Origin of the sequence: Corynebacterium sp. HMSC076G08 (assembly GCF_001811515.1) — a bacterium.
In the GTDB taxonomy this organism is placed as follows: domain Bacteria; phylum Actinomycetota; class Actinomycetes; order Mycobacteriales; family Mycobacteriaceae; genus Corynebacterium; species Corynebacterium hiratae.
This window is the reverse complement of the sequence record NZ_KV805049.1, coordinates 6,808-58,955: the sequence shown is the minus strand read 5'-3', so window position 1 is coordinate 58,955 and position 52,148 is coordinate 6,808. Positions and strand designations below refer to the sequence as shown.

At 58.1% G+C, this 52,148-nt stretch carries 48 protein-coding genes and 3 pseudogenes; 27 read left to right on the top strand and 24 right to left on the bottom strand.

Annotation, left to right across the window (positions count from 1 at the left end):
* The first annotated feature begins 287 nt into the window (after positions 1-287).
* Genes HMPREF2806_RS07365 through HMPREF2806_RS07345 form a run of 5 tightly spaced genes read left to right on the top strand, consistent with a single transcriptional unit; the run spans position 288 to position 6,632 of the window.
* Entirely contained in the window at positions 288-923 is a 636-nt protein-coding gene (locus HMPREF2806_RS07365; RefSeq protein WP_049155193.1) for an MptD family putative ECF transporter S component, read from the top strand.
* Positions 920-1,645, top strand: coding sequence for an energy-coupling factor transporter transmembrane component T family protein (locus HMPREF2806_RS07360; RefSeq protein WP_010187692.1), 726 nt, complete (start codon positions 920-922; stop codon positions 1,643-1,645). Before HMPREF2806_RS07365 ends, HMPREF2806_RS07360 begins: the two co-directional genes overlap by 4 nt.
* The gene (locus HMPREF2806_RS07355) at positions 1,642-3,111 is read left to right on the top strand and encodes an ABC transporter ATP-binding protein (RefSeq protein WP_070517049.1); all 1,470 of its coding nucleotides are present in this window, start codon (positions 1,642-1,644) and stop codon (positions 3,109-3,111) included. The genes HMPREF2806_RS07360 and HMPREF2806_RS07355 overlap by 4 nt, the downstream gene beginning before the upstream one ends.
* A gap of 7 nt (positions 3,112-3,118) precedes the next feature.
* Positions 3,119-4,867, top strand: a complete 1,749-nt coding sequence (locus tag HMPREF2806_RS07350) for an ABC transporter ATP-binding protein (RefSeq protein ID WP_070517047.1) — start codon at positions 3,119-3,121, stop codon at positions 4,865-4,867.
* A complete protein-coding gene (locus HMPREF2806_RS07345; RefSeq protein ID WP_070517045.1) occupies positions 4,860-6,632 on the top strand; it encodes an ABC transporter ATP-binding protein in 1,773 nt (590 codons plus the stop codon). The genes HMPREF2806_RS07350 and HMPREF2806_RS07345 overlap by 8 nt, the downstream gene beginning before the upstream one ends.
* 144 nt (positions 6,633-6,776) lie before the next feature.
* Here HMPREF2806_RS07345 and HMPREF2806_RS07340 read toward each other — a convergent pair whose 3' ends face one another.
* The 6 genes from HMPREF2806_RS07340 to HMPREF2806_RS07320 form a co-directional block, all read right to left on the bottom strand.
* Positions 6,777-7,010 (bottom strand): hypothetical protein, encoded by a 234-nt coding sequence (locus tag HMPREF2806_RS07340; RefSeq protein ID WP_070517043.1) that lies wholly within the window; start codon positions 7,008-7,010, stop codon positions 6,777-6,779.
* Between the two features lie 481 nt (positions 7,011-7,491).
* Positions 7,492-7,773, bottom strand: a complete 282-nt coding sequence (locus HMPREF2806_RS13335) for an MFS transporter (protein ID WP_118779515.1) — start codon at positions 7,771-7,773, stop codon at positions 7,492-7,494.
* A gap of 223 nt (positions 7,774-7,996) precedes the next feature.
* Positions 7,997-8,353: a hypothetical protein gene (locus tag HMPREF2806_RS07335; protein WP_070517041.1), complete on the bottom strand. Its 357-nt coding sequence runs from the start codon at positions 8,351-8,353 to the stop codon at positions 7,997-7,999.
* Between the two features lie 11 nt (positions 8,354-8,364).
* Positions 8,365-8,739, bottom strand: a complete 375-nt coding sequence (locus HMPREF2806_RS07330; RefSeq protein ID WP_230308896.1) for a TetR/AcrR family transcriptional regulator — start codon at positions 8,737-8,739, stop codon at positions 8,365-8,367.
* Between the two features lie 184 nt (positions 8,740-8,923).
* Positions 8,924-11,161 carry a LamG-like jellyroll fold domain-containing protein gene (locus HMPREF2806_RS07325; RefSeq protein ID WP_070517040.1) on the bottom strand — a complete coding sequence of 746 codons (2,238 nt, stop codon included), beginning with the start codon at positions 11,159-11,161 and terminating at the stop codon, positions 8,924-8,926.
* Between the two features lie 203 nt (positions 11,162-11,364).
* The gene (locus HMPREF2806_RS07320) at positions 11,365-13,149 is read right to left on the bottom strand and encodes a flavin-containing monooxygenase (RefSeq protein ID WP_070517038.1); all 1,785 of its coding nucleotides are present in this window, start codon (positions 13,147-13,149) and stop codon (positions 11,365-11,367) included.
* Positions 13,150-13,353: 204 nt separating this feature from the next.
* On the opposite strand from HMPREF2806_RS07320, the gene HMPREF2806_RS07315 reads away from it, so the two are divergent.
* Entirely contained in the window at positions 13,354-13,776 is a 423-nt protein-coding gene (locus HMPREF2806_RS07315; RefSeq protein WP_070517036.1) for an OsmC family protein, read from the top strand.
* A 134-nt stretch (positions 13,777-13,910) separates the two neighbouring features.
* Positions 13,911-14,837, top strand: coding sequence for a DUF1906 domain-containing protein (locus HMPREF2806_RS07310; protein WP_070517034.1), 927 nt, complete (start codon positions 13,911-13,913; stop codon positions 14,835-14,837).
* A gap of 23 nt (positions 14,838-14,860) precedes the next feature.
* Here HMPREF2806_RS07310 and HMPREF2806_RS07305 read toward each other — a convergent pair whose 3' ends face one another.
* From HMPREF2806_RS07305 to HMPREF2806_RS07280, 6 genes are all read right to left on the bottom strand, one after another.
* The gene (locus tag HMPREF2806_RS07305; protein WP_070517032.1) at positions 14,861-15,877 is read right to left on the bottom strand and encodes a hypothetical protein; all 1,017 of its coding nucleotides are present in this window, start codon (positions 15,875-15,877) and stop codon (positions 14,861-14,863) included.
* Between the two features lie 51 nt (positions 15,878-15,928).
* On the bottom strand, positions 15,929-17,575 hold the full coding sequence (locus tag HMPREF2806_RS07300) for a solute symporter family protein (RefSeq protein WP_070517030.1): 1,647 nt from the start codon (positions 17,573-17,575) through the stop codon (positions 15,929-15,931).
* Between the two features lie 3 nt (positions 17,576-17,578).
* On the bottom strand, positions 17,579-17,923 hold the full coding sequence (locus HMPREF2806_RS07295; protein ID WP_046647301.1) for a DUF485 domain-containing protein: 345 nt from the start codon (positions 17,921-17,923) through the stop codon (positions 17,579-17,581).
* A gap of 473 nt (positions 17,924-18,396) precedes the next feature.
* Complete coding sequence (locus tag HMPREF2806_RS07290; RefSeq protein ID WP_070517051.1) at positions 18,397-19,254, bottom strand: aldo/keto reductase; 858 nt, start codon at positions 19,252-19,254, stop codon at positions 18,397-18,399.
* Positions 19,255-19,430: 176 nt separating this feature from the next.
* On the bottom strand, positions 19,431-19,787 hold the full coding sequence (locus tag HMPREF2806_RS07285) for an FKBP-type peptidyl-prolyl cis-trans isomerase (RefSeq protein ID WP_010187736.1): 357 nt from the start codon (positions 19,785-19,787) through the stop codon (positions 19,431-19,433).
* 128 nt (positions 19,788-19,915) lie between these two features.
* On the bottom strand, positions 19,916-21,208 hold the full coding sequence (locus HMPREF2806_RS07280) for a citrate synthase (protein ID WP_082254410.1): 1,293 nt from the start codon (positions 21,206-21,208) through the stop codon (positions 19,916-19,918).
* Between the two features lie 151 nt (positions 21,209-21,359).
* Between HMPREF2806_RS07280 and serC the strand changes: the two genes are divergently transcribed.
* The 3 genes from serC (at position 21,360) to HMPREF2806_RS07265 (ending at position 24,623) form a co-directional block, all read left to right on the top strand.
* Positions 21,360-22,490, top strand: a complete 1,131-nt coding sequence (gene serC / locus HMPREF2806_RS07275) for a phosphoserine transaminase (RefSeq protein ID WP_070517028.1) — start codon at positions 21,360-21,362, stop codon at positions 22,488-22,490.
* Positions 22,491-22,610: 120 nt separating this feature from the next.
* Positions 22,611-23,786, top strand: coding sequence for a septation protein SepH (gene sepH / locus HMPREF2806_RS07270; protein WP_049154153.1), 1,176 nt, complete (start codon positions 22,611-22,613; stop codon positions 23,784-23,786).
* Positions 23,787-23,792: 6 nt separating this feature from the next.
* Entirely contained in the window at positions 23,793-24,623 is an 831-nt protein-coding gene (locus tag HMPREF2806_RS07265; protein WP_070517026.1) for a DUF6928 family protein, read from the top strand.
* Here the strand turns inward: HMPREF2806_RS07265 and HMPREF2806_RS07260 are convergent.
* From HMPREF2806_RS07260 to HMPREF2806_RS07250, 3 genes are all read right to left on the bottom strand, one after another.
* A complete protein-coding gene (locus HMPREF2806_RS07260) occupies positions 24,575-25,396 on the bottom strand; it encodes a TrmH family RNA methyltransferase (RefSeq protein WP_070517024.1) in 822 nt (273 codons plus the stop codon). The two genes, HMPREF2806_RS07265 and HMPREF2806_RS07260, sit on opposite strands and share 49 nt — an antisense overlap.
* A gap of 44 nt (positions 25,397-25,440) precedes the next feature.
* Positions 25,441-26,844, bottom strand: a complete 1,404-nt coding sequence (locus HMPREF2806_RS07255; protein ID WP_070517021.1) for an NCS2 family permease — start codon at positions 26,842-26,844, stop codon at positions 25,441-25,443.
* Positions 26,845-26,970: 126 nt separating this feature from the next.
* The gene (locus tag HMPREF2806_RS07250) at positions 26,971-27,600 is read right to left on the bottom strand and encodes a DUF3027 domain-containing protein (RefSeq protein ID WP_369799711.1); all 630 of its coding nucleotides are present in this window, start codon (positions 27,598-27,600) and stop codon (positions 26,971-26,973) included.
* 56 nt (positions 27,601-27,656) lie between these two features.
* Here HMPREF2806_RS07250 and HMPREF2806_RS07245 point away from each other — a divergent pair, with 56 nt between their 5' ends.
* Entirely contained in the window at positions 27,657-28,529 is an 873-nt protein-coding gene (locus HMPREF2806_RS07245) for a glutaminyl-peptide cyclotransferase (RefSeq protein WP_070517017.1), read from the top strand.
* An 11-nt stretch (positions 28,530-28,540) separates the two neighbouring features.
* Positions 28,541-29,140 carry a DUF2771 domain-containing protein gene (locus HMPREF2806_RS07240; RefSeq protein ID WP_070517015.1) on the top strand — a complete coding sequence of 200 codons (600 nt, stop codon included), beginning with the start codon at positions 28,541-28,543 and terminating at the stop codon, positions 29,138-29,140.
* Between the two features lie 143 nt (positions 29,141-29,283).
* Here HMPREF2806_RS07240 and HMPREF2806_RS07235 read toward each other — a convergent pair whose 3' ends face one another.
* Entirely contained in the window at positions 29,284-29,664 is a 381-nt protein-coding gene (locus HMPREF2806_RS07235) for a cold-shock protein (RefSeq protein ID WP_070517013.1), read from the bottom strand.
* 526 nt (positions 29,665-30,190) lie between these two features.
* On the opposite strand from HMPREF2806_RS07235, the gene HMPREF2806_RS07230 reads away from it, so the two are divergent.
* On the top strand, positions 30,191-30,853 hold the full coding sequence (locus HMPREF2806_RS07230) for a resuscitation-promoting factor Rpf1 domain-containing protein (protein WP_070517010.1): 663 nt from the start codon (positions 30,191-30,193) through the stop codon (positions 30,851-30,853).
* A 101-nt stretch (positions 30,854-30,954) separates the two neighbouring features.
* On the opposite strand, the gene HMPREF2806_RS07225 is transcribed toward HMPREF2806_RS07230, so the two are convergent.
* Positions 30,955-31,911, bottom strand: a complete 957-nt coding sequence (locus tag HMPREF2806_RS07225) for an ABC transporter permease (protein ID WP_232745344.1) — start codon at positions 31,909-31,911, stop codon at positions 30,955-30,957.
* A 111-nt stretch (positions 31,912-32,022) separates the two neighbouring features.
* Here HMPREF2806_RS07225 and HMPREF2806_RS07220 point away from each other — a divergent pair, with 111 nt between their 5' ends.
* Positions 32,023-32,625, top strand: a complete 603-nt coding sequence (locus HMPREF2806_RS07220) for a TetR/AcrR family transcriptional regulator (protein WP_232745347.1) — start codon at positions 32,023-32,025, stop codon at positions 32,623-32,625.
* Between the two features lie 125 nt (positions 32,626-32,750).
* Here the strand turns inward: HMPREF2806_RS07220 and HMPREF2806_RS07215 are convergent, their stop codons facing one another.
* Positions 32,751-32,936 carry a hypothetical protein gene (locus HMPREF2806_RS07215; RefSeq protein WP_010187772.1) on the bottom strand — a complete coding sequence of 62 codons (186 nt, stop codon included), beginning with the start codon at positions 32,934-32,936 and terminating at the stop codon, positions 32,751-32,753.
* Between the two features lie 100 nt (positions 32,937-33,036).
* On the opposite strand from HMPREF2806_RS07215, the gene HMPREF2806_RS07210 reads away from it, so the two are divergent.
* The 5 genes from HMPREF2806_RS07210 to HMPREF2806_RS07190 are packed head-to-tail and all read left to right on the top strand — an operon-like array spanning position 33,037 to position 39,086.
* Complete coding sequence (locus tag HMPREF2806_RS07210; RefSeq protein ID WP_070517004.1) at positions 33,037-35,139, top strand: helicase-associated domain-containing protein; 2,103 nt, start codon at positions 33,037-33,039, stop codon at positions 35,137-35,139.
* Positions 35,140-35,176: 37 nt separating this feature from the next.
* Positions 35,177-36,814 (top strand): DNA repair helicase XPB, encoded by a 1,638-nt coding sequence (locus HMPREF2806_RS07205; protein WP_070517003.1) that lies wholly within the window; start codon positions 35,177-35,179, stop codon positions 36,812-36,814.
* 4 nt (positions 36,815-36,818) lie between these two features.
* The gene (locus HMPREF2806_RS07200; RefSeq protein WP_070517001.1) at positions 36,819-37,457 is read left to right on the top strand and encodes a DUF3239 domain-containing protein; all 639 of its coding nucleotides are present in this window, start codon (positions 36,819-36,821) and stop codon (positions 37,455-37,457) included.
* Positions 37,458-38,585 (top strand): aminotransferase class I/II-fold pyridoxal phosphate-dependent enzyme, encoded by a 1,128-nt coding sequence (locus tag HMPREF2806_RS07195; RefSeq protein ID WP_070516999.1) that lies wholly within the window; start codon positions 37,458-37,460, stop codon positions 38,583-38,585.
* A gap of 18 nt (positions 38,586-38,603) precedes the next feature.
* Positions 38,604-39,086, top strand: a complete 483-nt coding sequence (locus HMPREF2806_RS07190) for a mycothiol transferase (protein WP_070516997.1) — start codon at positions 38,604-38,606, stop codon at positions 39,084-39,086.
* 103 nt (positions 39,087-39,189) lie between these two features.
* Here HMPREF2806_RS07190 and HMPREF2806_RS07185 read toward each other — a convergent pair whose 3' ends face one another.
* The gene (locus HMPREF2806_RS07185; protein WP_070516995.1) at positions 39,190-39,801 is read right to left on the bottom strand and encodes a TetR/AcrR family transcriptional regulator; all 612 of its coding nucleotides are present in this window, start codon (positions 39,799-39,801) and stop codon (positions 39,190-39,192) included.
* A 182-nt stretch (positions 39,802-39,983) separates the two neighbouring features.
* Between HMPREF2806_RS07185 and HMPREF2806_RS07175 the strand changes: the two genes are divergently transcribed.
* On the top strand, positions 39,984-40,694 hold the full coding sequence (locus HMPREF2806_RS07175; protein WP_070516992.1) for a GAP family protein: 711 nt from the start codon (positions 39,984-39,986) through the stop codon (positions 40,692-40,694).
* Positions 40,695-41,055: 361 nt separating this feature from the next.
* On the opposite strand, the pseudogene HMPREF2806_RS14025 reads toward HMPREF2806_RS07175, so the two are convergent.
* From HMPREF2806_RS14025 to HMPREF2806_RS07155, 5 genes and pseudogenes are all read right to left on the bottom strand, one after another.
* A pseudogene (locus HMPREF2806_RS14025) lies at positions 41,056-41,646 on the bottom strand (ABC transporter ATP-binding protein); the annotation flags it as partial.
* A 365-nt stretch (positions 41,647-42,011) separates the two neighbouring features.
* Positions 42,012-42,498: pseudogene (locus HMPREF2806_RS14020) on the bottom strand (ATP-binding cassette domain-containing protein); the annotation flags it as partial.
* Positions 42,499-42,518: 20 nt separating this feature from the next.
* Complete coding sequence (locus HMPREF2806_RS07165) at positions 42,519-43,310, bottom strand: ABC transporter permease subunit (protein ID WP_035010177.1); 792 nt, start codon at positions 43,308-43,310, stop codon at positions 42,519-42,521.
* Positions 43,307-44,254, bottom strand: a complete 948-nt coding sequence (locus tag HMPREF2806_RS07160; RefSeq protein ID WP_035010180.1) for an ABC transporter permease — start codon at positions 44,252-44,254, stop codon at positions 43,307-43,309. The genes HMPREF2806_RS07165 and HMPREF2806_RS07160 overlap by 4 nt, the downstream gene beginning before the upstream one ends.
* Before the next feature lies 1 nt (position 44,255).
* Complete coding sequence (locus tag HMPREF2806_RS07155; protein ID WP_035010183.1) at positions 44,256-45,788, bottom strand: ABC transporter substrate-binding protein; 1,533 nt, start codon at positions 45,786-45,788, stop codon at positions 44,256-44,258.
* A 164-nt stretch (positions 45,789-45,952) separates the two neighbouring features.
* Between HMPREF2806_RS07155 and HMPREF2806_RS13795 the strand changes: the two genes are divergently transcribed.
* The 7 genes and pseudogenes from HMPREF2806_RS13795 to HMPREF2806_RS13590 form a co-directional block, all read left to right on the top strand.
* Positions 45,953-46,507, top strand: coding sequence for a Fe(II)-2OG oxygenase family protein (locus HMPREF2806_RS13795; protein WP_232745341.1), 555 nt, complete (start codon positions 45,953-45,955; stop codon positions 46,505-46,507).
* A complete protein-coding gene (locus HMPREF2806_RS13790; RefSeq protein WP_232745339.1) occupies positions 46,471-46,920 on the top strand; it encodes a TauD/TfdA family dioxygenase in 450 nt (149 codons plus the stop codon). The genes HMPREF2806_RS13795 and HMPREF2806_RS13790 overlap by 37 nt, the downstream gene beginning before the upstream one ends.
* Entirely contained in the window at positions 46,917-47,909 is a 993-nt protein-coding gene (locus HMPREF2806_RS07145) for an ornithine cyclodeaminase (protein WP_046648446.1), read from the top strand. The genes HMPREF2806_RS13790 and HMPREF2806_RS07145 overlap by 4 nt, the downstream gene beginning before the upstream one ends.
* The gene (locus HMPREF2806_RS13075; RefSeq protein ID WP_076772194.1) at positions 47,903-49,291 is read left to right on the top strand and encodes an alanine racemase; all 1,389 of its coding nucleotides are present in this window, start codon (positions 47,903-47,905) and stop codon (positions 49,289-49,291) included. Before HMPREF2806_RS07145 ends, HMPREF2806_RS13075 begins: the two co-directional genes overlap by 7 nt.
* An 18-nt stretch (positions 49,292-49,309) precedes the next feature.
* Positions 49,310-50,371 carry a PLP-dependent cysteine synthase family protein gene (locus tag HMPREF2806_RS13070; RefSeq protein ID WP_035011700.1) on the top strand — a complete coding sequence of 354 codons (1,062 nt, stop codon included), beginning with the start codon at positions 49,310-49,312 and terminating at the stop codon, positions 50,369-50,371.
* Entirely contained in the window at positions 50,371-51,807 is a 1,437-nt protein-coding gene (locus tag HMPREF2806_RS07130; RefSeq protein WP_035010194.1) for an MATE family efflux transporter, read from the top strand. Before HMPREF2806_RS13070 ends, HMPREF2806_RS07130 begins: the two co-directional genes overlap by 1 nt.
* Before the next feature lie 74 nt (positions 51,808-51,881).
* Positions 51,882-52,148 (top strand): annotated as a pseudogene (locus tag HMPREF2806_RS13590) (hypothetical protein); the annotation flags it as partial.

Sequence of the window (52,148 nt, the reverse complement as noted above, 5' to 3'; positions counted from 1 at the left end):
ATCAGGTGTCTACCAAACAGGGGTCAGGTCCGTGATTGGTTCCCCGCCCCATCTGCGTCCGATGTAGAGGCGGCGTAGTTTGCCTCCCCATCGCAGGGTTGTCTTGCCGTTGGTGCCGATTTTGTCGGTACTTAGTCGGTAGTCGTGGTCTGGTTTGATGTCTACTTATCTGCATTCACCCCCATTAAGGGTGAATCTTCAGATCAAAACTTGAAATGCTTTATAAACAGTATTACCTAACTTAGGCAAGCCTTACCTTTCCTGCTGTTCATAAATCGAGGTTTACTATGACCCAACAGTCCTCTACGCCCGCACGGAGTGCAAGCTCATCCAGTGGGTCGACGGCACGTTTAAACACCAGAGATCTCATCAACGCTGGCATCTTTGCTGCACTTTACTTTGTAATCACCTTTGTAAGCGGAATGATTGGATTCGCAGGACCACAATTCATGTTTATTGGATGGTTCATCGCGGCAATCGCAAACGGAATCGTGCTAGCGCTTTATGCCGCCCGCACGCCCAAAATGGGTGCTTTCACCCTCGTCGGTGGTATTAACGGACTAGCATTCATGCTCACCGGACACTACTTCTGGACCCTGCTGGGAAGCATAATTCTAGGGTTTATCGCGGATTTGATTATTACAAAAAGCCACCTCAGTATTGCCAAATCCTTCCCTATTTCCTACAGCGTCTTCTGTGTCTGGATTTCTATGCCTTTTATCCCGCTAATTCTGGATACGGACTCCTACTACGTCGATATCGCAGACCAAATGGGTCAAGAATATGCCGATGCCATGTCGGATATCTTCCAGCCATGGACCATTGGAGTACTGGCCATTTGTGCGCTCATCGTCGGCTTTATCGGAGGAAAGGTCGGAGTTCGCGTCAGCCGCAAACACTTTGAAAGCGCTGGTCTCCTGTGAGCCTGCAAAAACAGGGCGTGCTTCATCGATCTTCGATCGATCCACGGACCGTGCTGCTTTCTGTTCTAGTAATCAATGCGGTAGCTCTCAGCCACGGCCACCTACCGACACTGCTGATTTCTATCGCTTTCAGCTCCATCGCACTAGCTACAGTAAAACCACACTATGGTCTTATTTGCCTGTTCGCTTTTGCATTATCCTATCTAGGGTACTGGGGCCTATTACAGCTTCCTGGCTCCACATTTTTCGCTTTTTCAGCGGCAATTTTTTCGTGGCTAAGCCGTTTTGTCATCAGCATGTCCATCGGCACATTCGGCTTGCTCACTCTCACACCATCCACGTTGACCTCAGCACTGCGGGACCTGCGTTTACCAGGCTGGGCCACCATTCCACCGGCGGTATTCCTGCGCGTTTTGCCGATCATCGTGGCAGAAGCCAAAGCCATCCGCGATGCCATGGTCCTTCGGGGTCTCCAGCCTGGAGTAAAAAGCTGGATCACACAGCCCACACAATCGTCCGCGATGTTGATCATCCCCTTATTAGGTGCCGTCGTCCGCGCTGGTGATGAGCTCGCTGCCTCTGCTCTTGTCCGGGGATTGGGAGGACCCGCACGCCCAACCACCACCGCCGATCTTTCCTTCAAGCTTGTCGATGCAACTGCACTAGCTGGGTTGGGCCTCGTTGTTGCCTCTGTCTGGCTTCCCACGGAGGTCCACTTATGAACGAACGCAGTATCGCAACCAGTGTAGACGCCCACAACGTTTCTTTTACATATCCATTGGGAGCTCGGCCAGGCATTCAAGGTGTATCTGATGTGTCTTTTTCTGTCTCTCCAGGACAGTGTCTACTGATTACCGGTGATTCCGGATCGGGAAAGTCCACGGTACTCAAGTTGATCAACGGACTCATCCCCCATTTCAATCCAGGAGAGCTACTAGGCACCATCACTATTATAAAGGATGACCAGGCTTTTACCCCTGCGGAAGAACCGCTGTCCCGAGCCATCGAGTTCAGCGCCTCAGTATTCCAGAATCCAAGGACACAATTTTTCACTGAAAGCGTCAATGCAGAATTGGCCTTCGGGCTAGAAAACCTTGGTGTAGATCCCAAAGAAATTGAGTCGAGGATTCAATCAGCGGTCGAGCTACTAGGCATTAACGATCTTCGGGGCCGGCGATTCAAAGAATTATCCGGTGGGCAGTTACAAACCATGGCATGCGCATGCGCGCTTGTGTCCCCGGGCAGTCTCGTGCTTCTCGATGAACCCACGTCCAATCTCTCTATGGAAAGCATCGATATTCTTGCACGCGTGCTACACCGCTTGAAGGAATTAGGCACAACGATCATTATCGCTGATCACCGTCTCTTTTTCTTAAAAGATATCGCTGACCAAGTTATTTACTTGACTCAGGGAAAAATAACGCGGAGTTTCCGCGCTCAGGAGTTTTATGCCTTAGACGAACCCGAACGCAAACAATTGGGGCTACGCAGCTTACACCATGTTCCCCTGCCCGCGAGCGTGCCGGTACCACCCACGCTCGAAAACGCCGATCCCCAGCGGAGCGGACTCGAGCTAAGCAACATCTGTTTTTCTTATGGCGCACATGAGGTATTAAACATTGACCACGCATTTTTCCCCAGCGGCGAAGTCACCGCCTTAATCGGGCCCAACGGCGCTGGAAAAACCACCCTCGCCAGGATCATTTGTGGTCTTGCTTCTCCCAAACGCGGCGGTAGTCTCCGTTTGAACAGCAAACGAGTCGGAGCGGCTGCCCGCAGACGTGCCGCGTACATGGTGATGCAAGATGTTGGCCGCCAATTATTCGCAGCCACCACCGAAGAAGAAGTCACGCTCGGACTGGCAAAGAAGAAGCGGGACCACATCGATGTCAATGAGATTCTCCATCGCCTCGATCTGGCAGGAATGGCCCAACGGCATCCGCAGTCTCTGTCCGGTGGGCAACGGCAACGCTTAGCCATAGCTTCAGCCCAAGCCGAGCAAGCAGCGATCTACATCTTCGATGAACCTACCTCTGGCGTGGGCTGGCGCCAACTGCAATCCATCTCTGCGCTACTTCGATCTCTTGCAGCAAGCGGAGCAGTGGTCATCGTCATCACCCATGACCACGAATTCATCCAAGAATCAGTCACCAGAATCATCGATATGACTGACATCAACAAGAATTGAGAAAGAAATGTCTGAACTAAAACAAAGTTCCACAGAATCAAGCGGAACCCACGCACCAGAATCACACGGTGCGTCACCGGAAGAAGAGGCTCGCGCAAAACTAAAAGCCGGCCAGGTCGCTCTAAAAAAACTACTGGCCCCAGTGCAAACAACCATCTACTTCGCACAGTTTCTCGCGCTTATATCCTCGGTACTCGCCGTAGCACCCTACGTCGCGTTGGTGGCACTGGGAAATGCTCTAATCGACGGCAATACTGATGACGTCGCGTCCATTGTGAAATGGCTACTTGCTGCATTTTTGGGCCAGCTATTCTTCTATTTCCTTGCCCTTGCAATCACCCACTTCGCTGATGCAAAGCTGGTGGGGATTAACCGGCGCCGAATTATTACCGCTATTGCGAAAGCACCACTCTCGTGGTTTAGCCAGACTAATTCCGGCAAAGTCCGCAAAGCCGTCGAGGACGATACGTTAACTCTGCACACCCTGACAGCCCATGCTCCTGTAGAGAAGGTCGCCGCGATCTTTACGCCCCTCGCGCTTCTGGTTTATGCCTTTATCTTGGATTGGCGCCTTGGTCTACTTTCTATTGCCACTGTGCCCATTTTCCTAGCAATCCAAGCATATTCAATGAAAGATATGGGCACAAAAACTGCGGAAATGGATAATTATCTGGGTGAGGTCTCTGCGACTGCGGTGGAGTTCTCCGAAGGTATTTCCGTCGTCAAGGCTTTCGGCACCGTTGGCAAAGCCCACGCTCGATATCGCGAAGCTGCCCAAAAATTCGCGGAATTCTATTACGAGTGGGTACGTCCGCTTCTGCGTGTTTCCGCAATCTCAGAGTCTGTGGTGGCGGTTCCTGTCCTCATCCTTATCAATCTAGGAGTGGGTTCCCTGCTGATAGCTGGTGGCTATGTCACGGTCGCTGAAGTCATCGCAACAACGTTAATTGCGCTGGTGCTCCCGGGCACGATTCAAACCGTCGGCCAAATGATGTGGTCTTACCAGCTCGCTGGCAATGCGGCGTTGCGCCTTGATGAAGTCATGACAATTTCCAATGTGAAAGAAGGCCAAAAGAGCCTCGACGCCAATAGTCAAGACATGGAGGTGGAGTTCCATAAGGTCAGCTTTAGCTACGCCCCAGACACACCAGTCCTCCAAGACTTTTCTGCGCAACTAAATGCAGGCACTGTCACGGCATTGATTGGCCCCTCCGGGTCTGGCAAATCCACAGCAGCAACGATGTTGGCGCGTTTCCAGGATCCAGATTCGGGCACAATCACTATCAACAACGTGGATATCCGTGATCTCACTTTCGACAGTTTGTACCGCACTGTGGCTTTCGTCTTACAAGATCCTCACTTACTGCGTATGAGTATTCGGGAAAACATTCGCCTTGCACGCCCAGAAGCCCGCGATGAAGAGATCTGGCAAGCCGCAGAGGCTGCGCACATAGCTGCTGATATTCGCGCTTTACCGGCTGGGCTCGACACCGTTGTTGGTGAGGACACCTCTTTATCCGGTGGACAACAGCAACGCATTTCTATTGCCCGGGCAATCATTACCAATGCCCCAATCTTGATCCTAGATGAAGCTACTGCGGCAACTGATCCTGACTGCGAAGCAGAAATTCAAGCAGCTCTAGCCACACTCGTCAGAGGCAAGACCGTCTTAGTCATCGCCCACAAGCCGGAGTCCATCCAAGGAGCAGACCAAATAATCTGCCTCAAGCCTATGAAGGATAATTCTCATGTCTAATGCCACTACGCCTGTTAGTTCGCGTCTTCGTGATCCGCTACTCACTCGCAGTGTCAAAAAGCTGCAAAGTCCTGTAGGCCATAAGCTCAATAAAAGGTATGCTTGTCTATCGCTTATCGTTGGCGTGCTTGATGGCCTCGCCGTTCTCACGCTCGTGCCACTTACAAAGGCACTCGATGGGGATACGACGATCGCACCATGGATGTGGACGCTTTTGGCAATTGCGCTCGTAGCTTTTGCGCTACGATTTTTCGCAACCATGGCCTCTTACCACACGGCCTTGGATTTCATCCGAGCCGCGCACACGACTGTGGGCGATAAATTAGCAACGCTACCGCTCGGCTGGTTCGTACCGGCTAATACCGGCGGCCTATCTCGCCTCGTTTCAGATCGCTTTATGGTGGCGGCCGAGACCATTGCGCATATTCAAGGAACGATATACCGCGATAGCGCGGCACTTGTCACCTTGTTAGTAGGAGCGTGTTTCTGGAACCCGAAGCTGGGCTTGGTCCTTCTTATCATCGCACCATTGGCGCTCGTGGTGATGCAGTTGGCTGCATGGATTCGTGAGAAAGCATCGAACCGCGCACTGGGGCCGAGTAAAGAGCTCTCCCAGCGCATCGTAGAATTTGCTAACCGTCAACCAGCCCTGCGCGCGGCAGGACAATCACAAGTTTTTGCGCCACTAGAGCAAGCGCTAGAAATCGACCATAAAGCACGAATACGCGAGCTATGGGTATCCACATTAGCTTTGCTACTCAACGGCATAGTAGTGCAGATCTTCATTGTGGCTCTCATTATGGTCTCCGCGGATCTTGCCGTTGAAGGCGCCCTATCGCCACTAGAAACAATTGCGATCATCGGAATCAGCTTGAGGTTTACCCGCACGCTTGAGCAGCTGGGTTCTTCTTTCGTCGGTTTAGATGCCGGCCGTATCGCGCTTGCAGAAACTGAGCTCATCACCGATGCTCCTTCCCTGCCAGAACCCACTACTCCGCGCCTAGGCGATGGTTCGGGAAATGTAGAGCTGCTTAATGTCACGTTTGGATACGGCGATAAACCAGTATTGGTAGATGTCACTTTCCATGCTCGACCAGGCACCGTTACCGCCATTGTCGGTCCTTCTGGCTCCGGAAAGACCACAATTGCGCGCCTTATTTCGCGATTCTGGGATGTAGATTCCGGGGCGGTGATGGTTGACGGCGTAGATATCCGCGAGCTTGGAACCGAACAGTTAATGTCCAGGCTGTCCATGGTCTTTCAGGACGTTTACCTCTTCGACGACTCGTTAATCGCTAATATCCGCGTTGGTCGTCCCGACGCCTCCGATGAGGAAGTCTTCCGCGCAGCTGATCTTTCAGGCGTGACTTCTATTGCCAACCGCCTAGGGTGGCATACTCCTGTTGGTGAAGGCGGGCGGCTTCTATCCGGTGGTGAACGCCAGCGCGTATCTGTAGCTCGCGCGCTTCTCAAGCAAGCGCCGATTGTACTCTTTGATGAGGCTACCTCCGCGCTCGATGCAGAAAATGAGGCAAACATTCTTGCTGCGATGGACGAGCTACGGGAGCAATCTACTTTTATTGTCATCGCCCATAAGCTGGATACAATCAAATCTGCTGATCAAATCGTAGTCTTGGATGAACACGGGCAAGTCAGCCAGCTGGGCACGCATTCTGAGCTTTCCGATGTCCCCGGTATCTACCGTCACTTCTGGCAGCAACGCAAAGCAGCAAGCGGGTGGAAAATCAGTTCGGGACGCGATTAACGCGGGCACCGAGATCGGCATTGTTTGCGGGGGCACCCTTCTCCGCCGCAGCACGGAGCACCCTAAGTGCACCGACAAAGCTCGAAGCGAAGAATGCAGTAGCGGCTACGAGCGACCACTGCGCGGCGTTGGCCATGCCTTCGCTTAAGGCCCACACCACTGCCCCAGGCGCACGGTGGTTTGCGTTGCGGAGGCTTGCCCGGAGTCATCGACGGGAATATCCCGCAGCATCGTGCCGGTCAGCTGCGCGGAGGCGAACCCTAGGCCCAAGCCGTACAGGGTCAGCGGCGCGGCGATGATCCAACCATTCGTATCCGGCCCCATAAGCAGGACGAGGATAAGGACGCCGACGGCTTCCAAGCCGAGCCCAATGAGCACGGTGCCAGGCGCCCCGTACCGTGCCGCGACGTGGGGGCTGCTGCAACGGAGAAGAATGCACCGATTGCCGTGGCTGCCAGCACCAGGCCAGACAACACCGTGCAGAGGTCCAACGTATTAATCAGGTACAGCAGCAACACGAAGATGATGGCAAACTCGCCGATTGCTACCGCACCAGCGGTGATATTGTCCCACGAGAACGTGGAATAAGAAAACAATTCAAGATACAACAGCACCGAGCGGTGACCCCGCTCGCGGTGCTTTTCCGACCTGATTAACAGCGCGAAGCCCACGGCCGAAACCGTGAGCCCTAGCGGAACCGGTGAAATAGCCGCGTTTTCGAACCAGGTCCAGCCAAAGAAGCTGAATGAGGATTGGGGCTCCCACCAGCCTAGGTCGGGCCCTCGATAATCGCGAATACCAGGACACCCATTCCGTCAGTGCACCACCGGCAAGGGTCCGACCGCTGCCGCACCGGAAATTACCGCGCCCCACACACCAAAGGCTGTTGCGCGGTATTTGCCGCGGAATACGGTTTACCCGTGGAAAGCGTGGAAGGCATGATGAACGCAGCACCGATTGCCTGTACTGCGCGCGCGGAGATCCACGTGGCGGTCGAGGTAGGAAATCCCGCCAATACGCTGCCTGCCACGAATATTGTCAGGCCGGTGAGGAAGGCGCGCTTGCGTCCCCAGGTATCCGCAATCTTGCCCCGTCGCAGAGCAGCTCCGCCAGTAGCACCGCATAGAGGCTGTTGACCCACTGCGCCTGCGTCAGGTTGAGCTGCAGGTCAGTGATGATTGAAGTGTCCCTGTTTTGTCCCGACTGAGTAGATAGGACAAAACCTGGGGCACTTTAACTCCAGAACCGAGAGCCGTTCAGCCTAAACGTGTCATTCTCCGTGAATAGTGTGGACGAGAATTCACAGTTTTCGCCTGCCATTTACCGTGAATGACATCAAGCACTGACGCTGGGACACGTCAGGCTCAGACGGCCTGAGCCTTTTCGTTGATGCGCGCTACACATTCAGTCGGGTTCTCCAAGGAAACGATGAACCGATCGAAATGCTCGTCTTTAAGCTCGATGACAACGGCATTCTCATAGCCGCTAATGTTCCAGAAATGTCGGCCGCCATCCGCGTGGAAGGTGCCCGCTAGCTTCTGTCCACTGCGCAGCCCCGGCGCACGAAAACCTTTTGGCTCATGCTTCATGCCAGGGTCATGGGTAGCGCCTCGCACATGCTCCCACGGAACCTTGATACTGCCGGTCAACGACCAGAGCTTATCTAGCCCGAGTGGTTCGACGATGAGCTCTGTTTCTGTCAGAGTGAGTTTGTTGTTCATGATGCCTCCCCTTAGTGTTTGCGTCCTTGTGCACGGGCGAGCGCATGCTGCCCTAACGATTCCGGGCCCGTGAAGCACAGTTCATAAGCCCGCTGGATAAGCTCGCGTAAATCCTTACTGACTGGCGCCACCTCAACCAGTGCCACCACCACGAAGTCCTTTGTCGCATCCGATACTCGGCCGCCTTCAGCTTCAGCGCACACCGTTTCAGCTGCTGCACGAAACAGTCCATGCTTCGAGCCATAAAGGTTGTAGAAGCTGGACCGGTTAAGTCCCAGTTGATTCACCACATCATCCACTGAGACTGCAGTGAATCCGTTCGTGCCAAATAACGCGATCGCGCCGGCAAGAACTTCTTTTTCATTGAATTTACGAGGCCGTCCCATAAGTTTCATACTACTCATTCCAGAATGGTTTGTCCATAACTAGATCGTCGTTGGCCACGCAGCGAAGCCGCTTCATCGAAGCAACGTTTCTAACAAATAGTGACCGCCGCGAAATGTAGCAACACAACAGAAAATCCCCCGTCTCACTGTGAGACGGGGGATGGAGGTTAGTGGGCTGAGCTCTCTAGTTCAGGCCCGGAATCTTCGGCAGCTGTGGCTGTGGGATGTTCAGACCGAAGATGCGGTTGATGGTCGGGATAAGGGCGTAGGCGGCGCCGCCGACGGCTGCGATGACGGCGACGATGGGGAGGATAATCTTCGCGCCACGGCTGGAGCCAGCGAAGAAGGCCTGGCCAATATCGCTGGCGGAAGGCTCCTTCGTGTTGGTCGGCTTAGCGGGCGTGCTCGGCTCGGTAGTCGACTCAGACGGGGAGGTGGTCGCGGAAGAGGACGGCTCCTCATCCTTCACGGCAGGGCGGGCGGTGAGCCACTGGTCGGAGTCCAGAACGCCCTGGGTCAGGCGGGTCTCACCAATCCAGCCGTACCACGGGTCCTGCGGCTTGCGGTTATCAAAACCAGCGCCCATGACCCACTGCAGGTCGCCCGGGAGGAGACCCTCAGCGCCCTTGGCGTTGCGCAGGATGGGGGCACCGTTGATGAACATCTCCACGGTGTCGGAATCCGGCTTGTTCACCACGGCAATGTGCATCCACTCTTCGGTGGGTACCTCGTGGGACCAGACGGTAGAGCCTTCGCCTTCCTTCGGCTCTGCCCACCAGCGCAGCTCACGGAGGTTGGAGATGCCGAACATGACGGTGGGGTCGGTGTCATCGGAGCCGTCGACAAGCTCGGCAATGCTGGAGTCGCGGGAGATTGCGCTTCCCCAGCCATGCTCAGAGCCGTTGAAATCCTTCGGAATCTTCACAAAGGACTCGAAGGTGTAGCCCGCGGAAGTATCGACCTTGTTGATCTCAGCGCCTTCCTTGGAACGGAACTCCGCCATCGCGGCCTTGCCGGCTGGGTCGGACCAGTAGAGGGAGCCAGAATCAGAGGACAGCGGGTGGTGGTCCTTGGTGTAGGTGATGCGCTCGCCCGTGTTGGAAGGACCACCCACGCGAACGAGGTCACCGGCACCGTCGGCGCCGAAGGCATCCGGAATGACTGCGCCTTCGGTGGCCACGTCGCCGTCGGCAAGCTGCTTGCCGTCCTTGTTCTTGGTCTGGCCTGGGCGCCAGTGGAAGACGGTCTTGTCAGACTTCACGAAGTCGTTCGGGCCCTCCGGAAGCTGATCCTTCGGGATGGTGTACGGGGTGTAGCCTTCCTCCGCGATGTCGCGGGCCTTCTGGCCAAGGTCCGGGTCATTCTCATCGCCGATGGACCAGTCTGGGGCGAAGTCAGCGAAGCGCTCCTTGAAGTTGAGCGTCACGTGGTAGCTATCGCCCTTGCCGTCGAGGATGAGCTTGTCGAACTGCGTGAGCTCCTTGGCCGGCTTCTGCGCCACCCACGGGGAGAGGGCGGTCATCTCCAGCTCATTGCCGGAGAGGTCAAACTCCAGCACGCCGAGCAGGCCGTTGCCGCCCTGGTACGCCATCTGGTAGTCCTGCAGGATGCCAATAACGTCGTGGCCTGCATCGTTCTTATCCACGCGGTAGCCCGCGCCGTGGTGGTGGCCGCCCATGGTGAGGAAGATCTGGTCGTTCTTCTTAATGAACTTGTCCCACAGGCCCTCGCCGTAGTCCTCAGAGTAGAAGACTTCGCCGGCGCCATCGATGTTGAGAACCTCGTGGCTGGTGAGAATGACCGGCAGCTCCGGGTGGGCATCGAGAACACCCTGGGCCCACTTGAGAGCCTCGTCATCCGCGCGCCACGCCAGCGCCAGGACCAGGTACTTCTGGCCCTCGGCCTCAAAAATGTGGTATTCGGAATCGTTGTTGACCGCGGTGTGGCGCTCTTGGAAGGTTTCCGGGTTGGCGGTCTTGGCGCGCTCGGCACCGAAGTAGACGTCGTACGGGTGCGCTGACTTATCCTCAATCATGTCGTGGTTGCCCGGCAGGATGGAGTAGTTCAGGTCGGAATCATCGAGGACCTTCATGGCCTCGTCGGCAACCTTCCACTCACCCTCGACATCCGCCTGGTCCACCACATCACCGAGGTGGGTGGCGAAGTCCATGTTGAGCGCTTCCTGGTTCTTCACCAGCCACTCGACCTGCGCCTTAAAAGGTTCACTGCCGTAGCGCGCCTGGGCCAGGTTGCCGGTCTCCGGGGTGGAGTAACGGGAATAGAACTGAGTATCCGGCAGCACTCCGATGCTAAAGCGCGAGCCCAAACCTTCTGTTGGTTCGGCGGCGGAGGCGGGGACAACGAGGAACGTACCGGCCACCGAGGCGGTGACCAGGGTGCCGAGCAGGCGGCGAGCAGTCATAGATCTTCCTATCAAAACGAAGTAGTGAGGTTGCTCCATGGTTTAAGCCAAGGAGCAACCGACAGAGACAAGGAAAGATTATGGCCCTGAGTTTGCGACCGCGTGACCACAATGTGAATTTCCTTTTAAATGACTACCCGCCATTTAGCTTCCTCATGGCGTTGCGATCCACTTCCGCAGGCTCCTGCCTGCGCTCTTCTGCCTTAAGAGGTGTGGTACACCGGCGCCAGTTCATAGACCGGAGTATCCATCCCCTCATAGCGCGCCTTGAGCTGAAGCGCTAGGTAGCGCGAATAGTGGCGCGATTGGTGCAGGTTGCCGCCGTGGAACCACAGCTGCGGCACCTGGGTGGGCTTCCACATGTTGCGCAGCTCGCCCTCCCACGGGCCGGGATCCTTGGTGGTATCCGAGCCCAAGCCCCAGCACTTGCCCACGGTGTCAGCGACTTCCTTAGAAATCAACTGCTCGGCCCAGCCATTCATAGAGCCGTAACCGGTGGCCAGCACGATGACATCGGCGGGTAATTCGGTACCGTCGGTGAGCACCACGGACTTTTCCTTCACCTCCGAGATGGACACGCCAGACTTCACCGGGATGGAGCCATCAATGACCAGCTCGCTGGCACCGACGTTGATGTAGTAGCCCGAACCACGGCGCAGGTATTTCAGATAAAGACCCGAGCCGTCATCGCCAAAGTCGTTCTGGAAGCCGGCCTTCTCCAAACCGTCATAAAAGTCTTTATCGGCCTCACGGATGCCGTCGAAGACTTCACGGTGGACGTCGGGAAGCACGGCGTAGGGCCAGGAGGCAAAGAGGAGGTCCGCCTTATCCGTGTCCACACCGGCCTCCACGGCTTCTTCCGAATAGAGCGGGCCGAAGACATCCTTCATGAGGGTGTCCGATTGCACGATGTGCGTGGAGGAACGCTGAATCATGACCGGCCGTGCACCATGCGCGTAGAGGTCCGCGGCGATGTCGTGGGCGGAGTTGTTCGCGCCCAGCACAATGACGTCCTTACCCTCATCGCCTGCGCCACCCGGGTGTTCCGAGGAGTGCCGGATTTCCCCGGCGAAGTTCTCCTGCCCTTCCAGGTGGGGACGATTCGGCACACCGGACATGCCCGTGGCCAGAACCAGCTGTGTGGGTTCCAGAAGAATCCCTTCCCCGTCCTTGCGAACGGTGACCTTCCACGTGCCGCTGAGCTCATCGAAGGTGGCCTTCACGCATTCACTATTGGTCCAGTAATCCAAGTCCATGATGCCCACGTAGTGCTCGAGCCAATCCCCCATTTTGTCTTTCGGGGTGAACACCGGCCAGTCATCTGGGAAGGGGAGGTACGGCAGGTGGTCGTACCACACGGGATCGTGCAGGCACAGCGAGTGGTAGCGGCCGCGCCACTGGTCGCCGGGGCGGCCCGCCTTATCGACGATAAGCGTGGGAACACCTTGGCGCTTCAGGCGCGCCCCGAGCGCGATACCGCCCTGGCCACCACCGATGATGAGGACGTAGGGCTGTTCCGTATGCCCCAGTGCCGCACGGCGCTCCTCCCGCAGGTCCGCCCAGTTCTTGGCGTCCTTGACCACCTTGTGCTCCGTGCCCAGCGGGCGGCGGCGCCCCTTAGGCTCCGGGAAATCCTTGAGCTCGCGCGCGGAGGTGAGGAAGGTCCAGGCCTTGGCATTTCGGAGGCGAACAATTGCCGTGACATAAAAGTTCGCAGACTCACACGTGAAGTGGACCCGCGTTACGCCATTGCCTTCGTCCTCCACCTCTGTTATCTCCGGGTTGTCGAGCGCAGCGTCGGTGCCAGCGATCATCGCGGCGATGGCTTCCGAACCTTCGGCGGTGTGCAGGTTCCACGTCACCGCAGCAAGATCCCGCCAGAAGCCCCCGGACTCGAAAACCTTCTCCACGTCTTCCACGCCAGGCTCCTCTTGGTGCGTGAGGGCGACGAGCTTGTCTAGCCAGTCACGAGCATCCACGGTTTCCATAGCCACCACTCCTTTGGGTCGAAAAATTGTTTGCACCACTATTACCGATTTAAAGAGACATGAGTCACAGCCCCGCCCCCATCAGATAACTTTGCAAATTGACCTACCCGACCTTTCCGCCGCTCACCGCGACGCGGTTAAGACCCGCAAACCCCAGCTCCCTCCCCCGCTGCCCAGCTCCCCCACCGTCGCTAGGATGACGCTATGAGCAACATCACCAAGAAATACTCCGTCGACGTCACCCGCATCGATACAGGCCACTACCGCGCCACGAATGCCGAAGGTATCAGCCTCGAGTTTGGCCGCGCTGAGGGACTACTCAGCCCAGTTGAGTTGCTGCTCGCCGCCGTGGCGGGCTGCTCGGCCGTGGACATCGACGTGGTCACCTCGCGCCGCACAGAGCCGGAGCTTTTCGACGTCCACGTTGAAGGCACCCGCGTCGACGAAGACGGGGCCTCGCGGCTGAGCGACGTCGACGTGGAATTCTCTCTCCGCTTTCCCGATACTGACGCTGGGCGCCAGGCCCAGTCCATGGTGGAGCGCCTCGTGCGCATCTCCCAAGAAAAGGACTGCACCGTATCCCGCACGGTAGAAAACCCCACTAACGTCACTTTCCGCACGACATAGCCCTAAGGAACTTCAGGCAAAGAGGATTGCCGTCGCACCCAGCAAATGCTACCCCTGGTGCAATTTTTAGCCTTTGTGACTAAAGTGATTTCGGAAACTTTCTTCTTCACCGCCTCCCAAGGAGAATTCACACCATGTCCTTGTCCCGTCGTTCCCTGTTCAAGGCCGGTGCCCTCACGCTGGCCGCCGGTGCCATCGGTAGCCAGGCGCCCGCCGCTCTCGCCGTGGGCCCAGCTTTGGGCACCATCATCGATTTCTCTGCCGGTGTTCCTTCCGCCCGCGCCATCAAGGCAGCCGGCCACCTCGGCGCCATCCGCTACGTATCCCAGCGCCGCCCCGGCGCCGAATGGATGAAGGGCAAGCCTGTCACCCTGGCGGAGACCAAGGCCAACGCAGCGGCAGGCCTCAAGACCGCCTCCATCTACCAGTTTGGACGCGCGGAAACTGCTGACTGGCTCAACGGCGCTGCGGGCGCCGCAGTCCATGCGCCGCAGGCCATCGCCATCCACAAGGCTGCGGGCGGACCGACCGGGCGCCCCATCTACATTGCCATCGATGACAATCCCACCCGCGCCCAGTACGAGAACCAGATCCGCCCCTACCTCAAGGCCTTCTCCGCAGCACTGAGCGCCGCGAGCTACCAGACCGGTGTATATGGCAACTACAACGTCATCGACTGGTGTGTTGCCGACCGCATCGGCCAGTTCTACTGGATGCACGACTGGGGCTCTGGCGGAAAGCTCCACCCGCGCACCCCCATCCACCAGAAGGCCAAGAATCAAGCCACTATCGACGGCGTAACGTGCGATATCAACACCGTTTATGCCAACGACTGGGGCCAGTGGACCCCGGGCGATGGTGCTGTGGAGCCGCCAAAGGTCAAGGACATCCCGGCAGTGCCTGACGACATCCCGCTGCCCAATGTTTCCCTGCCGGATCCCACCGGGCGCGGCTCCAGCGTGAGCGGCGATGGCATCACCATCGCCGGCTCCTCCATTAGCAATGACCAGGTGCGCGGCGCGGTGGATATCCTCAACACCGTGCGCAAGTCCATGGGCTAATCAACACGCGGCGGCGCTGGTTTCTACTGCGCCGCCGTTGTCTTCGTTGCCGAAGAAGACGGCTTGGAGGACGACGACGTGGTCGATGACGCCGGTGCCGGCGATTCTGTAGACGCCGCTGGCTTTGAGGTGCTGGAGGGGGCAGCGGTAGACGTCGTCAAGCGCGTGGTGCTAGCGCCAGGATGGGCCAGCGCCTCTTTGTTCAAGTTGTTTCCCTTCACGAGGTTCTTACCCGTGATTTCCTTGCGCACGTAGGACGTAAGCTCCTCGGCAGAGCCCTCGATGGAGGCAGCCACAACAAAGTTCTCCCCAAAAGACACCGAAGAGTGTCGGTCCTTACTGTCCGACCAGCCCCATTTTGATCCCACGACGTCACTGAGCTTCGCGGTGCCATAGTTTTGCTGGTAGCCATCGGCTGAGACGGCATCGGCGTGAGACATCGCCACCAAAACTGGGTGCGTCGGATCATCTTCCAAGAGCTGAACGATGAAGCGCACCACGTCATAGGTTGAGGTCATCGAGTGACCCCAATCCTCCCCCGCTGACGTAGAGTCCAGCCCATATTCCTTGGCGATTGCATCGATGGACCGCGGGTACTTCTCAAAGAGCTTCCCGGCGCTCTCATCCGAAGAATCAGCAATCATGTCCAGCGCTAGATACTTGTCCTCGAAGGAACCGTGCTCGAGCACGTAGGCGGCGATGTAAAGCTTGATCAGGCTGAGCGCATAGCGCGGCTGGTGCTCGGTGGGTGAGCCCATGTGCATGCCTGTCTCAATGCGGTAGTACGTGATTGACTTCTCGTCATCGCCCTTGAGGAATTGCCCCACGGTGTCCTCTACCGCCGCGAGTTGTGGATCGCCCTTCTTATGCGCGATGGGGCCGGGAGTAGCCGTGCTGGTGTGCGTTGGGCGCCCCACCGTGGAGTCTTCTTCATTCGCAGGCGAGCACGCAACAAGGGCCGTGGCACCGAGCACGCACGCCAGAAGGGCGGCACCAGCACGCGCTGGTACCGCCCTATAACGAGGCTGCGGGTAAAACACGAGGTTAGAGTCTACCCGCTACCGTCTGGAATGTAGTGCTTGAGGTGGCGCTTAGTGGTCCACCGGAGCCTCCACGCCCACACCGGTCAGGGAGCGAACCTCCATCTCGGCGGACAGCTCTTCCAGGTTGTCCGGCGGGGTCATGATGGACACGATCCAACCGGCGAAGAAGGCCAGCGGGATGGTCACGAGGCCCGGAGAGGACAGCGGGAAGATGGACCAGTCGGCGTTCGGGAACATCGAGGTCGGAGTACCGGAAACTGCCGGGGACAGGAAGATGAGCACCAGGCAGGAGATAACACCGGTGTACATCGATGCCACAGCACCTGCGGTGTTGAAGCGGCGCCAGTACAGGGAGTACAGGATGGTCGGCAGGTTGGCGGATGCTGCCACGGCAAAGGCCAGGGACACCAGGAAGGCAACGTTCTGGGTCATGGCCAGGATGCCCAGGATGATGGACACGATGCCGAGGATAACCACGGTGATCTGGGAAACGCGGACCTGCTCGGCTTCGGTGGACTCGCCGTTGCGGATGACGGAGTGGTAGACGTCATGCGCGATGGAGGCCGAAGCGGTGATGGCCAGGCCAGCCACAACGGCCAGCACGGTGGCGAAGGCGACTGCGGAGATGACCGCCATGAAGATGGAACCACCGATTTCGAGGGCGAGCAGCGGTGCTGCTGCGTTGGCGCCACCCGGTGCGGCGAGGATGCGGTCCGGGCCAACGAGGGCGGCAGCGCCGTAGCCCAGAACCAGGGTCATGAGGTAGAAGGCACCGATGATGACGATGGCCCAGGTAACGGAACGTCGAGCCTCGGTCGCGGTCGGCACCGTGTAGAAGCGCATGAGCACGTGCGGCAGGCCACCAACACCCAGCACGAGGGCGATACCCAGGGAGATGAAGTCAAGCTTGGTGGTGAGGTTCTTGCCGTACTTCAGGCCCGGCTCCATGATCTGGGAGGCCTCGTAACCCTTCTCCTGGATAGCAGCGGAGTTGGCGTGCATATCAATGGCCTGGGTGAAGAGCGTGCTGAAGCCACCCTTCAGCATGACGAAGGTCAGGATGCACATGATGACCACGCCGGTGACCAGGAGCACGGCCTTGATCATCTGCACGTAGGTCGTACCCTTCATGCCACCAACGAGGACGTAGACAATCATGAGGATGCCCACGATGCCGACAACAACGGCCTGCCACTTGAACTCGTGAATGTCCAACAGCACGGCAACCAGGGAGCCGGCGCCTGCCATCTGGGCAATGAGGTAGAACAGCGACACGAACAGGGTCGAAATCGCGGCCGCCACGCGCACCGGGCGCTGCTTGAGGCGGAAGGACAGCACGTCGGCCATGGTGAAGCGGCCGACGTTACGCATCGGCTCCGCGACGAGCATCAGGGCGACGAGCCAGGCAACGAAGAAGCCGACCGAGTAAAGGAAGCCATCGTAGCCGTTGAGGGCGACAGCACCGACGATGCCCAAGAAGGACGCGGCGGAGAGGTAGTCACCGGAAATAGCTAGGCCATTCTGGCGGCCGGAGAAGCTACCACCACCGGTGTAGAAGTCAGAGGCTTCCTTGGTGGACTTACCTGCACGCAGCACCACGTACATGGTGACGACAAGGAAGGCGGCGAAGACCGCAATATTCAAAATCGGATTGCCAGCGGAGGATTCCGCTTGGGCCAAGGTAATGGTCTGCATGGTTTAGCCCTCCAGTTCCTGGCGAATAGCCGCCGCCTGCGGCTCGATGTTCTTGTTGGCGTAATTGACGTAGATGTACGTAATGATGAAGGTGGTCAGGAACTGAGCCAAGCCGAAGATAAGGCCGACGTTCCAACCGCCGCCAAGCTCGATGGCCATGAAGTCGGGCGCAAAAACTGCGGCCAGCACGTAGAGGACGTACCACAGAAAGAACGCCACTGTCATGGGGAAGGTGAACTTGCGGTATGTGCCGCGCAGCTTCGCAAACTGCGAGCTATCGCGCATCTCGACGAACTCTTGCGGCGTCGGTTCGCGGCGCGAGTCAATCGAAGCAGGTGCGTCAGTCATGTCGCTCTCCTTACAAGGGAATCTTTTCTCCACAAACCGCGGTGAGAGACTAACTACAGTGTCTTCAGTCACGTTTTGCCTTGCCCAGTAAGTTACCTAACCTCTCTTGCAAGGTTGTAAATCCTGCCAAGAAAAGTTAATAACGCACACTTTTATTACCCCCTACCCCCGCGATGACATGGGATTTCTATCGCGTTGCCAACACCCCCACAGGAAACTCCAAACAGTGAATCTAATTTAGCAAAGCGAAACTTCGCAGCCATTGTGGAGAGCTTCGCGCTTTTGCGGCATCCCTCAGAGCACCCTCACCCCCCTTGCACGCCCACTGCCAGAAAGCACAACAAAACCCGCCTTCCCCGCTCCGCCCCTCCCCTATTTATCCCTATTTATAAGGAATAAGAAAAATATAGTGAAGGAGAAACAAAGCGTGGAAGGCGGGCTCTATCGCTCGCACTGGGACTGTGCCCGGCTATTTAAGCGCCAGGGAACTCACGCGGATCCTTAAACATGCGGCCAAAACCTTCCTGACCGTCGAGCGCATCGAGTGCGGCAACATCCTCTGGTGCAAGCTCCACCTCCGCGGCCGCGAAGTTCTCCGCTAGGCGCTCTCGGCGGCTGGACTTCGGAATAACGGAAATGCCCTTGCTCAACAGGTACGCCAGCACGGCCTGGCCCGGGGTGATGTCGTGCTTCTCAGCGACGGCGATGACCTCTGGGTTATTGAGGATCACACCGCGCGCCAGCGGGGACCACGCCTCCGTCACGATTCCGTGGTTGTCGTGGAACTGACGCAGCTCCGGCTGCGTGAAGCCCGGGTGCAACTCCACCTGGTTGAGGACCGGAACGATACCCGTCTCATCGATTAGAGTCTGCAGGGTCTCCTCGTAGAAGTTAGCCACGCCAATCGACGCGATCTGCCCCATGCCCTGCATGCGGGCAATCTCCTCGAAGGTTTCCACGTACAGCCCGCCCTGCGGCCAAGGCCAGTGGATGAGGTAGAGGTCGAGGTAATCCAGCTGCAGCTTATCCAGGGACGTACGGAAGGCCTGGCCTACCTTGTCTTTACCGTGGTGATCATGCCAGACCTTGCTGGTAATAAAGAGCTCATCGCGGGTGACGTCGCCGGCCTTCATGGCGTCATGCAACGCCTGGCCCAGCTCTTCTTCATTCTCGTAGAGGGTGGCGGTGTCGAAGTGGCGGTAGCCCAGCTCGATTGCTTCACGCACGGCGCGGACGAGATCCTCCCCGCGCAGCTTATAGGTTCCAAGCCCCAGCAGGGGCATCTCGCGGTCATCATTGAACGTGGTTTGTGGGACACTCATGGCTTCCATTGTGCCGCACTCCCGCGCGCTGTGGGGGAAGATTCTGGTATCACCGACCGCACGGCAGCCCTTAACGCGCGAACCGCCCTGACCGGCCGCGCAGAAGGCGCGGCCGGTCAGGGCGTTCAGAGCGTCGACAGCCCAAAGGAAAGAGGCACTACCCTCCATTCCTTTAGGCTTTGGATTTAGGCACGAATGAGGTCGATAACGAAGGTCAGCGTGCGGCCGGACAGCGGGTGTGCACCACCGGCGGGGCCATAGGCCTTCTCCGGCGGGATAACCAGCTTGCGGCGGCCGCCCACCTTCATACCTGGGATGCCCTCTTGCCAGCCGGCGATGAGGCCGGTCAGCGGGAACTCGATCGACTGACCGCGGCCCCACGAAGAGTCGAACTCCTGGTTCGTCTCATAGTCGACACCTACGTAGTGGACCTCAACGAAGCCGCCCGGCTGGGCTTCGGCGCCGTCACCCACCACGATGTCTTCAATGACAAGGTCCTGGGGAGCTGGCTCCGTTGCCGGCTCAATTACGGGCTTTTCCATTGGGGGTTATCCTCCTTGGACTGTTTTCTTCTTTGCTGGCCGCATACACGTGGGCCGAGCCACAACACTCCCCAGTATAAGGGGAGGTGTGGGGCTCGGCCCTAGAAATGCAGCGTATGGGCTATTGTTTAGCGCTCGCTGCGCGGGGTGACCTTGCGCAGGGTCTCACCGGTGTAGATCTGGCGCGGGCGGTTGATCTTGGTGTTGAGCTCAAGCTGCTCGCGGTACTGAGCAATCCAGCCCGGCAGGCGGCCAATGGCGAAGAGGACGGTGAAGAAGTCCGTCGGGAAGCCCATGGCGCGGTAGATGAGGCCGGTGTAGAAGTCCACGTTCGGGTAGAGCTTGCGGGAGACGAAGTAGTCGTCGTTCAGCGCAATCTCCTCGAGCTTCATGGCCAGGTCCAGCATCGGGTCCCCACCGAGGTGTTCGATGATCTCGTGGGCGGTATCCTTGACGATTGCCGCGCGCGGGTCGTAGTTCTTGTACACGCGGTGGCCGAAGCCCATGAGGCGAACGCCCTTTTCCTTGTTCTTCACGCGGTTCATGAAGTCGGTGGCATCGCCGTCGTGGTTGTTCTGGATATCCTCAAGCATCTCCAGAACGGCCTGGTTAGCACCGCCGTGCAGCGGGCCGGACAGGGCGTTGATACCACCGGCGATGGCGACGAACAGGTTGGCCTGCGCGGAGCCAATCATGCGAACGGTGGAGGTGGAGCAGTTCTGCTCGTGGTCGGCGTGCAGGATAAGGAGCTTATCCAGAGCCTTGGCCACGATCGGGTCAACCTCGTACTCCTCAGTCGGGTAACCGAACATCATGCGCAGGAAGTTCTCGCGCGCGTTCAGCTTGTTATCCGGGTACATGTAGGGCTTGCCCTGGGATGCGCGGTAAGCATAAGCGGCCAGCATCGGCACCTTGGCCAGCAGGCGGACGGTTGCCTTATCCAGCTGCTCCTCATCCAGCGGGTTGAGCTGGTCCTGGTAGTAAGCGGAGAGAATGTTAACGGAAGAGGCAAGAACGGCCATCGGGTGCGCGTCGCGCGGGAAGATATTGAAGGCGGCCTTGAAGTCCTCATCCAGCAGGGTGTGGTGACGGATATCGGTGTTGAACTTCGACAGCTCGTCTTCATTAGGCAGGTGTCCCTTAATCAACAGGTAGGACACCTCGTTAAAGGTGGCATTCTCAGCGAGATCCGCGATGTCGTAGCCACGGTGGCGGAGGATGCCTTCCTCACCGTTAATAAAGGTGATCTTGGACTCGGTGGAACCAGTAGCCGCATAACCCGGGTCGAAGGTGACGAGGCCGGTCTCGTTACGGAGCTTGCCGATATCGAAGCCGGAGTCACCCTCCGTGGACTGCTTAATGTCCATCTCGTACTCGCCGCCGGGGTACTGCAGTACAACCTTGTTGTTTTCAGATGCCACGTGTTTTCCTTTCCTCAATGTTCAACGCCGGCCAAGGCCGGCGCAACAAGACTAAACCTCTTCACACTTTAGCAAAACTTGTGACTCTGCCAACATTGGCAATCCTGGCAAAGTATCTAGTGCGCGAACGAAACTAGGCTACACTGCCCACATGAGCAACTCAGAACTCGTCCTGCCAGCAGATCTCCTCCCTACCGACGGCCGTTTTGGCTGCGGGCCGTCCAAGGTCCGCCCCGCCCAAATTGAGGCAATCACCGCCGGTGCCGACACCATCATTGGAACTTCGCACCGCAAGCCAGCCGTCAAGAACCTCGTCGGCTCCATCCGTGAGGGACTCTCCGAGTTGTTCGCACTGCCAGAGGGCTATGAAATTATCCTCTCCCTCGGCGGTGCTACCGCTTTCTGGGACGCCGCAACCTTCGGTCTCATCGAAAAGAAATCCGCGCACCTAAGCTTCGGCGAATTCTCCTCTAAATTTGCTAAAGCCGCATCCGCCGCCCCGTGGCTCGACGCCCCGCTCGTCACCGAAGCAGAGGTTGGCACCGCCCCAGACCCGAAGGCTGCCGACGCCGAAGGCGCCGACATCATCGCCTGGGCCCACAACGAAACCTCCACCGGCGCTATGGTTCCGGTCAGCCGCCCCAACCCCGATAACGCAGAGCAGCTCGTCGTCATCGACGCCACCTCAGGCGCCGGCGGCCTGCCGGTCAACATGTCTGATGCCGATGTCTACTACTTCTCACCCCAGAAGTGCTTTGCTTCCGACGGCGGCCTGTGGCTGGCTGCTATGTCCCCGGCGGCGCTGGAGCGCATCGAGAAGATCAACTCCTCCGATCGCTTCATCCCGGCCTTCCTGAACCTGCAGACTGCGGTAGACAACTCCCGCAAGAACCAGACCTACAACACTCCGGCCGTCGCCACGCTGCTCATGCTGGAGGACCAGGTGAAGTGGATGAACGCCAACGGCGGTCTCGACGGCATGGTCAAGCGCACCACGGAGAACTCCTCCATTCTGTACAACTGGGCCGAGTCCCGCCCGGAGGCGACCCCCTTCGTGGCCGAACCGTCGGCACGCTCCCTGGTGGTCGGCACCATCGATTTCGAGGACTCTGTCGACGCCGCCGCAGTGGCCGCTACGCTGCGCGCCAACGGCATTCTCGACGTCGAGCCTTACCGCAAGCTCGGCCGCAACCAGCTGCGCGTGGGCCTGTTCCCGGCGATAGACTCCGCGGATGTCACCAAGCTCACCAAGGCTATCGATTACGTTCTGGATAACCGTTAGCCCTCGCTACTGACTTGGTACGTCGCACAACATGCCCCGCGCTCTTGCCAGAGTTCGGGGCATGTTCTGGGTAAAGTGGACTTCATCACATGTCCGCTACCAGGCTAAGGAGCGCCCACCATGCGCGAGATTTTCCTCGCACCCAGCGACTCAACTGACACCTCGCTCGTCCTCCGGGCCGAGGATGGTGAGGAGTTCTTCCTCGAGGTCACCGACGAGCTTCGCGAGCTTCTCGCTCCCGCCGATTCCGCCGAACCCGCTTCCGAGAACGAGGGGGCGGAGCAGGACGCAGAAAACACCGACGAGGAGGCAAGCGACTCCTCCCCCGCCTCCGCGCAGCAAGACCATTCCACCGGGCTGCGCACCGTTATGCCTGCCTCTGGTGGCTCGCCTTCTTCCCCACAGAGCCAGCCTGCACCGCAGGCACAAGAAATCCGCCTGCGCCCCAACGAGATTCAGGCCCGCATCCGCGCCGGTGCTTCCGCTGCGGAGATCGCCGAGGAGCTCGAGGTTCCAGAATCCCGCATCGAACCTTTCGCGCACCCGGTGCTGCTGGAGCGGGCGCGCATCGCGGACGTCGCCAAGCAGGCCCACCCCATCCGCGAAGATGGCCCAGCCAAGCTCACGCTGTGGGAGATCCTGGCCACCGCCTTTGCCGCGCGCGGACACTCCCTGTCGGAGGCGACGTGGGATGCCTACCGTCACCAAGGCGAGCCGTGGATCCTGCGCATCACGTGGAAGACTGGGCTGTCCGCCAACGAGGCGGAGTGGACCTTTAAGCAGACGATGTCCTCCCCGGCCACGGTGGAGGCACGCAACTCTGTGGCCGCAGACCTCACCGACCCAGACTTCGTGCAGCCGGTGCGGTCGCTGACCTCCGTGGGCCGCGGCGAGCGCTACGACGAAGCCATCGACGGGCGGGAGTATGCCGAGGGCCGCGAGGTCAACGAAGCCGCACGCGCCGGTACCCCTGGCGTGACGGAGCTGTCCTCCTACACCGGCGGCGATGACGCCGCTAACGAGGCAGACGGCGGTGCATACGCCGAGCCTTCCGTCCTTCCCTCCCCGCACGGTGGGGAGCACCCCGCTGAGGGCGCAGCCGATGCGGACACTGCCTCTTCTAACGAGGAGGCCACACAGCAGACGGATGAGAAGGACACCGGGGTTGACGAGGACTTCCTCCAGAACCCGGATCCGGAACCTAAGCCCACCAAGCGCCGCCGCAAGGCCGTCACCCCGCACTGGGAGGATGTGTTGCTCGGCGTTCGTTCCTCCACTAAGCGCCCCCGCGAGTAGCCTGCCGTGGATACGCAAAGCGCCGTTCTCACTCTGTGGTACGTCACCGCCGCCGACCCCGCCGAGGTCCTCCGCGGCGAGCCTAAGGCCGACCGCGGCTTCGGCCGCAAGTTCCTCGCTCAGCTCAACCCCGCACTGCCGGTGACTCCCATTGGGCAATTCCCCCTCAACCGTTCCGCCGAGCCCGGCGCGAGCGAGTTCTATGTGGGCGGCTATCCCGGTGTGACCGTGGTGCAAACCATCATCCACGACGATCAGCTGACTCTCTCTCAGCTGTCCCGGACCTTGCGCGAGGCCGTGCCCGCCACGGAAATCTACGCCTTCGCCTCCAATCCGGAGACTGGCTATGCCGGGTTCGCCCACTGGACGGGCAGCCGCCTGCGCCGGTCGCTGTGCGGGACGCGTTTTAACCTCTACGAGGACCATGGTCTGCCCGAAACCTTCGAGGCCCCTTTCTGGGCCGGGGAGATGGATGAGCCGGTGGGTGGGATTTCCCTTCCCTTTGAGCCGCTCAATATCACCGAGGCCGCCCAGGAATTCTGGTTGGGCATCGAGGTCGGCGCGGATGGCCCCGACGTGGACGTCGTAGGCTATGCCACCGACGGGCGCCCCGAGCCCAAGGTCGACACTCCCCCGCCGCGCCGCAGCGTGGCCGAGGTAGCCACCACCTCAGTGTCGAAGCTGGGGCTCAATGACTATGACGACTACGAAGAGTACGACCTCGAGCCGGAATCCACCGGTGAGGAGATCATCCGCACGGCCAAGCACCTCGGCGGCTTGGTGCGGCGCTACGCAGTATCGACCTCGCGGAACCTCTGGGAGCGCTGGCGCTCGTAGAAGGCGATGGCCGCCGACGTCGCCACATTAAGGGAATCCGTGCCCTCCGACATGGGAATGCGGGCGCGCACGTCGGTCGCACGCATGGCGTGCTCGGTCAATCCTGGCCCCTCCGCACCGACCAGCAGCGCCACCTTGTCCGCGCCCTCTAACGCATCAGCAATGTGCACGGCATCCGGATGCGGGGTCAGCGACACCAGCCGGAAGCCCTGCTCGCGCAGCTTCTCCAGCCCGCGCTGCCAGGTGGTAAAACCACCGTCGAAACGCGCCCAGGGCAAGCGCAGAACGTGACCCATGGACACGCGCACCGAGCGGCGGTACAGCGGATCTGCGGCACCCGAACCTAAAAGGATGCCGTCGACGTCCATACCGGCGGCGTTGCGGAAGAGCGAGCCGATGTTCTCATGGTCCCCCACGCCTTCCATGATGGCCAGGGTGCGAGCACCTTCGAGGACCTCGTCCACGGTCCAGGCCTCCGCGCGGTCCGCCGCAGCAACCAGCCCGCGGTGCATATCGAAGCCCGTGACTTCCCCCAAAGTCTGTCGGGTTACTTGGTAGACGGGGATATCCCCGACATCATGGTTCGCCAGGAAGGTGTCGAGCTTCGCCTCAAAGCCGATGATGCAGCGCACCGGGAAGCGGGAGGCCAGCAGGCGCTCCACGCACAGTGGGCCCTCACCAAAGACGAAACCCTCGCCGGACTTATCCGCGTGCTTGAGATCGCGGATATCGTCCAGGCGAGGGTCTGTGGGGTCATCGATGACAAAACGCATGGGCCCTAGTCTAGGCGCAGGGCCAGCTGCTCCCCCTAGGCGGGCTATGCCAACAGCGAGCTGATGGGATCCATGGCGAAGTAGACCACGAAGAGGGCCGCCACGAGCCACATGATCCAGTGCACCTTCTTAGCCTTACCGGCAAAGGTGGCCATCAGTGCATAAGCGATGAAGCCCACGCCAATACCGTTGGCGATGGAGTAGGTGAAAGGCATGACCACGATGGTGAGGAAGGCCGGGATGGCCTCCTCCATGCGGTTCCACTCGATGTCCTTGAGCTGTGCCGCCATCATCACACCGACGATAACGAGTACGGGGGCCGCCGCCTCGATCGGCACGATCTCGTAGAGCGGGGTGAGGAACATGGCCAGCAAGAAGATCACACCGGTCACAACGTTGGCCAGTCCGGTGCGGGCGCCGTCACCGATACCAGCCGCCGAGTCCGCAAACACCGTGTTGGAGGACACCGAACCGGCACCACCAGCTACGGCGCCAAAGCCTTCCACCACCAGGGCAGTCTTCATCTCCGGCAGGTTGCCCTTCTCATCCACGAGGTTGGCCTGCTTGCCCAGGCCGTTCATGGTGCCCATGGCATCGAAGAAGTTGGTGAGCAGCAGGGTGAAGATGAGCAAGACGGTGGAGACCACGCCCAGCTTGGTGAAGGCACTAATCGGATCGACCTGGCCCACAATCGACAGGTCCGGCAGCCCGCCCAGGGAGCTGGGCACCTCCGGGGTGGCCATGCCCCAGTCCTCGGAACCGGTAAAGGCCTGAATGATCATGGCGATGATGGTGGTGATGACGATGCCGATGAACAGGCCGCCACGCACCTGGCGGATGACGAAGAAGCTGCACAGAATCAGGCCCACGACGAAGACGAAGGCAGGCCAGGTCGCAATCGAGCCGTTCACGCCTAGGCTCACCGGGACGGTGGTCATCGCGGCATCCGGCACGCGGGTGACGAAGTGCCCGTCCACGAAACCGATGAGGGCGATGAACATGCCGATACCGACGCCCATCGCGGCCTTCATGGACGCGGGGATAGCGTCGAAGACGGCCTGGCGGAAGCCGGAGATGGCCAGCAGGACGATGATGAAACCTTCGATGACAACCAGGCCCATGGCCTCGCGCCATTCCAAGCCGTTGAGGGAGACCATGGTCACGGCCACGAAGGTGTTCATGCCCAAGCCCGCGGCCATGGCGAACGGGTAGCGAGCAATCATGCCGAAGGCGATGGTCATGACACCGGCCACCAGCGCGGTGGCGGCAGCGACTTGCGGGATTCCGAGGGTGGTTCCGGCCGAGTCAGCGGAGGTACCCAGGATGAGAGGGTTGAGGAGAATGATGTAGGCCATCGCGAAGAACGAGACCACGCCGGCGCGGACCTCGGTTCCAATGGTGGATCCGCGTTCGGTGATTTTGAAATAGCGATCGATAGCTGCGTTCATCGTGAGTGAGCGCCCCTTCTATCTAGAGAAATGAAGTTTTACCTGCTAAGGGTGCTCCATCGGGGCACTAAAACGCAAAACTCGCACGCTGCATCGCTGCTGCGCGCGGGGCGAAAACCGCTCTCTTTAATAGATAGGGCTCTCATCATCGAAGGGCCTCTCCTGCTCCGCTCCCTCCTCACGGACGCTCGTGCCGGAATGCGCGCCGCACCCGTAGGTGGCGTGCACCACTTTTCCATCCGCCGAGTATTCATTGGCACAGACGCCGAAATTGGGCAGCAGCTGGAGGTAAAAAGCACAGGTTTTGCACTGCAGTTGGGCCTGCGCCGCCATCTCCGTATTCGGCCCATACTTCTTGCGCCAACGCTCCTTGGCCTCCTTGAGGCCAGCCTCGGAGAGCTTCCCGCCGTCCAGTCTGTCGTCGTCAGGCGCCGGCGGCATGAGGTCTCCCGGGCCCAAGTCACCCGGGCGCAGGCGCTCGGAATAGGGCACCCACTCCGGGGCTTGGAGGGCCTGGCCGCCGGGGACGAGCGCAACCTCGTTCACGGTCGGCGTGCGGGAACCTTCAGCGCAGGCGACGACGGCATGCCACTCCCATCCCGGGTATCCCGGAACGTGGGCCTCAAAACGGTGGGTGGCCACGTTGCGGCCCACACCCGCAACGCCCCGGTGCTTACCGACGTCCCCCTCTCCTACCTCCTCCACGGCCCGGCGCGCCAGGTCGACAGCCGTCGAATCGAGAAGCGGGGAATGCATCTTTTTCTTGCGAGTCACCCTCCCATTATTAATCACACGCCCGAGCATCGTGCACAATGACTGTCATGGCCTTCCCACACTTCCCCCGCGCCGCCCGCGCGCTCGCCACGGCTTTATCTGCCGCTGTACTGCTCGCACCGCTGGCCTCCTGTTCCTCCCAAGCTGTAGACGAGCGCGCATCCTCATCGACGGCGACAGCGGCGGGTAGCGATGGGACGTCGCCAAGCGCACGCTCCCCAGAGCGCCTCGGCGTCACCGTCCTGGACACCGCACCCTTGCCAGCGGACACCTTTACCCAGGGCCTCGAGGTCGACGCTGACGGACACCTGCTCATCGGCACCGGGCTGAAGGGCGAATCGCGCCTTATGCGCGTCCAGCCGGGCGAGCTAGCCCCGCTGAAAGAGGTCGCGCTCGAAGACTCGTTCTTCGGCGAGGGCATCACGCAGACCGAGACCGGTATCTGGCAGCTGACGTGGAAGTCCGGCACAGCCTTCCTGCGAGATGCCGAGACCTTCAACGAACTCGACCGCGCAACCTATGACGGCGAAGGCTGGGGCCTGTGCAACGCTGGCTCTGAGCTCATCATGTCCGATGGCTCCGCCACACTGCGCCACCTGGACCCACAGACTTTTGAGGAGCTCGGCCCGCGCACCGAGGTCACTCTCAACGGTTCGCCGGTGGATAACCTCAACGAACTAGAGTGCGTCGATGGCGCAGTCTATGCCAACGTGTGGATGAGCGAGGACATCCTGCGCATCGACCCCGCAACCGGCGAGGTCACCGCGGTGATTGACACCGCGAACCTCAACCATGTCCCGTCTGCCGATCCCAACGCCGTCCTCAACGGCATCGCCCATATCCCGGGCACCGACGAGTTCTGGATCACCGGCAAGCTCTGGGATGAGCTGTACAGGGTGCGCTTCGAGTAGGATTTTCAGCCATGGCTACCGTGAAGCAAGCAAGGAAGAAGTCACTGCTGCAGTTTCTGGCGCTCATTATCGCCGTGGCGGTGATCGTCGTGGCGGTGGTGATGTTTCAGAAGTGGTGGAATGACCGCCCGGGCCCCGACCCGCAGGACGTCACCATCACGGCCACGGTGGGTGATGAAACGATGGAGGTCGCGCCCTATAGCGTCTGCGAGCCCGGCGCCGACTGCGAGGAGGGCGAGGTTCCCAACCTCACGGTGGGCCCCGATGACACCCTAAAGCTGGAGATCCCCGAAGCCATCTATAACCACGAGTGGTCGGTGCTCTCCATTTACGATGACCCGGCTGCTAATGACAGCACTGCGCACGGCGCCAACGAAACCACCTCGCTCGAAATCCCCGGCTCCGTCGCGCCGATTGAGGCTTCCACCGGCGAGCGCCCGCAGCTGATGGTGGTGGAAATCTCCACCCTCATGATTGGCCACGATGCCAATGGTGAAGAGACCCCGATGCACACGGTGTGGTCACTATCCACCATGACCGACGAAGAGCTCAAGGAATCCAAGGCCACCGGCGACGCCGAAGCTCCAGCAGAGGCTCCTGAGGACAAGTAGCCGCGCCGCGGCGCGCGATGTAGCGCGCGCCGCTACATCGACAAAGTGCCCGACCTGCCAAACTTACGGCTGATCATTGAAAAATCAGCTGTACTTTTGGCAGGTCGGGCACTTTTCAGTCATCGGCCTAAGAATGTAGGCCCCTAGCTATCCAGATCCTTCGCAATAGCCCGCAGAATCTCCGCCACCTGGCGGCCAGTCTTGCGCTCCGGGTAGCGCCCCTGGCTGAGCACCGGCTGCACTTGGGTTTCGAGGAGCGTCATGACGTCGGAAAGCATGCTCGATAGCTCCTCCGGCTTGCGGGCCGGGGTGCGGCGGCGCGGAGCATCAAGGACCTTCACGCGCAGCGCCTGCGGGCCACGGCGACCAGCGGCGAAATCGAACTCGATGCGCTGACCTTGGTACAGCTCGTCGACGCCCTTGGGCAGCACGTTACGGCCAACATAGACGTCTTCATCGCCGGGATTGCTGACAAAGCCGAAGCCCTTGTCCGCGTCATACCACTTCACTTTGCCGATAGGCATGGTTCTTCACTCACTTTCTTTCCGTCTCTCCTCTACCAAAGCTTAGGCCGTATCACCTGCTTGCCGATAGGCTCCGGCAATCCGGGGTGAGGAGGCGCGGCGAAGCGTGGTTGTGACTTAAGCTGCCGCGCGGAGGAACTATCCGTGGAACTTATAAAGAGATACATCTTAACCTCCACGCACCCCACCAAAGAAACCAAGAATAGGTATCGCCTCAACCACCACACCCGTTACAAGTGTGACATAGCTAACACACCCGTCACGAACAGGGGAAACGTAGGGGAATCCCCGCTTCCGTTATCGTTTTGAGCCATTTAACGTGACTGATTCGTTATAAACCGCTACTCTTTCCCACAGGCACTTCGGCCGCCAGTCGTGGAAGTCTCGCCCCAGACACAGTCCGGGCTTCCACACGGCGGCCATACATGATGTGCATGAACGTGAACATCAATTGCAAAACTACATGCCGGACTGGGCATCATCTGGGCGCGAGAAAGCAAGAACAACCTAGAGAAGGAATACTTTAATGGGACGCCACTCCGCTAAGAACAAGTCCATCGCCACCAAGTTTGCCGCTTCCACCGTTGCCGTCGGCGCCGCCGCAGCCATCATGGCTCCGAACGCTGCCGCTGCACCGGATTCCGATTGGGACCGCCTCGCACAGTGCGAGTCCGGCGGCAACTGGGCCATCAACACCGGCAACGGCTACCACGGCGGTCTGCAGTTCAGCGCTCAGACCTGGCAGGCCTTCGGCGGTGGCGAGTTCGCCCCGACCGCTAACCTGGCCACCCGCGAGCAGCAGATTGCTGTTGCTGAGCGCACCCTGGCGCAGCAGGGTTGGGGCGCATGGCCGGCTTGCTCCGCTAGCCTGGGCCTGAACTCCGCACCGACCCCGCGCGACGTGAACGCTACCCCGGCACCGGCCGCTACTCAGGTAAAGGAAGAGACCGCGCCGCAGGCACCGGCTGAGGCACCGAAGGCTGTCCAGGAAGCTGCCGAGGAGCCCACCGACGAGCTGGCTGTCGACGCCCTCTACACCCTCATCGAGGACACCGCTACCCAGTACGGCCTGACCGTCCCGGCTTCCTTCACCGAGCAGTACAAGGCTAACCGCCATGACTTCAACGCCTTCTACTCCGCCAACCGCCACGTCATCGACCCAGTGGCACAGGTTCTGGCTGCACGCTAAGCAGCGCGCCGTGCGGTGCAAGCACGGCACATAAAAGCAGTGCTTTAACTACATAGAAAGAAGCTGGATGGTTTTCTCCATCCAGCTTCTTTTAGTTTTGACTAAGCCTTTTCCTCAACAGCTACGCCTTCCTTAGCGCGCGACCTATCGAAGGCCAACATCGCCAGACCAACAACGATCCACAGACCCAAAGACCACCACGCATGGCCGAAGCCTTGCCCATCAAAGAAGGACAGCGAGCGGACTAGGTGACCCGTCGCGCCGATGGGCATCCACTGCCCCAACGTCGACCACCCGGCAGGCAGCAGCCACGGGCCGGTTGCCAGACCCGACAGCGGGTTCGCTAAGAAGATAGTCAGCACGGCACCGATTCCAATACCCGCGGCACCCATCACCCCCGCAAGGCCTGCAGTCACCGCAGACGTCGCAAGGATGCCCGCAGCGATAGCCATCCACTCGGCAGCGAAGCTGCCACCGAGGGTTCCATAGACGGAGTGCAGCATCCACGTAGCAACGAGCCCGCCGAAAAGCGCAATACCAACGAGCACCCCCAGCTTGACCCATTTCTTGCCACGAAATGCAAAGGTGGCAATGACAGCGGAAATAATCCCGCCAAAGGCCAGCGGCAGGCCCAACAGTGCGATACCGCTCGCCTGCGGGTCCTCCGCAGTCGTCGGCGCCAGCTCCTGCTTCTCCACGGACATTCCTTGTGCTTCAAGCTGGCCAGCGAGGCCATCAATCATCGTCACGTAGGGAGCACCATTTCCCGCAGCGGTGAACGCACTCGCGCCCTGCGGGGAGATGACCAGTCCACCAACAGCTTCACGCTGCAGCACCGCGTCGCGCACCTCGGCCTCGCTGTGCTTCACGACGATCTCCGGAGCCTCATCCCCCGCCGCACTCTCAATCTTCTGCGAGATACCTTCGAGCATGGGCTCCGGCGCCGAAATGGCAACCGGAACGCCAGCCGGACCCGATGCAAAGGTGGGCGCCAAAAACGCCCACAGCATAAGGCCGATGACGACGGGGATCCCCACAATGGCAACTATCGATTTCACAGCAACCGATGGCTGCTTTCCTTCCTGACTTTTCACCGCTGACACTTCCAACCTCCAAACGGAACAGGGTGTTTCACTTACAAAGTGGAGCATAGTGCTCCGTTTGGTATGATGCAAGCTGTGAGACAAGACGCAGCAGAAAACAAGCAAGCCATCGTCGCAGCAGCCAGGCAGCTGCTCATCAGCGAGGGACCGGGCGTGTCCATGCGCTCCATCGCCAAGAAAGCCGGCGTGGGCGTCGCCACGGTCTCACGCCACTTCCCCGAACGGCTCTCCCTCCTCGATGCCGTCACCGGCGCGGAGGTAGCACACATCAAAGAAGAGGTGGACAGCCACCTACAAGGTTTCGACGAGGATCCCGAAGGCACCTGGCGCGATATTATTCATCGGATCGCCAGCCTTAACTTCGCCGCGGTTGTTCAAGCAGCGGCAGCCGAGGTGAATACTGCCTCATTCTCAGACGATGACGTGCAGGAGATCGCTGCCCAGCGCAAAGCTGAACTGAAGTCGATCTACCAACCGATTATCGAACCCGCGCGACAAGCAGGTCTCTGCCCCGAGTCCCTCCCCCCGCTCGAACTTCACATCGGCATCGGTCTCATCACCCGCCCGCTGCCCAGAACACCAGTGAGCGCCGACTACCTATCAGGTATACAAGCCCAGCTCATCGATACGCTGCTCGACGGCCTTAAAGCCCAAGCCCGTGCCAACTAGTTGAGGCGCAAGTACATTACAAACACGTATAGCCCCACCGAGGAGAACATTCTCGGAGGGGCTGAAAGCGAGCCGCCAAGGCTCGGCACATCTGCTCAGTGAAGCGCAGATTTCTGCGCGCCTACTTAGCGGTTGATGCGGGTGTACGGGTGAACGTAGTTGAGCTTTTCTGCCGGCATCGGCAAAATCAGGTCGTCACCGTACGGGCTGGAAGCACCAGCAAAAGGTGCAGTAAGTTCAGTAATAGCGTGCTCGCGGGGGCTGTTCTTCGGCCAAGCCGGGGATACGAAGCCTTTGTTCTCATTCGACATGCTTCTTATTATTCCAAACCCCGCGGCAAAAAGTAACTTATTCACTTAACGAGGGCCCCATACCTCCCCCGCCTACTAACTACTAAGCTTGATCGCCATTATGACCACCCCCTCCAACCGCGCCCGCGTCACCGAGAGCTACCGCGAATGGCTCAGCCGCTTACCCGACGAGGACCTGCGCGCCCTACTGAGTAACCGCAGCGATGTCCTCTCCCCCGCACCGAAGGACTTCGACGCGCTGGCCTCGCGTCTGACACTTCCGATGCACGTCGCGGATGCCTTGGCGGCAAGTAACGCCGAGCAGCTAGCTGCCTTGGAGGACATCGCCCACCGCGGCGGCGAGGTCAACATGGTGGAAGACACCAACCCTGAAGTAACACGGCAGCTCAAGGAACGCGGCCTCGTCTTCGGTGACGCACCCCAGGTGCGCATCGTCACCGCCGTCATGGGCTCGCTTCCCACCGGCTGGTCGCTGCGCAACCAAGTCGAATTCAATGAAAAGGACCTAGCCACGCTTGCTCCCGAAGAGCGCCGAATCCTCGATGCCCTAAGAAAAAGCGACGGCATGGGCTATACCACCGACACCGAGCCAGACATCAACTCCGAGGATCCCGCCAAGCGCCTGCTGGCCAAAGGTTTCCTGGAGCGCATCAACGCACACTCGGTGCGCCTGCCGCACTCGCTTGCCCGTCTGCTGGCTGGTGATACCACCCCACCCATCCCCACCACCCCTTCGGGGCGCGCCGGCACACCGGAGCCGGATCCCAAGGCGGACGACGCCGGTGCCGCAGCTGGCCTGGAAGCCGTGCGCGGCATGGAGCGGCTCATCGAGTTGCTTGGAAGCCATCCGGTAGCGCTGCTCAAGGATTCTTCGGTCGGCGTTCGCCCCCTCAACCAGCTGGCCAAGGATCTCGCTCTGGAGAAGGAGGAGGTCGCGCGACTCATCTGTTTGGGCCACCACGCCAGGCTTCTCCACCGCGGCGAGCCGGATGGCCTGGAAGGACACTTCCTCGCCCCGACCACCGGGTCCCAAGACTGGCTCGAGGCCGATCTCGGGGAGAAGTGGCGCATTCTTCTCGACGCCTGGCGCACCTCCCCTTGGGCCAGTTGGGCTGAGACCCGGGTGCTCGCAGAAGACAGTATTGTGCGCCGCCTGCCGCGCTTCCGCGCTTTCGTTCTCGGCGTCTATGCACACTCCGCAGTCGCGCTGAATGACGATGAGTTCTGGGAAGAGTTGCGCTTTCGATCCCCACTCTTTGCCAGCCACACGCGCACGGTGACCATTGAGCAACTGCGCGCCGAAGCCGAATGGATCGGTGCTATAGCGCTGGGCAAGGCTACCCGCGTGCTGGGTGATTCCGCCGCAGCCGCCACACTCGTCCCCGAAACGGTCAGCGAATTCATCATCCAGCAAGACCTCACCGTCCTCGTTCCCGGCCCCCTTGAACCAGGCACACACCGCACCCTGACTTCCCTGGCGGACCTCGAATCCCCAGGCCTAGCCAGTGTGTACCGCATCAGTGAGGCCACTATTCGCCGCGGCATGGACCAGGGGCTCACCGCGCAGGAAATGATCGACTTTTTGGAAGCGCACTCCCCGACAGGCGTGCCGCAGGCATTGGGCTTTGCCATCGGGGACGTCGCCAAGCGCCATGGCACCCTCCGCAGCGGGCCAGCACTGTCCTATCTGCGCAGCGAGGACCCCGCGCTCCTGGAGCTTGCCGTCGCATCCGTTGCCGGTCTGCGCCTGCTCGCGCCCACCGTCGCGGTATCTCAGCTGCGCGTGGGCGAGCTGCTGGAGAAGCTGCGCGCTAAGGGCCTCTCCCCCACTGCGGAGGATGAATCCGGCGCCTCCCTGGCCGTCGCCCCCGAGCCTTACCTTTTGTCCACGCCACGCACTAAGCCCCGCAAGCGCGAGCCCGCCTCGGTGGATGACGCCGTGCGGGCCTTGCGGCAATCAGCACAGAATCCCAGCGCGCAGAAGGAAGAGGAACCAGATCCCCTCACCCTGGCCCGTCCCGCCGCGCGCTTCCACGCCGATATCGTGATCTCCTATGCCGATAAAAGCGGCGAGCTGCGCACCGTGACTGTGAAGCCATTGTCTGTGGAAGGCGGCTACATTGATGCCCTAGGCGCAGCGGGCAAACCCGTGCGCTTCCCAGTTCACCGCATTTCCTCCGTCCGCTTCGCCGACAGGGATTGATTCCTTCCCTGACGCCCAGAGTAGAAAGGCCCTAGATATGCCCGGACCACTCATCGTCCAATCGGACAAGACCGTCCTCCTCGAGGTGGATCACCCGCAGGCCGACGAGGCTCGCGCAGCGCTCGCACCTTTTGCTGAGCTGGAGCGCGCCCCCGAGCACATCCACACCTATCGCATCACCCCACTGGCGCTGTGGAATGCCCGCGCCGCCGGGCACGATGCCGAGCAAGTCGTGGACGTTCTGGAGAATTACTCCCGCTTCCCGGTGCCGCAGGCGCTGCTGATCGACGTCGCCGAGACCATGTCGCGGTACGGCCGCGTGCGCCTGCTGGCGCATCCGGCCCACGGTCTCATCCTCGAATCGGACGAGCCTGTCATCCTGGAGGAGCTCACGCGCATCAAGAAGGTCAGCGAGCTTCTGGGGCCGCGCATTGATGACAACACCATCGCCGTCCCACCTTCCGCGCGTGGGCGGCTCAAACAAGAGCTGCTCAAAGCCGGCTGGCCCGCCGATGACCGCGCCGGCTACGTCGACGGTGAATCCCACCCCATCGCGCTGAGCACCGAGGAGGTGGACTGGCAGCTTCGCGATTATCAGCAGTATGCCGCCGAATCCTTCTGGTCTGGCGGCTCCGGCATCGTGGTCCTGCCCTGTGGCGCAGGCAAGACCATCGTGGGTGCTGCCGCCATGGCCAAAGCCCAGGCCACCACGCTCATCCTGGTGACCAACACCGTGGCCGGGCGCCAATGGCGCGATGAACTACTGCGCCGCACCAGCCTCACGCCGGAGGAAATTGGTGAATACTCTGGCGAGAAGAAGGAAATCAAGCCGATTACCATCGCCACTTACCAAGTGGTTACCCGCAAGACCAAAGGTGAATACCGGGCGCTCGAGCTCTTCGATTCCCATGACTGGGGCCTTATTATCTACGACGAAGTCCACCTCTTGCCCGCCCCAGTCTTCCGGATGACCTCCGACCTGCAATCGCGCCGCCGCTTGGGGCTGACCGCCACCCTCATCCGCGAGGATGGCCGCGAGGGCGATGTCTTTTCGCTCATCGGGCCCAAGCGCTATGACGCGCCGTGGAAGGAGCTGGAATCCGCCGGCTATATTGCCACCGCGGACTGCGTGGAGGTGCGCGTCGACATGACGCAGGAGGAACGCCTGCTTTATGCCACGGCACAAGCGCGGGAGCGCTACCGGATTGCGGCGTCGGCAGGCGCGAAGCTGCGGGCCGTCGACAAGCTGCTGAAGAAACATGAAGGTCAGCAGGCGCTCATCATCGGCGCCTACGTGGCCCAACTGGAGGAGCTCGGTGAGCACCTAGACGCGCCGGTTATCGACGGCAAGACCTCCACCGCCAAGCGCGAAAAACTCTTCCAACAATTCCGCGAGGGCGAGCTTCTCACCCTGGTGGTATCCAAGGTGGCGAACTTCTCCATCGACCTTCCCGAGGCTGCCTTGGCCATCCAGGTCTCCGGTACCTTCGGCTCCCGGCAGGAAGAAGCCCAACGCTTGGGCCGCCTGCTGCGCCCGAAGAAGGACGGGCAGGAGGCTACCTTCTACACTCTGGTGGCGCGCGAATCCATCGATGCGGAATATGCCATGCACCGCCAGCGCTTTTTGGCCGAGCAAGGTTATGCCTACCGGCTGGTGGACGAAGTAGACTTGTGAGCTGATGAAGATTTTCAAGTTTGAAGTCAACGAAGACTTCGCCAAGAAGAACAATGAGCTCCTGCGTGATTCCGCGCGCCTGCGCAATTCCGGACTCATCATGGGCCTCTTATTTATCATCGGCGGCATTGCCGTCTACTTCGGCATGGAGGCCGTCTGGCGCATCACGCTAGCGCTGGGCATGGTGCTCTTCGGAATCTTTTGCGCCGTCATCGGCGTCTTGGCCTCAAGCAAGGTCGGCTCGGCTCAGAAACTCTATGATTCCTATCCGCTAGCCCCCGCCGTCGTCGCAGAGGTCAACGAGCGCGACATGGTCCTCATGGCTTTGGTAAATACCAACGTTGACCCGAAGGCACCGCCGCGGTGGGGCGCGTGCCTGCGCACGGTCACCAGTATCCCGGGTATTAAGCGCACCGTGGGCACCAAGGTCCCGGTGGCCGCGGTCTCCGGCCAGCGCAGCTCAAGCGATAAAGACCACTGGCAGCAGATCACTCCCATGCCGATTGCCTGGGGCACCCCGGATGCGGAAACCGTGACGATTGCCCGCAAGTCCATTCCGGAGGATCAGTGGCAGCGCCTCGAGCGCGCACGCAAGCGTCTGACCGATGTGAAGGCTACGAAATACGATCTATTGGTGCTCTAAATGACTGTTGAGAGACTACAAGAATTTGGCGAGACCATCTTCGCCACCATGACCGCCCTTGCCGTGGAGAATGACGCGGTGAACCTGGGCCAGGGTTTCCCCGATAGCGACGGTCCGCAGCGCATGCTGGAGATTGCCCAGGAGAACATCGCCGGCGGCAACAACCAGTACGCTCCCCTGCGCGGGGTCCCAGAGCTGCTCAGCGCCGTCGCGGAGACCTACTCTGTGCCGCAGGATCACGTCGTAGTCACCGCCGGTGCCACCGAGGCCATCACCGCCACGGTGCTTGGCCTAGTGGAGCCCAGCCACGAAGTCATTGTCCTCGAGCCTTACTACGACGCCTACATCGCCGCCATCGCGCTTGCCGACGCCACCCGCGTCCCCGTCCCCTTGAAAGAATCCGGCAACAGCTGGGACATCGACGTCGATGCCGTGCGCGCAGCCATCAAGGACAAGACCGCCATGGTCATCATCAATACCCCGCACAACCCAACCGGTTCGGTCTTCTCCCGCGAGGCACTCACCGAGCTCGCCGAGCTCTGCGTGGAGAAGGACCTCCTCGTGCTTGCCGACGAAGTCTACGAAAACCTCACCTTCGGCACCGACCACGTCAGCATCGCCTCCCTGCCGGGAATGGCTGAGCGCACCGTCACGGTGTCCTCTGCCGCCAAGTCTTTCAACTGCACCGGGTGGAAGACCGGCTGGGCCATCGCGGAGCCTAAGCTTCTCGACGGCGTCATCAAAGCCAAGCAATTCACCACCTTCGTCTCCACCACGCCCTTCCAGCCGGCCGTGGCCCATGCACTGCGCTATGAACAGGAATGGCTGGACGGCATGGTGTCTGAGCTTGCAGAGTGCCGCAGCATCCTTGTAGAAGGCCTCAAGCAGCTTGGCTTCCACGTGCATGACACCGGCGGCACCTACTACGTGGTTGCCGATATCTCCTCTACCGGTTTAAACGGCATCGATTTCTGCATGCAGCTGCCCGCCACAAAGGGCGTGGCAGCCATCCCGCTGGCCGCCTTCACGGACAACCCGGAACCGTGGCAGCACAAGGTGCGCTTTGCCTTCTGCAAGCGCCCCGAGGTGATACGGGAAGCCGTGCGGCGTCTAACTGCAGAGTCCTAAGAATGCAGGCTCCTGCACATGCCCACCACACCAAAGTCCTATTCCGAGCTGACTGATCAGATCCAGCGCCAACTCGACTCGATCGTCGACATGGCCGTTCAGGTAGATCGCTCAGGCGTGACACACGTTCCCCTCCGTAGTCGCTGGACCGTTGCGGGACTTCTGAACCATCAGCGGTACGTCATCCGGTTTTGGATCGCAAATGTTGTGGTAGGCGCCGATCTTCCGGTCCCGTGGACCGATGACTCTCCACATGAAGACTGGAACGCGGATCCCGAGGTCACGGTCGAGACCTTCGTCGATGCTCTTCAACAGGAGTGGGAAGATGCCTTGTCTTTGCTTGCAACGTATCCACCGGGAGAGCCTGCATCCCAAGCTGACGAGGACGGCAGGCACCCCACTGTCGACTGGGTGTTGTCCCATCTACTGGCCGAAGTATCCAGGCACGCCGGACACATGGATGCCGTTTGCGAGATACTCGAGCTTTCACCCGTCGATTAACATCCACACGCCGGTGACTGGCACAGTGCCTCCGCGCTGACATGGGGTTGGAGGACTTCCTGAGAATGAAGGGGCATGCTGCACCTCCAGCCCTAGTACCGTCCTAGTCTTTAGGAGAACCGGGTTCTACAATCAGCGCGAGTCCCGAAGCAAGGTCTGCCAACAACTGCTTCGCCGAGCCCACAGGAGCATTGAGGTAGTCGATCGTCAGCCCGTTGACCAGTGCAGTGACAAGACGAGCACCTTGCTCAGGAGACAGTCCTCGGGCCAGCTTTCCGAAACGTTGCGCTGCTTCGAGACCTTCAGACACGCGCGCCCGAAACTTCGTCACCTCGGCGTCGTATAAGTCAGCCAGCCATTCGCGTGTCGAGGCAGCAGCTCCCACTATGACCCACACAGCGGAATCCTCGCGCTGGACAGGTCCAATTGGCAAGAGTTCAGCCAGGCGACCGTGGAACGCCGCGTGAAAATCCGTCGCATCGGTTTGAGTAAGGGCCCGCGACTCCTGGCGCTGCAACGACCTGACAAAAGCTTTCGCGATGATGTCGTCCCGTTTACCCATCTGGTACTGGACAGTCCCAGGCGCGACGCCAGCCTCAGTGGCGACGTTGCGCACGCTCAGGGCATCGAGCCCCTGGCTGACCATCACTCGAATGGCAGCATCAGCGATCACTGCGGCGGTGCCGGTGATGGGTGTGTTGCGATCAACGGACATGGAGCTCCAATCTTGCGTAGCTCAGATGCGATGAGCCATTCATAAGTGTAGTTGCACTCGCGCATTGCGCCTCGTACAATCGTACCAAGCCCGCGATTAATACAAACGTATGACGCTGAATTGAGGCCTCTTGCGAATCTAAGGTCAAGCTCTCCGCAAACACCCGACTACTGGAGAATTCCATGTCAGACTTCCTTCCCCTTGCTGGCCTTGCACTCGTAGATAGTTTGAGTGCAGGAACCCTTGTCATTCCTATTGCACTGATTGTTATCTGGCGACGAGTACGTTTAGGCCTATTGGGCACCTATCTCGCTACGATCGCCACGGCCTACTGCTGCCTTGGTATTGCGCTTCTATTAGGGTTCGATGCGGCAGTATCGAGGCTTTCTAACGTAAGCGAGACTGATTGGTTCCAGTGGGTGACGCTTGTTCTGGGCGCGGGGCTTTTCATCTTCGGTGTGTTCTCGCCAAACACCAAAAAGCCCGCGGCCACGCAGACCGCCAACGGCGAGGTGTCGAAGAGTCGGGCTTCTCGCCTTGCACGGGGCGCGTCACTGAGTGCGACCGGCATGGTGGGGCTTGCGCTAGGTGCTGCCGTTGTCGAGGCTGCGACTATGTTGCCCTACCTGGGCGCAATGGGAATTATCCAGTCTATGTCTTTCGGGTTTAGCGGCAAGGTCGCGCTTATTGCGGGTTACTGCATCATCATGGTCCTACCGGCAACTCTTATGGCTGCCATTGCAGGCGCAGCGGGGCCGGCTATTTTTCCTCGTCTGGAGCGCGCCATCCGTCGGCTGGAGTATGAAGCGAAAGTGACGTTGCTGTGGATCGCGGCAATTGTGGGAGTCTACATGGCGGCATCGAGTGCACAAGGGCTCGGATTGATCGGTTGAGTGCCAAGTTGAACGTTGAGCGATAGCGCCGATTGAAGAGCTCCTTGAAGCTTCTGCTCTGAACCAGTGCGCCCTCTGGGCTAGCATTGGACTGCTATCTACACTTTCCTAGGATAGGCACGAGAAGGAGGTTATGTTAATGAAACGCATGATGGCGCGGATAGGGTTCACTAGTATTGTCTCCCTATTACTCTCCTCTTGTAGTTTTGATGACCCATTGGCTTCTCATCTCGCGTCCCTAGGACGATCGGGACATGCAATCCCTGATGATGGTGCTGAAGCACATCCCGCGCCCGATCTTCAAGATGCTGCCTATTTAAGGTCTGGAGGGGACCAAGGCCCGAATAGCAGGGCTTTGGTCTCAACCCACAGCTGCAGTTCCAATTGGGATAACCGTGGAGCAATACGATTGCAGCAGCTCATCATCGTGACTGACTAGAACTATGCCCATTCCCTCGCTGTTGAGTTCTTGCAGAACGCTCATCACTTTGGTCGCTGCTTGATAATCAAGCGCCGAGGTAATTTCATCGCAGAGCAGGAGCTTTGGGCGCACGGCTAGAGCACGTGCGATTGCAACACGCTGCCTCTGCCCTCCAGAGAGTCCACTTGGCTTACGCTGTGCGAGCTGCTTATCGATACCGACTTTATCGAGTAAATCTATTGCCGCTCGGCGTGCGTCACGGCGTCCCCTTACCGACACCCGGGCTGCACGCTCTACGGCATCGAGCGCGGTCATTTTCGGGTTCAACGTAGAGGCAGGATCCTGCGGAACTATCTGCATCATCAAACGATTCTTCCGTGGCCATGTACGCTTAGCTTCACGAGTTACACCAGCACATTCAATCTCACCCGACTCTGCGTGGTTTAGCCCGATTAGGCACCGAAGTAGTGTCGACTTTCCGCTTCCCGACGGTCCCTTGACCCCAACCATAGTGCCACGCTGTACAGCGAAAGAGAGGCCCTGAAAAAGAGTCACGCGTTCATTATTCACGCAGCTCAGGTTGGAAACTCTTAAGACTGGAGACGCGCCCGCCCCTGCCCCCGCCCCCGGCATAGATTCACCAATCGAGGCTTTGGAGAGTTCTGTGACCTGGATGCCTTTCGTTACTGAACGCGGGCTGTGGCCAGAAGTCGTCTCTACACTCTGGCGTTCCACGCGCTGGGTGATCGAATCGCTTTTTTCCGTTCCATTCCCGACAGCCACGACCGAGTCAATGCAAATCGCAAGCTTAGGAACCTGGTGGGCGGTGAAAATGACCGTAACGCCACTATCCGCGAGGCCTCTTAGCAGATGAGCGATTACCGTCGAAGTATCGGAGTCAAGGCCGGCGAAGGGCTCATCAAGAGCGATGGCTTCAGGCGAACGCGATAGTGCCCGAGCCAGTGCCACCCGTCGCTGCTGTCCACCAGAAAGCTGGTGAATACGTCGGGAAGCAATGCTGGCTGGAAGATCTACACGCTGCAGCAACGCTGCAACGTCGGCCGCTGGAGCTAGCTCCCGGAGCATCCGGGCTACTGACATCAATGGTGGCAACTCGGCGCCCGGATCCTGTCCTACGAAAGCAATGTGCTCACGGCGAAAATGAGCTAATTCACATGATGAAAGCTCCAGCGGGTTTACATCTCGCCACTCACTGGACTCGACAGAAACCTCACCAATTACTTCCGATCTCTCCGGTACCGCACCAATCAATGCCTTTAAAAGTGAGGTCTTCCCGGAGCCGCTCACCCCAGTTAAAACCGTAATTTCACCCGCTCGGGCAGTGAGCACTGTGCGGGGTAGGATAACGTGCCCGCTTTGCATCACGGAAATATCTACATCAATCACGAGCTCGGCACATCCTTCGGTTCCTTCTGCCTCCCATTAATCAGGGCCACTACAGCAATCGATGTCGCTGCCAACGCGGCGGCTGGTGCAAGTACTGACCAGGGGTTCAGTGATATTCCACTCGCGTTATCCCGCACCATCGCTGACCATGCAAACTCACCGAGGCTTCTCCCGACCCCAAGGAAGCTCGCCGTAGCCAGCACATACAGCGCTTCGATAATGCGAAGACTCCATACCGAACGAAGTACTGCGGAAATATTGGGAATGATGTCCCGCAAGATTATCGAGACGGTCGATACGCCACTGCCCAGCGCAGCCTGAACATAACCAGCGTTAGCAACGGGATAGGTGGCGGTGGCGACCACACGGGCAGCATAAGGCGTACCCACCACAACCGAAACACCAATAAGCGCTGGTAGCCCACCATTGGGATACAAGACTGCGGTTAAAAGCAAAAGAATTACTGCGGGCACCAAGATGGTGACATCCGCCACTGCTTCAATAAAGAAGCCCAGTTTTGGCTTTAGCGACCCCAAGATACCGAATAGAGCGCCAAATGCCGTGGTCAAAGAACCGACGATAATTGCAGTTACGACCAAGGACCGGCCACCGACAAGCACTGCAGCGCCCACGCTTCTCCCCAGGTGTTCTGTTCCTAGGAAACCCTCCTCGTTACCGTTAGCGAAGGGCACGCCATGCGCCGACAGTTCAATGCCAAACAAACCAGCAGCGACCGGTCCGCCTAACACTAGGGCGATAAAGGCCCCCGCTAAAAACCTTCGAATCATAGTTGCACCTTCGGGGTGAATGCGACTTTTATTGCATCTGCCACAGTCAGCAACACCAATATGATCGCCCCTGTTACAGCAAGTACGGCAAGAATCACCGAGATATCCCGTTGCGCGACTGCATTAGACACCAAAAGCCCCACTCCAGGATGGTTAAATAACGCTTCGACTGTGACTGTCCCTGCTACCAAAACACCTGCTGTTGTAGCCATTGAAGTAGCAAATGTCGGTGCGGATAGCGGCAGGATATGTCGAAGTGCCAGCTGATTTCCCACGATTCCGTTTAGCTCAGCATTGCGGACCGCAGTGTTGTGAGAAGCATCCTCGAACGCTGCGAAAAGCATTCTCGAATTCCAGGCCGCCTGAGGAATTACCAGCGCCATAACCGGTAATGCGTACATACTTATCTGGGTTGGCAAGCCTTCCGCGGTGATAGTGACCGCGGGAAACCAACCAAGCCAGAGAGAGAATACCGCTACCAGAAACACACCAACGACAAACTCTGGTAGCGCAATTAATGCCACTGTCGATCGGTCAATAATGTGCGAAATCCAGGGTTTTTCAGCACGTGAAGCCCAAAAAATGGCGATTGCTACCGAAAGAACAGCAGTGACTAAAAATGCCATACCAGTTGTTGCCAGCGTCACAGGCAGCGCTGAACTCAGCAGATTAATAATCGGTACTCCGTTTACGGAAGTACCAAAGTCGCCCGCAAACGCACTTCCCAGCCAGCTCAGGAAGCGGGCCATAAGCGGCTTATCAAGATTCAGGTTTCTTTCTAGCGCTGCCAGAGCTTCCGGGGTCCGGTTTGCGCCCAAGATTGCGGAGGCAGCATTACCGGGCAGCCAATCAATCGCTACAAAAACAAGTCCGAGAACTGCGAAAAGTAAGCCTCCACGAATTATCAGCCGAGGAATAAGCCAACGCGCGATTTCCGCTGGCACACTAAGCCTTCTGGACGGTTTCAAGAAGGACACGACCATAGCCTGGAGCCTTAGGCAGACCACTCAAATTAGCTCTCGCAATATCGACTCCGTCAGATGCACCCCAGACCAGATACCCGGATCGCTCGAACTCAATCTTCTGCAGCTGGCGGCTTAGCTGGTTAATTCTCTCAGTATCGGTGCTTTCCAGTACCTGGTCATAGATCTCGTTGAATTCAGCATCATCAAATGCGGTCTCATTAGAGGCCGCGTCACCGTCGAGAACCTTCCCGGCGAAGAAGAGCACGGAATCGTTAGTTCCCCAATAGCCACAATATAGGTCTGCCTTGGTCCATGTCTCGTCGTAGAAAGTACCCGAATCCTGCTCCACTACATTGAGAGTCATGCCGATTTCTTTCACCTGATCAGCGATAACCTTCATCGCCTCTACTTGACCCGGAGCCTCAGGGGTAACGTACAAGTCATACGTTTTCTCAAGGTCAAAATCTGCCTCTTGGAGGAGATTCTTCGCTTTCACAACGTCACGCTTACGCACTAACGAAGAATCCAGGTTCGAATCTGCCGTTCCAAGAATGTCGTTTGCAGGGGTTCCATAACCGGAGAGAGCTCGTTGGATGATTTGCTCCCGATCAACTGCAAGGCGCAGCGCCTGACGAACTTTCACATCTGAGAAAGGCCCATCTGAGGTACGCATGATTAGTGGAATAACCGAGTCATTCATCCGGCGCACAATCTTTATATCTTCATTTCCTTCGACGGATCGGGCCGCAATAGGACCCGCAGCTTGAGCTAAGTCAATTTGCCCGGACAACAGCGCATTAGTCATTGCGGTGGAGTCTTCAAATGGAATGACATGGACCTCAGCAACTCCTGCTACTGTTCCGTGATAGTTATCGAAACGCTTGAGCTTAGCAGAACCATTTTCCCAACTGACCAGCTGGAACGGCCCCGATCCAATGGGCTTTTCAGCAGAAGAACCCTTCTTCATCACGAAGGTCATCAATCGCGCAAGCATCGGAAGCTGTGAATTCGGTTCCGCAGTTTCCATCACAACGACGTTGGCTCCAGCAGCACGAATGCTATCAGGCATCACTGGAAGCCGGAATGAGTTTTCCTCATCCGAAAGCATCTTCTTCAACGACCACACGACATCTTCAGATGTGACCGAGGAACCATCATGGAAGGTAGCACCGTCGGCAATCATAAATTCCCACTCAGTCGGATTATTCTGTTTCCATTCCTGCATCAGGCGTGGCACTACAGTTTCTTTCTCGCCCGGCACCGTCAGAGCCTCCCAGATCAGGGAGCTAATAAGCATATCTGAATCATTAGGCAAAAGCTGGTAAGGGTCTCGTTGAGCGCTTGCCGCTTTCCCGAGAGCCCCAACACGCAGCACATTAACGTTTTCGACTTCATCCCCACTGGCAGCCCCATCCCCTGCCGTCGACTCTCGTGACGTACACGCCGTCAGAAAAGTGCCTGTCCCAATAACTGCCATTGCAGCGAGGAATTGGCGTCGAGAAAAATTGGTCATGATGGTTCCTTAATCTCTAAGAAAGACTGCCCACAGGAGAAAAGACATTACTAACAACTACAGCAGCAGTAAAGCTTAGGCAAGCCTACTAACGAAATTCTTTTAAGAATAATTATCTAGGTCACCCTTTACAGCATAGGTTACCCTCACCTAATCTCTTTGTCATGCAGAATTTGCACCTGAGCCAAGAACTCTCACACAGGATCGTTAAAGCTGCCGACGAACTGGCTGCGACACAGAAGATTAACTCTCCCGACTCGTACAATGCCATCAATCATCTTTTGACTGATGAGCTGGAGGAACTGAAAGAACTAATTCTGCTCTCCCCTACTGCCCATGCCACTTCCATCCATGGACTTCCCTTCCCTGCAGTTCACGGACCTACCCCAGCCACGTGGCAGGAATGCGTTGGCAAGGTCCGAACCTGGAGATTCGTTCTTGCGATTATCGCTAGCGCTGTCGGTCGCCCATTCGGATGGTTCGGACAGCAGAAAGGCCGTATCACCACAGACTTGGTGCCGACCCGCGGCCAGGAGAACCAGCAAGTTGGCGCCAGCAGCAACACCACATTGACTCTGCACACGGAAGATGCTTTTCATCCGCGGCGCGCGACGCACTTCGCTTTATTTGGTCTTCGTAACCCCAAAAATGTCGGCACTACGCTGGCCCCCATCGATGAAGCATGGCATCTACTCGATGTAGATTCGAAAAAATTCTAACCGGGGACGGAGCCATCATTATTCCAGATGCATCTTACGGTGATTACGAATATGCAGCTCCTACTGCCATGACATCAATCTGGAAAACTGATGGCAATTTAGGCATGAGGTTTGACCCCGCCTACACAGACAAAAATTCTGGAACCTTACAGTGGTGGGAGGCATTTGAGAAGCTTCAACAGGCTCTTCACACTGTCACCTATACGGTGCCTATAAAGCCAGGTCAGATGGTCATCATCAACAATGACCGATGCGCCCACGGACGAGTACCTTTCGTAGCCAACTACGACGGGACCGACCGCTGGATGCTACGCATCAACATTATGGGAACCAAAAACACACGCCCCATCAATGAAATCAACGAACCCGGCTACGGCCAACACATCCGATTTATGGATGGTGAAATCCTATGAAACAGCGAACTAACCTGACCGTCCTCAGCAGATCAGAATTAGCTCAAATAAAAATTTCACCCGAGTCCGTACTCGAGTCGGTGAAATCCGCTCTCATCGAGCTCGACCAGCCAGGAACTCTGTGCCCAGGGAAAATCAAAGTTGAAGTACCTGAAAGCGTGAGTTACTCGATGGTCGGCAGAAGTCGTTCTTCAAATTCCGTCGGATTCAAGACTTCCTATACCCATTGGAGCAAAACTCACCAACAAAGCGCCAGGGATAGAAGCTATTACACGACCCTCACACTGTACGACGATTCCAGCGGATATCCTATTGCACTTCTCGACGGCGCTGCGGCAGGAACTCTCAGAACCCCGGCAGTCTCAGCGCTATTGGCACAGTATGCTGGTGCAATTCCTCAGAGCGCTCTCATCATCGGTTCGGGAACCCAAGGACAAAACGCAGCCCCTTTTCTCCTTGAAACCTTTGAAACATTAAACACGATTTATCTCGCCGGCAGCCACAGCGTGGGACTAGAGAAAGGCGCCAAGATTGCATCAACAGCAGCAGTGAAGCTTGGCCGAAAAATAAGAATCAAGATTGTAGACGATCCTACAACTGTGAGTTCAAACTGTGATCTCATTATCGGGGCCGCTGGACCTGAGACTCGTTGTACTGTCACAGCATCCGATATTCCCCGGCACGCAACCGTCGTTGTTGTGGGCTACGGAATCGCCCCTGATATCTGTCATCAAGCGAGCAGAGTCATCACGACGAGTATCGAACAGATGAATGTTACCGGTCGCGATTACGCTGACACCGATGGTCGGTTGCCGAATGTCCATGCCGAACTATCCGATTTGCTCCGCAAAGGGCGCAAACTGCCTCGTATTGACGAAACTACGTTTTGCTATAACAGCGGACTAGTTCTAACCGATATCGCTGTCGGCCAAATCCTCGCCAAGGAAGGTCTTAAGCAGGGATTCGGGACGGAGATATCCCTGTGGTAAGTGCCATATCATGCAAGATTGATGTTCCAAGCTGGCAAACGGCTCTGATTGGCTCAGGGAAACTTGACTTCATTGCTGAGCTTTCCGACACCCCTTTTCATGTCCTTTGCCCAAACCAATTTGCTCAAACACTTTCAGCCTGGCATACAACCGCTAAGGAAGTCGGCATTAAATTCGGTATCCGGTTTGGCAAAAAGGCAAATAAGTCCGCGCACTTCAGTCGCGAGATAGCACTGAGTGCTCTTCGTGGTTTCGACAGTGGAATCGATGTCGCCAGCGTCGAAGAGTTCCAATCATCTCTGGCCGCTGGTGTACCAGGAAATAAATTAATCATTACTGGTGCTACACCGAGTCGAGAACTTATCCATTTGGCAGTTTGCCACGATGCAACTCTAACGATTTCCAATGAAGTAGATTCAAGAATAATTTCCCAATTTGTCGACGAAATCGATACGCCTAATCAGCTCCGAGTTCTTCTCCGGATTGCGAACCAAACCCCCTCCACACGGTTTGGTATGAGCATCGATACCGCCTTGTCTCTAACCGCTCGTCTTAGCCAAGGCCGTGCCAACATCGAAATTACCGGCCTAAGTTTCCACTGCAACGGTTATGACCTCCACGAGAGGATAAACATGTCGCATCTGGCAATCGACACCCTACTCAAGGTGCGCTCCCTGTCTCCACGGGCCGACACTATTTCCATTGGAGGTGGATTTCCCACAAGCTCAGTCGAGTATGGAGTCTGGCGAAACCTGCAATCTCGACTAAAAAACGAAATGTTCATAGATTCGGATAAACCTAAAGACCAATATCCGTTCGGATCACCTTTATCCGGACAATACTCACTACGGTTTATAGCTAATCAACATCGCCCACTGACACGTCGAGATATGGAGTCCACTCGACGCAGCTCGGACTCCATGGCTCAGCGCGCTCATCGTCACAACATAAAGATTTTGGCAGAGCCTGGACGGTCTTTATGCCAGTTCGCGGGTGCTAGTTTCTTTCCTGTTCTTTCGTGTCACGCATTGCCCAATGCTGCACGGACAGTAACTGTCGTACGTGGAACTAGTCTCAGCCTCTCAGAGCAATGGTTCAACTCGGAGTATTATCCGGACCCATACCTTGTGCGCAACGGAGTCATTATCGACTCGGGAGTAGCTACCGCAACAGCAGTTTCCGGATCAACGTGCTTAGACAGCGATTATCTCAGCAAAAGAATGATTCAACTCCCCGACAGGCCTCGACCTGGAGATTTCCTAGTCTATCCCGACACAGCCGGGTATCAAATGGACTCGAACGAGTCTGCTTTCCACGGATATCGGATTCCTCAGAAATACGCCTTTAATCCTGTCACCATGACCATCACGGAAGATCGCTAGAACAGAGGCCAAATAAAGATGCCAAAAAGAATTTATACGCAGATGTCTCAACTCATTGGCAATACTCCTCTGTTCGAGCTTGTCTGTACGCCCCAGAAAAGTCGCGTTTTGCTTAAGCTCGAGCAATTCAACCCAACTGGAAGTGCGAAAATCCGGATGGCCCAGTCGATGATTAAGGCGGCAGAGCAGGATAACCGACTTCAAGAGCATGGCACTATCGTTGAATCGACTTCCGGTAATACTGGACAGGGCTTAGCACTTCTTGCACTTGAGCGCGGATACGACTTCGTAGCAGTCGTCGATAATCATTCTTGTAAAGATAAATTGAACTCCATGCGTGCAATGAATGCACAGATGTGCTTCGTTTCCAATCAAGATGACGATTCGCTCGCCACATCGGCTAGAGAAAACCATGCTGAGGAGCTCGGCAAACAACACGGCTGGGTATTCATGAAGCAGCATGACAATGTCGCAAACTCGATGGGTTATTACCCTGCAGCTGATGAAATTTTGAATGATCTTGGGGAAAGTCCGACTCATATCATTAGTGCCGTAGGCACAGGTGGAAGCCTCTTTGGAGTTACTGAACGTCTCCATCAATTGGGACACCGTCCCACTATTATAGGCGTCGAACCGGAAGGTTCCATTGCATTCGGTGCTCCTGGACACGACTATTGGCAATCTGGAACGGGCACCCCCGAAGGTGCAGTTATCGGCACTTCAGTTCGCTACGACTTACTCGACTACGGAGCAAAGGTATCCGACAAAGCAGCTTTCGCTGCATGCCGAACAATCGGAAAGCACATGGGGCTTCTACTGGGAGGATCTGCTGGCGGAGCCGTAATAGCAGCCCTCGAGCTCCTGCCGGGCTTTCCCGCTGGCTCTACATCGTTGACCATGGTGTGCGATGGAGGGGAAAAGTATCTAGATACCGTATTCAACGATGAGTGGATGTCCGAACGTGGTTTACTCGATGTCGCCCTCGAGGACAAAATTTGGGAACAAGTTATGTCATTGCGCGCTGGGGAAAGCCCAATTTCGCTAAATTCAACACGAGTTTCATGGTCGAAGGAAAAGTAGTGCCCGGAGCTACCTCTCAGAAACTAAACCGCCAGATTTTGGCGTTGTCTCTTCCCCTTGCCGGCACACAGCTTGCGAATATCGCAATTTCAACCACCGACACTTTCATGATGGGCCAACTTAGCCTCGGGGCTCTTGCTGGCGGAGGTTTGGCAGTTGTGTGGTTTAACCAGATACGCACAATGGCCGTGGGCCTATTAACACCGCTGGGCAATAGAATTGCGTCGGCTCATTCACTCTACGAAAGCAAATCTCGCGAGCGAGCGGACTCCGAACTATCTGCCGCTACGCTGCAACGCGAAATTCGCAACCTCTCACGCGCCGGCTGGCTATTAGCAACTGTCAGCGGTCTAGTGGGAGCACTGGTTCTGATGGCGATTGCCTACGCCCTACCGTTTTTCGGCCAGTCCGCTGAGATTAGTTCCGCAGCCACTTCCATGATGTGGTTGCTCGCGCCAGGTCTTGTTCCTTGTTTGTGGTTCCAAGTCTCCCGTCAGTTTTGTGTAGGCCTCGGCAAACCAAAATCGCTACTACACATAACCGTGGCGATGATCGTAGTGAATGCAGCGTTGAACTACGCGCTCGGTTTTGGATTCGGGCCGTTTCCTGCATTGGGTCTGCTAGGCATTGGACTGTCCACCACACTGGTTCATTTATTGTCGGCCCTAATTTATCTGCGAATCACCATCCGAGATCCCGACCTCTCAACTTTTCTTGCCCTCGATTTCTGGAGTGCCGACGGAGACACGATGCACGGAAGGCTCCGTCACCTCGTCCGCACTCAGCTTCGTCTGGGGCTTCCAGTCTCAGCAACCTACGGAGCCGAAGCGGGCATGTTTTCTGTGCTGGCGATGGTCATGGGATCCTTTGGCACAGAAGCACTCGCAGCGCACAACGTCGTCTATCAAATAACCTTTATTGTTTTCCAGATTGGTGTTGGGTTCTCCCACGGCAGCTCTATTCTTGTGAGTCGCGCTTGGGGTCTGAATGACAACTCCCTTGCACGCCAAGTCGGCATTCGAACTCAAACGATGATGGCTGCCATCGTTGCTGTTGCTTCCGTCAGCTTTCTTTGCGCTCCCCGCCTCGTACTTTCCCCATTTATAAGCAGCTCCGAGAAATCCAATGCCACCGAGACATTAAGCATCGCATTGGGGTTGTTGGCTATTGGCGCAGTGATGGAATTTGTCGATACTGCACAAAACATAGCTATCGGTCTCCTGCGCGGGATTAGCGACACCACTACTGGTTTGAAGGCATCCCTCACTGGTTATTGGATTATAGGTTTGCCAGCTGCTTTAATACTTGCTTTTCCCATCGGTCTAGGGCCTCACGGGGTGTGGTGGGGATTGGTCATCGGGCTTGCCAGTTCTTCAATAATCCTTTGGAGAGCTTTCCTTCTCGCGACGCGTAAAGACCTTACCGTGAAACTCTAAAGAACTCGTCCCTCAAAGCGATATCCACGTCGCAGGTATCCGGTCGTTCACGTTCGTGTGCAACACTTAAAAGCATGGTTGACAAGCAGGCCGACACCTCATCATGCAGCGAAGCCCAACAGGCTTCGCCAGCTTTTGACGAAACTACAGAGTTTTCCACAAACCGGCTCGCAGGCGAGTTCACCGACGAAGACCGTTACGAGATTTTCAATGATGACCAGCTCTCCCTCAAGGCTGCCTTGATTTACCTGGTCGCAGCGCTTGTGGGCGGTTCGGTTATCGCTCTGGCGTCCTGGTTCGCCTTCCACCCCGTTACTGAGTCCATCACACTGGAGGAACTC

Bases quoted from the DNA above. Each gene is read 5' to 3' on its own strand.
- HMPREF2806_RS07365 (WP_049155193.1), top strand. From the start codon at position 288: ATGACCCAACAGTCCTCTACGCCCGCACGGAGTGCAAGCTCATCCAGT.
- HMPREF2806_RS07355 (WP_070517049.1), top strand. From the start codon at position 1,642: ATGAACGAACGCAGTATCGCAACCAGTGTAGACGCCCACAACGTTTCT.
- HMPREF2806_RS07350 (WP_070517047.1), top strand. From the start codon at position 3,119: ATGTCTGAACTAAAACAAAGTTCCACAGAATCAAGCGGAACCCACGCA.
- HMPREF2806_RS07345 (WP_070517045.1), top strand. From the start codon at position 4,860: ATGTCTAATGCCACTACGCCTGTTAGTTCGCGTCTTCGTGATCCGCTA.
- HMPREF2806_RS07335 (WP_070517041.1), bottom strand. From the start codon at position 8,353: ATGAACAACAAACTCACTCTGACAGAAACAGAGCTCATCGTCGAACCA.
- HMPREF2806_RS07330 (WP_230308896.1), bottom strand. From the start codon at position 8,739: ATGGGACGGCCTCGTAAATTCAATGAAAAAGAAGTTCTTGCCGGCGCG.
- HMPREF2806_RS07325 (WP_070517040.1), bottom strand. From the start codon at position 11,161: ATGACTGCTCGCCGCCTGCTCGGCACCCTGGTCACCGCCTCGGTGGCC.
- HMPREF2806_RS07320 (WP_070517038.1), bottom strand. From the start codon at position 13,149: ATGGAAACCGTGGATGCTCGTGACTGGCTAGACAAGCTCGTCGCCCTC.
- HMPREF2806_RS07315 (WP_070517036.1), top strand. From the start codon at position 13,354: ATGAGCAACATCACCAAGAAATACTCCGTCGACGTCACCCGCATCGAT.
- HMPREF2806_RS07310 (WP_070517034.1), top strand. From the start codon at position 13,911: ATGTCCTTGTCCCGTCGTTCCCTGTTCAAGGCCGGTGCCCTCACGCTG.
- HMPREF2806_RS07300 (WP_070517030.1), bottom strand. From the start codon at position 17,575: ATGCAGACCATTACCTTGGCCCAAGCGGAATCCTCCGCTGGCAATCCG.
- HMPREF2806_RS07295 (WP_046647301.1), bottom strand. From the start codon at position 17,923: ATGACTGACGCACCTGCTTCGATTGACTCGCGCCGCGAACCGACGCCG.
- HMPREF2806_RS07290 (WP_070517051.1), bottom strand. From the start codon at position 19,254: ATGGAAGCCATGAGTGTCCCACAAACCACGTTCAATGATGACCGCGAG.
- HMPREF2806_RS07285 (WP_010187736.1), bottom strand. From the start codon at position 19,787: ATGGAAAAGCCCGTAATTGAGCCGGCAACGGAGCCAGCTCCCCAGGAC.
- serC (WP_070517028.1), top strand. From the start codon at position 21,360: ATGAGCAACTCAGAACTCGTCCTGCCAGCAGATCTCCTCCCTACCGAC.
- sepH (WP_049154153.1), top strand. From the start codon at position 22,611: ATGCGCGAGATTTTCCTCGCACCCAGCGACTCAACTGACACCTCGCTC.
- HMPREF2806_RS07260 (WP_070517024.1), bottom strand. From the start codon at position 25,396: ATGCGTTTTGTCATCGATGACCCCACAGACCCTCGCCTGGACGATATC.
- HMPREF2806_RS07255 (WP_070517021.1), bottom strand. From the start codon at position 26,844: ATGAACGCAGCTATCGATCGCTATTTCAAAATCACCGAACGCGGATCC.
- HMPREF2806_RS07250 (WP_369799711.1), bottom strand. From the start codon at position 27,600: ATGCATTCCCCGCTTCTCGATTCGACGGCTGTCGACCTGGCGCGCCGG.
- HMPREF2806_RS07245 (WP_070517017.1), top strand. From the start codon at position 27,657: ATGACTGTCATGGCCTTCCCACACTTCCCCCGCGCCGCCCGCGCGCTC.
- HMPREF2806_RS07240 (WP_070517015.1), top strand. From the start codon at position 28,541: ATGGCTACCGTGAAGCAAGCAAGGAAGAAGTCACTGCTGCAGTTTCTG.
- HMPREF2806_RS07235 (WP_070517013.1), bottom strand. From the start codon at position 29,664: ATGCCTATCGGCAAAGTGAAGTGGTATGACGCGGACAAGGGCTTCGGC.
- HMPREF2806_RS07230 (WP_070517010.1), top strand. From the start codon at position 30,191: ATGGGACGCCACTCCGCTAAGAACAAGTCCATCGCCACCAAGTTTGCC.
- HMPREF2806_RS07220 (WP_232745347.1), top strand. From the start codon at position 32,023: ATGCAAGCTGTGAGACAAGACGCAGCAGAAAACAAGCAAGCCATCGTC.
- HMPREF2806_RS07215 (WP_010187772.1), bottom strand. From the start codon at position 32,936: ATGTCGAATGAGAACAAAGGCTTCGTATCCCCGGCTTGGCCGAAGAAC.
- HMPREF2806_RS07210 (WP_070517004.1), top strand. From the start codon at position 33,037: ATGACCACCCCCTCCAACCGCGCCCGCGTCACCGAGAGCTACCGCGAA.
- HMPREF2806_RS07205 (WP_070517003.1), top strand. From the start codon at position 35,177: ATGCCCGGACCACTCATCGTCCAATCGGACAAGACCGTCCTCCTCGAG.
- HMPREF2806_RS07200 (WP_070517001.1), top strand. From the start codon at position 36,819: ATGAAGATTTTCAAGTTTGAAGTCAACGAAGACTTCGCCAAGAAGAAC.
- HMPREF2806_RS07195 (WP_070516999.1), top strand. From the start codon at position 37,458: ATGACTGTTGAGAGACTACAAGAATTTGGCGAGACCATCTTCGCCACC.
- HMPREF2806_RS07190 (WP_070516997.1), top strand. From the start codon at position 38,604: ATGCCCACCACACCAAAGTCCTATTCCGAGCTGACTGATCAGATCCAG.
- HMPREF2806_RS07185 (WP_070516995.1), bottom strand. From the start codon at position 39,801: ATGTCCGTTGATCGCAACACACCCATCACCGGCACCGCCGCAGTGATC.
- HMPREF2806_RS07175 (WP_070516992.1), top strand. From the start codon at position 39,984: ATGTCAGACTTCCTTCCCCTTGCTGGCCTTGCACTCGTAGATAGTTTG.
- HMPREF2806_RS07165 (WP_035010177.1), bottom strand. From the start codon at position 43,310: ATGATTCGAAGGTTTTTAGCGGGGGCCTTTATCGCCCTAGTGTTAGGC.
- HMPREF2806_RS07155 (WP_035010183.1), bottom strand. From the start codon at position 45,788: ATGACCAATTTTTCTCGACGCCAATTCCTCGCTGCAATGGCAGTTATT.
- HMPREF2806_RS13795 (WP_232745341.1), top strand. From the start codon at position 45,953: ATGCAGAATTTGCACCTGAGCCAAGAACTCTCACACAGGATCGTTAAA.
- HMPREF2806_RS13790 (WP_232745339.1), top strand. From the start codon at position 46,471: ATGGCATCTACTCGATGTAGATTCGAAAAAATTCTAACCGGGGACGGA.
- HMPREF2806_RS07145 (WP_046648446.1), top strand. From the start codon at position 46,917: ATGAAACAGCGAACTAACCTGACCGTCCTCAGCAGATCAGAATTAGCT.
- HMPREF2806_RS13070 (WP_035011700.1), top strand. From the start codon at position 49,310: ATGCCAAAAAGAATTTATACGCAGATGTCTCAACTCATTGGCAATACT.